At 50.7% G+C, this 50,014-nt stretch carries 47 protein-coding genes and 1 tRNA gene; 32 read left to right on the top strand and 16 right to left on the bottom strand.

Features of this window, described 5'->3' with window-relative positions; genetic code table 11:
* Nucleotides 1-86 precede the first annotated feature (86 nt).
* The 4 genes from mnmA to B3K89_RS11905 all read left to right on the top strand — a co-directional run bounded on the left by mnmA (nucleotide 87) and on the right by B3K89_RS11905 (nucleotide 3,865).
* Nucleotides 87-1,157, top strand: coding sequence for a tRNA 2-thiouridine(34) synthase MnmA (gene mnmA, locus B3K89_RS11890; RefSeq protein ID WP_298502522.1), 1,071 nt, complete (start codon nucleotides 87-89; stop codon nucleotides 1,155-1,157).
* A gap of 52 nt (nucleotides 1,158-1,209) precedes the next feature.
* Nucleotides 1,210-2,022 carry a glucosamine-6-phosphate deaminase gene (gene nagB / locus B3K89_RS11895; protein ID WP_293908715.1) on the top strand — a complete coding sequence of 271 codons (813 nt, stop codon included), beginning with the start codon at nucleotides 1,210-1,212 and terminating at the stop codon, nucleotides 2,020-2,022.
* 353 nt (nucleotides 2,023-2,375) lie between these two features.
* Nucleotides 2,376-2,669: a type II toxin-antitoxin system HigB family toxin gene (locus B3K89_RS11900; RefSeq protein WP_320349675.1), complete on the top strand. Its 294-nt coding sequence runs from the start codon at nucleotides 2,376-2,378 to the stop codon at nucleotides 2,667-2,669.
* Nucleotides 2,669-3,865, top strand: a complete 1,197-nt coding sequence (locus B3K89_RS11905) for an ImmA/IrrE family metallo-endopeptidase (protein ID WP_293908714.1) — start codon at nucleotides 2,669-2,671, stop codon at nucleotides 3,863-3,865. Before B3K89_RS11900 ends, B3K89_RS11905 begins: the two co-directional genes overlap by 1 nt.
* Here the strand turns inward: B3K89_RS11905 and B3K89_RS11910 are convergent.
* Both B3K89_RS11910 and B3K89_RS11915 read right to left on the bottom strand, forming a co-directional pair.
* Complete coding sequence (locus B3K89_RS11910) at nucleotides 3,854-4,663, bottom strand: glycerophosphodiester phosphodiesterase (RefSeq protein ID WP_293908713.1); 810 nt, start codon at nucleotides 4,661-4,663, stop codon at nucleotides 3,854-3,856. The genes B3K89_RS11905 and B3K89_RS11910 overlap by 12 nt on opposite strands.
* Nucleotides 4,656-5,399, bottom strand: a complete 744-nt coding sequence (locus B3K89_RS11915) for an RNA methyltransferase (protein ID WP_293908712.1) — start codon at nucleotides 5,397-5,399, stop codon at nucleotides 4,656-4,658. Before B3K89_RS11915 ends, B3K89_RS11910 begins: the two co-directional genes overlap by 8 nt.
* A 55-nt stretch (nucleotides 5,400-5,454) precedes the next feature.
* On the opposite strand from B3K89_RS11915, the gene B3K89_RS11920 reads away from it, so the two are divergent.
* Together B3K89_RS11920 and B3K89_RS11925 are read left to right on the top strand one after the other, a co-directional pair.
* Nucleotides 5,455-6,687: an AI-2E family transporter gene (locus tag B3K89_RS11920; protein ID WP_298503838.1), complete on the top strand. Its 1,233-nt coding sequence runs from the start codon at nucleotides 5,455-5,457 to the stop codon at nucleotides 6,685-6,687.
* A 98-nt stretch (nucleotides 6,688-6,785) separates the two neighbouring features.
* The gene (locus B3K89_RS11925) at nucleotides 6,786-7,568 is read left to right on the top strand and encodes a DNA repair protein (protein WP_345907444.1); all 783 of its coding nucleotides are present in this window, start codon (nucleotides 6,786-6,788) and stop codon (nucleotides 7,566-7,568) included.
* Here B3K89_RS11925 and B3K89_RS11930 read toward each other — a convergent pair.
* A complete protein-coding gene (locus tag B3K89_RS11930; protein ID WP_345907445.1) occupies nucleotides 7,558-8,463 on the bottom strand; it encodes a DMT family transporter in 906 nt (301 codons plus the stop codon). The two genes, B3K89_RS11925 and B3K89_RS11930, sit on opposite strands and share 11 nt — an antisense overlap.
* A 59-nt stretch (nucleotides 8,464-8,522) precedes the next feature.
* Between B3K89_RS11930 and cobT the strand changes: the two genes are divergently transcribed.
* The 10 genes from cobT to B3K89_RS11980 all read left to right on the top strand — a co-directional run bounded on the left by cobT (nucleotide 8,523) and on the right by B3K89_RS11980 (nucleotide 17,258).
* Entirely contained in the window at nucleotides 8,523-9,569 is a 1,047-nt protein-coding gene (gene cobT / locus B3K89_RS11935) for a nicotinate-nucleotide--dimethylbenzimidazole phosphoribosyltransferase (protein WP_345907446.1), read from the top strand.
* Nucleotides 9,566-10,366 carry a cobamide remodeling phosphodiesterase CbiR gene (gene cbiR, locus B3K89_RS11940; RefSeq protein WP_345907447.1) on the top strand — a complete coding sequence of 267 codons (801 nt, stop codon included), beginning with the start codon at nucleotides 9,566-9,568 and terminating at the stop codon, nucleotides 10,364-10,366. Before cobT ends, cbiR begins: the two co-directional genes overlap by 4 nt.
* Before the next feature lie 16 nt (nucleotides 10,367-10,382).
* Nucleotides 10,383-11,030, top strand: coding sequence for a bifunctional adenosylcobinamide kinase/adenosylcobinamide-phosphate guanylyltransferase (cobU, locus tag B3K89_RS11945; RefSeq protein WP_293908704.1), 648 nt, complete (start codon nucleotides 10,383-10,385; stop codon nucleotides 11,028-11,030).
* Nucleotides 11,027-11,773, top strand: a complete 747-nt coding sequence (gene cobS / locus B3K89_RS11950) for an adenosylcobinamide-GDP ribazoletransferase (protein WP_345907448.1) — start codon at nucleotides 11,027-11,029, stop codon at nucleotides 11,771-11,773. The genes cobU and cobS overlap by 4 nt, the downstream gene beginning before the upstream one ends.
* A gap of 48 nt (nucleotides 11,774-11,821) precedes the next feature.
* A complete protein-coding gene (thrH, locus tag B3K89_RS11955; RefSeq protein WP_345907449.1) occupies nucleotides 11,822-12,427 on the top strand; it encodes a bifunctional phosphoserine phosphatase/homoserine phosphotransferase ThrH in 606 nt (201 codons plus the stop codon).
* Nucleotides 12,424-12,645, top strand: coding sequence for a hypothetical protein (locus B3K89_RS11960; protein ID WP_345907450.1), 222 nt, complete (start codon nucleotides 12,424-12,426; stop codon nucleotides 12,643-12,645). The genes thrH and B3K89_RS11960 overlap by 4 nt, the downstream gene beginning before the upstream one ends.
* Nucleotides 12,620-13,504: an S-adenosyl-l-methionine hydroxide adenosyltransferase family protein gene (locus B3K89_RS11965; RefSeq protein WP_345907451.1), complete on the top strand. Its 885-nt coding sequence runs from the start codon at nucleotides 12,620-12,622 to the stop codon at nucleotides 13,502-13,504. The genes B3K89_RS11960 and B3K89_RS11965 overlap by 26 nt, the downstream gene beginning before the upstream one ends.
* A 34-nt stretch (nucleotides 13,505-13,538) precedes the next feature.
* Nucleotides 13,539-14,105, top strand: coding sequence for an ECF-type riboflavin transporter substrate-binding protein (locus B3K89_RS11970; RefSeq protein ID WP_320349945.1), 567 nt, complete (start codon nucleotides 13,539-13,541; stop codon nucleotides 14,103-14,105).
* A gap of 37 nt (nucleotides 14,106-14,142) precedes the next feature.
* Entirely contained in the window at nucleotides 14,143-16,776 is a 2,634-nt protein-coding gene (locus B3K89_RS11975; protein ID WP_345907452.1) for a DUF3744 domain-containing protein, read from the top strand.
* A gap of 122 nt (nucleotides 16,777-16,898) precedes the next feature.
* Complete coding sequence (locus B3K89_RS11980; RefSeq protein ID WP_293908698.1) at nucleotides 16,899-17,258, top strand: TraR/DksA family transcriptional regulator; 360 nt, start codon at nucleotides 16,899-16,901, stop codon at nucleotides 17,256-17,258.
* 79 nt (nucleotides 17,259-17,337) lie between these two features.
* Here B3K89_RS11980 and B3K89_RS11985 read toward each other — a convergent pair whose 3' ends face one another.
* Together B3K89_RS11985 and B3K89_RS11990 are read right to left on the bottom strand one after the other, a co-directional pair.
* Nucleotides 17,338-17,985, bottom strand: a complete 648-nt coding sequence (locus B3K89_RS11985; RefSeq protein ID WP_293908697.1) for an MBL fold metallo-hydrolase — start codon at nucleotides 17,983-17,985, stop codon at nucleotides 17,338-17,340.
* Nucleotides 17,986-17,988: 3 nt separating this feature from the next.
* Nucleotides 17,989-18,561, bottom strand: coding sequence for a DbpA RNA binding domain-containing protein (locus B3K89_RS11990; RefSeq protein ID WP_293908696.1), 573 nt, complete (start codon nucleotides 18,559-18,561; stop codon nucleotides 17,989-17,991).
* Nucleotides 18,562-18,979: 418 nt separating this feature from the next.
* Between B3K89_RS11990 and B3K89_RS11995 the strand changes: the two genes are divergently transcribed.
* Both B3K89_RS11995 and mltG read left to right on the top strand, forming a co-directional pair.
* Nucleotides 18,980-20,065, top strand: a complete 1,086-nt coding sequence (locus B3K89_RS11995; RefSeq protein WP_345907453.1) for a hypothetical protein — start codon at nucleotides 18,980-18,982, stop codon at nucleotides 20,063-20,065.
* On the top strand, nucleotides 20,058-21,422 hold the full coding sequence (gene mltG / locus B3K89_RS12000; protein ID WP_345907454.1) for an endolytic transglycosylase MltG: 1,365 nt from the start codon (nucleotides 20,058-20,060) through the stop codon (nucleotides 21,420-21,422). Before B3K89_RS11995 ends, mltG begins: the two co-directional genes overlap by 8 nt.
* On the opposite strand, the gene B3K89_RS12005 is transcribed toward mltG, so the two are convergent.
* The 3 genes from B3K89_RS12005 to B3K89_RS12015 form a co-directional block, all read right to left on the bottom strand.
* Nucleotides 21,406-22,065 carry an SdpI family protein gene (locus B3K89_RS12005; protein ID WP_345907455.1) on the bottom strand — a complete coding sequence of 220 codons (660 nt, stop codon included), beginning with the start codon at nucleotides 22,063-22,065 and terminating at the stop codon, nucleotides 21,406-21,408. The two genes, mltG and B3K89_RS12005, sit on opposite strands and share 17 nt — an antisense overlap.
* Complete coding sequence (locus B3K89_RS12010) at nucleotides 22,040-22,333, bottom strand: autorepressor SdpR family transcription factor (protein ID WP_293895809.1); 294 nt, start codon at nucleotides 22,331-22,333, stop codon at nucleotides 22,040-22,042. Before B3K89_RS12010 ends, B3K89_RS12005 begins: the two co-directional genes overlap by 26 nt.
* A gap of 228 nt (nucleotides 22,334-22,561) precedes the next feature.
* Nucleotides 22,562-22,646: transfer RNA gene (locus B3K89_RS12015), tRNA-Leu, on the bottom strand.
* Between the two features lie 163 nt (nucleotides 22,647-22,809).
* On the opposite strand from B3K89_RS12015, the gene B3K89_RS12020 reads away from it, so the two are divergent.
* Entirely contained in the window at nucleotides 22,810-24,807 is a 1,998-nt protein-coding gene (locus B3K89_RS12020; protein ID WP_293895806.1) for a patatin-like phospholipase family protein, read from the top strand.
* Nucleotides 24,808-24,815: 8 nt separating this feature from the next.
* On the opposite strand, the gene B3K89_RS12025 is transcribed toward B3K89_RS12020, so the two are convergent.
* Nucleotides 24,816-25,889, bottom strand: a complete 1,074-nt coding sequence (locus B3K89_RS12025) for a tetratricopeptide repeat protein (protein WP_345907456.1) — start codon at nucleotides 25,887-25,889, stop codon at nucleotides 24,816-24,818.
* An 85-nt stretch (nucleotides 25,890-25,974) separates the two neighbouring features.
* On the opposite strand from B3K89_RS12025, the gene B3K89_RS12030 reads away from it, so the two are divergent.
* From B3K89_RS12030 to B3K89_RS12040, 3 genes are read left to right on the top strand one after another with little or no spacing between them, the layout of a single operon-like run.
* Nucleotides 25,975-26,499, top strand: coding sequence for an epoxyqueuosine reductase QueH (locus tag B3K89_RS12030; RefSeq protein WP_293895800.1), 525 nt, complete (start codon nucleotides 25,975-25,977; stop codon nucleotides 26,497-26,499).
* Nucleotides 26,500-26,555: 56 nt separating this feature from the next.
* The gene (gene cls, locus B3K89_RS12035; protein WP_293895797.1) at nucleotides 26,556-28,091 is read left to right on the top strand and encodes a cardiolipin synthase; all 1,536 of its coding nucleotides are present in this window, start codon (nucleotides 26,556-26,558) and stop codon (nucleotides 28,089-28,091) included.
* 8 nt (nucleotides 28,092-28,099) lie between these two features.
* On the top strand, nucleotides 28,100-28,984 hold the full coding sequence (locus B3K89_RS12040) for a ribokinase (RefSeq protein ID WP_293895794.1): 885 nt from the start codon (nucleotides 28,100-28,102) through the stop codon (nucleotides 28,982-28,984).
* Between the two features lie 46 nt (nucleotides 28,985-29,030).
* Here B3K89_RS12040 and B3K89_RS12045 read toward each other — a convergent pair whose 3' ends face one another.
* Nucleotides 29,031-29,822 (bottom strand): AraC family transcriptional regulator, encoded by a 792-nt coding sequence (locus B3K89_RS12045; RefSeq protein WP_293895791.1) that lies wholly within the window; start codon nucleotides 29,820-29,822, stop codon nucleotides 29,031-29,033.
* Between the two features lie 87 nt (nucleotides 29,823-29,909).
* Between B3K89_RS12045 and xylB the strand changes: the two genes are divergently transcribed.
* Nucleotides 29,910-31,388 (top strand): xylulokinase, encoded by a 1,479-nt coding sequence (gene xylB, locus B3K89_RS12050; protein ID WP_293895788.1) that lies wholly within the window; start codon nucleotides 29,910-29,912, stop codon nucleotides 31,386-31,388.
* A gap of 9 nt (nucleotides 31,389-31,397) precedes the next feature.
* Nucleotides 31,398-32,726, top strand: a complete 1,329-nt coding sequence (gene xylA / locus B3K89_RS12055) for a xylose isomerase (protein ID WP_293895785.1) — start codon at nucleotides 31,398-31,400, stop codon at nucleotides 32,724-32,726.
* Here xylA and B3K89_RS12060 read toward each other — a convergent pair.
* Genes B3K89_RS12060 through B3K89_RS12070 form a run of 3 tightly spaced genes read right to left on the bottom strand, consistent with a single transcriptional unit; the run spans nucleotide 32,723 to nucleotide 35,515 of the window.
* Nucleotides 32,723-33,631, bottom strand: coding sequence for an AEC family transporter (locus tag B3K89_RS12060; protein WP_293895782.1), 909 nt, complete (start codon nucleotides 33,629-33,631; stop codon nucleotides 32,723-32,725). The genes xylA and B3K89_RS12060 overlap by 4 nt on opposite strands.
* A 49-nt stretch (nucleotides 33,632-33,680) precedes the next feature.
* Nucleotides 33,681-34,637: an aldo/keto reductase gene (locus B3K89_RS12065; protein ID WP_293895779.1), complete on the bottom strand. Its 957-nt coding sequence runs from the start codon at nucleotides 34,635-34,637 to the stop codon at nucleotides 33,681-33,683.
* Nucleotides 34,637-35,515 (bottom strand): VIT1/CCC1 transporter family protein, encoded by an 879-nt coding sequence (locus B3K89_RS12070; RefSeq protein ID WP_293895776.1) that lies wholly within the window; start codon nucleotides 35,513-35,515, stop codon nucleotides 34,637-34,639. The genes B3K89_RS12065 and B3K89_RS12070 overlap by 1 nt, the downstream gene beginning before the upstream one ends.
* Nucleotides 35,516-35,625: 110 nt before the next feature.
* Here B3K89_RS12070 and B3K89_RS12075 point away from each other — a divergent pair, with 110 nt between their 5' ends.
* The 5 genes from B3K89_RS12075 (at nucleotide 35,626) to B3K89_RS12095 (ending at nucleotide 42,242) form a co-directional block, all read left to right on the top strand.
* The gene (locus tag B3K89_RS12075; protein ID WP_293895773.1) at nucleotides 35,626-35,913 is read left to right on the top strand and encodes a Trp family transcriptional regulator; all 288 of its coding nucleotides are present in this window, start codon (nucleotides 35,626-35,628) and stop codon (nucleotides 35,911-35,913) included.
* 95 nt (nucleotides 35,914-36,008) lie between these two features.
* Nucleotides 36,009-37,382, top strand: a complete 1,374-nt coding sequence (locus tag B3K89_RS12080; protein WP_293895770.1) for an undecaprenyl-phosphate glucose phosphotransferase — start codon at nucleotides 36,009-36,011, stop codon at nucleotides 37,380-37,382.
* 13 nt (nucleotides 37,383-37,395) lie between these two features.
* Nucleotides 37,396-38,220 (top strand): DUF6675 family protein, encoded by an 825-nt coding sequence (locus B3K89_RS12085; RefSeq protein WP_293895767.1) that lies wholly within the window; start codon nucleotides 37,396-37,398, stop codon nucleotides 38,218-38,220.
* A gap of 16 nt (nucleotides 38,221-38,236) precedes the next feature.
* Nucleotides 38,237-40,240: a hypothetical protein gene (locus B3K89_RS12090; RefSeq protein ID WP_293911441.1), complete on the top strand. Its 2,004-nt coding sequence runs from the start codon at nucleotides 38,237-38,239 to the stop codon at nucleotides 40,238-40,240.
* A gap of 190 nt (nucleotides 40,241-40,430) precedes the next feature.
* On the top strand, nucleotides 40,431-42,242 hold the full coding sequence (locus B3K89_RS12095) for a hypothetical protein (RefSeq protein ID WP_345907457.1): 1,812 nt from the start codon (nucleotides 40,431-40,433) through the stop codon (nucleotides 42,240-42,242).
* Here B3K89_RS12095 and B3K89_RS12100 read toward each other — a convergent pair.
* Nucleotides 42,239-43,393, bottom strand: a complete 1,155-nt coding sequence (locus B3K89_RS12100; protein ID WP_293896135.1) for a UDP-N-acetylglucosamine--LPS N-acetylglucosamine transferase — start codon at nucleotides 43,391-43,393, stop codon at nucleotides 42,239-42,241. The genes B3K89_RS12095 and B3K89_RS12100 overlap by 4 nt on opposite strands.
* A gap of 24 nt (nucleotides 43,394-43,417) precedes the next feature.
* A complete protein-coding gene (locus B3K89_RS12105) occupies nucleotides 43,418-44,332 on the bottom strand; it encodes a UDP-N-acetylglucosamine--LPS N-acetylglucosamine transferase (RefSeq protein WP_293896132.1) in 915 nt (304 codons plus the stop codon).
* A gap of 313 nt (nucleotides 44,333-44,645) precedes the next feature.
* Between B3K89_RS12105 and B3K89_RS12110 the strand changes: the two genes are divergently transcribed.
* Nucleotides 44,646-45,848 (top strand): glycosyltransferase, encoded by a 1,203-nt coding sequence (locus tag B3K89_RS12110; RefSeq protein WP_293896129.1) that lies wholly within the window; start codon nucleotides 44,646-44,648, stop codon nucleotides 45,846-45,848.
* Here B3K89_RS12110 and B3K89_RS12115 read toward each other — a convergent pair.
* Nucleotides 45,756-48,197, bottom strand: a complete 2,442-nt coding sequence (locus B3K89_RS12115; RefSeq protein WP_345907458.1) for an efflux RND transporter permease subunit — start codon at nucleotides 48,195-48,197, stop codon at nucleotides 45,756-45,758. The two genes, B3K89_RS12110 and B3K89_RS12115, sit on opposite strands and share 93 nt — an antisense overlap.
* Before the next feature lie 188 nt (nucleotides 48,198-48,385).
* On the opposite strand from B3K89_RS12115, the gene B3K89_RS12120 reads away from it, so the two are divergent.
* Both B3K89_RS12120 and B3K89_RS12125 read left to right on the top strand, forming a co-directional pair.
* A complete protein-coding gene (locus B3K89_RS12120; protein WP_345907459.1) occupies nucleotides 48,386-49,462 on the top strand; it encodes a hypothetical protein in 1,077 nt (358 codons plus the stop codon).
* 362 nt (nucleotides 49,463-49,824) lie between these two features.
* A partial coding sequence (locus B3K89_RS12125) for a hypothetical protein (protein ID WP_293896120.1) occupies nucleotides 49,825-50,014 on the top strand: 190 nt, incomplete at its 3' end.

Here is a 50,014-nt window from a genome sequence, read left to right on the forward strand (position 1 = left end):
CGAGTCCCGTCACTCTCGCTTTCAGAAACCGCCTTGGATTCCAGGGCGGTTTTGTTATTATCTACAGGTAAAACTTTGGAGGAACGATGAAGATACTGGTAGGCATGAGCGGAGGGATTGACTCTTCAGTTGCAGCTTACTTATTGAAGCAGCAAGGGCACGAGGTTATGGGCGTTACGATGACCATTTGGAATAAACGCTCTCATTTGACTCGTCCCTTGAACTCCACCAGTTGTTTCGCCCCGGATAAGACCGAGGACATTCGGGCCATCAAGAGAATATGCGAGAAAATCGGAATCGAGCACCAGGTGCTTGAACTCAGCGACCTCTTTGAGGAAATAGTGCTGGCCAATTTCAAGGCGGAATACATGGACGGGAGGACTCCCAATCCCTGTGTCTGGTGCAATGCAAAGATCAAGTTTGGAGCCATGGTCGAGTATGCCATCCAAAGCGGTCTTGTCTTCGATAGGTTCGCAACCGGCCACTACGCCAGAATAGTTGAACAGGACGGCCGCTATGCAGTCGCAAAAGCTGTGGACCTGAAGAAGGACCAGTCCTACTTCCTCTATCGCCTCAACCAACAACAGCTTGCAAGAACCCTCTTCCCACTCGGTGGAATGACCAAGGAGGAAGTGCGGAAAATCGATGTTGCACAAGGATTTCACAAGGTGTACCAAGAGGAGAGCCAGGACTTCTACGATGGGGATTACACCGACTTGCTGGATATCACCGCCCGTCAGGGAAACATCGTCAATAGGAGAGGGGAAGTGCTCGGCCGGCATGAAGGCATCTGGCACTATACCATCGGCCAGCGCAAGGGTTTGGGAATAGCCGCTGAGAGACCTCTCTATGTACTGGAGCTGAGAGCCGATACCAACGAAGTGGTCGTCGGATTTGTAGAGGAAACCCTGCAGAGCACCGTTATCGCCGGCGATGTCGTCTGGTCGAAAGTCGCCGGGCTTGATGGCGAGGTGCCGGTTCAGGCAAAAATACGCTCTACAGGGTATGCCACCCAGGCCAAAGCCCGCCAGAATCCCGATGGGACCATCACGGCAATTTTCAGCGATGAAGTCAAAGCTGCCACAGTCGGCCAGTCGCTGGTGCTCTATGACGGTCCTGCAATTCTCTGTGGAGGCATCATCGAGCGAGCCTTCTGAGAGTTGCCCACCTTCTGGTTTCAGTTTATGATGAGGTGAAAAGGAGAGAACAATGCGAGTCATCATCCAAAACGATTATGAGAATCTGTCCCTTTGGGCTGCACGGTATATTGCCAATAGAATCAGGGCCTTTGAACCGAATGCAAATCGACCGTTTGTACTTGGACTTCCCACAGGATCGTCTCCGCTGGGAACCTATGCTGAGTTGATCAGGCTCAATAGGGAAGGATATGTCTCCTTTGCCAATGTTGTCACCTTCAACATGGATGAGTATGTCGGCCTTGAGCGCGACCACGAGCAGAGCTACTACACATTCATGTGGAAGAACTTTTTCAACCATATTGACATCAAGGCTGAGAATGTGCACATCCTTGATGGAACAGCCAAGGACCTGCAGGAGGAGTGCCGTTTGTATGAGGAGGCCATTGCCGCATTCGGGGGAATAGAGCTGTTTCTTGGCGGTATTGGCGCAGATGGTCACATTGCCTTCAATGAGCCCTTTTCCAGCCTTTCCAGCCGAACCCGCATCAAGAGCTTGACGTACGACACCAAGGTTATGAACAGCCGGTTCTTTGGGCACGACCTGAACAAGGTCCCTTCCCAGGCCTTGACCGTCGGAGTCAAGACGGTTACCGACAGCCGCGAAGTCATCATCCTGGTCAATGGTCACAACAAGGCCCGTGCCTTGCAGGCAACCATTGAAGGGGGAGTAAGCCAAAGCTGGACCTGCAGTGCCCTCCAACTCCATCCCAAGGCTGTCATCGTGTGCGATGAAGCGGCTTGCGGTGAACTGAAGGTGGACACCTACAAGTACTTCAAGGATATCGAGAGCGAGAACCTCTCGGTTGCAGCGATGCTCAAGTAAACAGGGAATCAGGTTCTTGGGGTTGGGAGTACTCTCTCCCAATTCCCTCTATCCAACGAAAATAGTGCAAGGATGAGACACCTTCCTTGCAGATTACTCCGCCCACTCTTATGGTGTTCTAAAACATCAAGGACGCGTGCATAGGCTTTGTCATTCTCTATGAAATCAGCGTGGAAGAAGTCTTCAGATACCTCAAACCAGAAGCGATCAGTCGTGTATGCATACATAGGTAACTTTTTGATACTGCTGAGGACAATTGTCAACGAATGACTGGAAGGTGGGAGACAATCGACAACCAAATATCCCAAAACGGGAAACTTTATATTGATTATTTTCAGAAAGGGATATACAGTATGCATGTGATATCAAGAAAGTGTTTGATTGAATTTGGATCTTGTCACCCAAATGTCAAAAGAGAACTGGCCACATGGTTTCACATGATGGAAAAGAAAGAATATCCAAGTCCCATCGCCATCAAAGAAGTATTTGGTTCAGCAGACATTATTCCTGGGGATAGAGTAGTATTCAACATCAAAGGCAATTCTTACAGGATTATAGCGAAAGTAAGATATTCTACACAAACCATGTTCATCAGATTCATCGGGACGCATGCAGAGTACAGTAATGTAAATGCGGAGACTATATAATGAAACCAAAACTGATAAAGAATGATCAAGATTATGAGATGGCGCTGAAGCATATAGAGTCTCTGATGGAAGAACCCGAATCGACAGCCGTCAATGAAGAGATTGAATTGTACACTTCGTTGGTCTGGCTATATGAAGAGAAGACCTTTCCCGTTGACCTCCCTGACCCGATTGATGCGATAGTGTTTGTGATGGATCAAAAAGGACTCACAAGAAAAGATCTCATCCCAATTCTTGGAAGTCAGGGCAAGGTATCAGAAATTTTGAACAGGAAACGGCCGCTCAGCCTCTCCATGATCAGAAAAGTTCATGAAGAACTGAAGATTCCCGCTGAAATCCTTCTTAAGGATACACAGCAAAACCAGGTTCCACAAAGACGGTTCGCGTATGAGGATTTTCCCGTGTCTGATATGTTCAAGCTTGGATATTTCCCAGACTACCAAATCATTTCCCAGGTCAAGGAATACTTCGAAGAAGCCATGTCCACTTTGTTCAGCCGGTTTGGCGGGAAAACTCCCCAGCCGCTGTATTGCAAACAATCGAAAGGAAACCCAAATCTTGATGTATTGCTGGCTTGGCAGGCCCATATATTGCAAAAGTACGGGGCTGATGAGGTTGATGACTTTTTTTTGGATGCTCTTGATGACTCTTTCTTCAATGAATTGCTCTCATTCAGCATGTATCCCAAAGGCCCGCTCTTGGTGAAAGACTATCTTTATACGTATGGAATACGTTTCGTGGTAGAACCCCATCTCCCGAAAACTTATGTAGATGGTGCAGCTTTTGCATCTCATGATGGAAAACCCTTGGTTGTTCTTTCTTTGCGGCATGATCGAGTAGACAACTTCTGGTTTACTCTCTTGCATGAGTTGGCTCATGTCGCAAAGCATCTCTATGGCGGAGTAGATGATAGAGCCTTTTTTGATGATACTTCTTCCAATCCTAAAGAGTGTGAATCCCTTCTGGAACAAGAAGCAAATGATTTCGCCATGGAGCATTTAATCCCAGCGACACGGGTGGATGTTCAAGCATTGGGTGATGCATCCGCTTGGTCACCCTCCAAAATATTGGCAACGGCAAAAGAGCTCAAACGTTCTCCTGCGATACTTGCCGGCCGCATACGATATGAAACCGGCAACTATGGCCTTTTCTCTGAGATGTTGGGGGCCAAAGAATTGAAATGCTTATTTACGTAATCCCAGCTCGTTGGCAACCTTGATTGCCAGCTGGGGTTTGTCGGTCATAATGGAGTCAACTCCAAGGTTGTACAGCCTATGCATCTCTGCTTCGTCATTGATGGTCCATACCTGGATTATTGCACCCCGTGCGTGCATCACCTCAACAAAGTCCCTGGTGATGACTTCGATACCCCATTGACGTACCGGTACCTGGAAGATCACCTTCGACCTTGCCGTCGTCCTTTTGGGCAGGAGATGCAATTTTTGCAGTGCAAGCAAGGGTAGCACTTCTGCTGTGGTGATGCTGGTCTGGATTCTCGGCTCCCGTTTCCTCAAGAGCTTGAGATTTGAGAGATGGAACGAGGCGGCAACCACGCGCCGGGTAGCATGTTCATCCTTGATCACCTGGATGAAGGCATCGACGATTGCCGGCCCTTTGCTCTTCAAGTCAACGTTGAAACACATGGCAGGGCAGCTTTTCAGAGCTTCCATGAGGGTGCATAGCTGCACGCCCTTGCCCCTGAACGGAAACGTTTTTCCACCATCGGAGGTGAAGGTGTAGCCGGCATCGAGGGCCTTCAGCTCCTGTAGCGTATGCTCCTCCACACGGCCGCTGCCGTTGGTGTTGCGTTCGAGGGTGGGATCGTGCCAGATCACCAGATGACCGTCCCTGCTCAAGTGGACATCGGTCTCGATTACATCGACACCCATCCTGCAGGCGCTCTCAAAGGCAGGCAGCGTGTTTTCGGGAAAGTGGGCGCTGTCGCCACGGTGGGCGACCACACGGGGCATGGGATCGAAGAAAGACTTAAACATCGTCTTCACTCTCCTTGAAAGCCTTGATGCGGGACATCTTCACGAAAATCTTTTCCATTTTTTGGATTTCGCTCTCGGTCAGACCGGCACGGACGAATACATCCCGCAAGAACCTGAAAGTCCATAGCTTTTCCTGGGCCAATTTGAAATAGCCTATACCATCAAGTGCTTCACAGGAGGCGAGGGCTGCCTTTTCACACCGATACTGGGTCACAGGATTTGCTTCCACCGGATACGTCTTGATGGTATCGAAGAGTGTGAAGGTGATAATCTGAACAGCTTGGGAGAGGTTGAGAGAGGGGAACTGGTCGCTGGTGGGTATGGTGACCACCAGCGAGCATTCGGCGACCTCGTCATCGGTCAAGCCGTCAGACTCCCGGCCAAAGACAATCGAAACCAAGCCTTCGCCTGTTTTCATCACCGTATCGGCCAATTGGGCGGGGCTCTGCGCACAGTCCTTGCGAAACTTTCCCCGTCTGCGGGTTGCGGCGACCGAGAGCACACTATCGGCAAGCGCCTGTTTGAGTGTAGGGAAGCGCTTTGCGTTGTCCCACACATCACTGGCGTGGAGGGCCAGCGTACGTACCCGGTTTTCGTCGTACTCCCGTTGCCCTACAAGGACGAGGCGGGTTATTCCCATGGTCTTCATTGCACGACAGGTGGAGCCGATATTTGCTCCATCCTGAGTGTCCACCAGCACAATTTGAATCCTTCCTAGATTGCTTTGTTGGTCCATGATTCCAGTAGTAACAGATATTGCAGGTTTTTCCAAGCTAGTCTATAGTTGTCCCATGACAGAAACTCCGTCCGGCATCAACAAATATTCACACATCTTTTTGGGGATAATTGCGGTATTGGCAATTCTTGCAGCATTGAAACTCTCCAAGGATGTTGCCATCCCGTTGGTGCTCTCCTTCTTTTGCTTCCTTTTGTTCAGCCCCCTTTTGCGTCGCCTCGATAAATTGCATATCCCCAAGTTTATTTCCATAACCTTTGTCATGGTACTCCTGCTCTTCATTTTTGTGTTGGCCGGCTGGTTTGTGATCATGACCGTGGACACCTTGGTTCGCCTTATTCCCTTCTACGCCGAGAAAGTGGTTTCGCTGGACAGGCTCATCTCCAGCCGGGTTTCAGAGTTCATAGACCTGCCTTTGGGGACCAGTTTTCTCTCCTTGCTGCCGGTTAACTGGTCCAGCCTGGCCATCAGCAGCCTGACATCCATATCGAATAAGTTCCTGGACATCACCAAGGTTGCAACGTTGGTATACATCTTCTTCCTGTTCTTGCTTTTGGAGCAGCAGAGCGTCATCCCCAAGTTGCTGGCGGCAGTACCGAAGAGCAAGGGAATGAAGATTGCGGTGATGTTTGAACGTATCACCCGCCAGATTTCCAAATATCTGCTTCTCAAAGCTGTCATCAGTACTTTCACCGGTCTGCTCTTCTTTCTGACAGCTGTCGTTACCGGCCTTGATCTGCCGATCCTCTGGGGTGTTCTTGCATTCATCTTCAATTTCATCCCTTCCATCGGATCGGTGATTGTCACCACCCTTACCATTCTCATGGCACTGGTTCAATTCGCACCCGATTGGACGAATGTCTTCTATGTCGGCATCTTGACGATCAGCACCCAGATGATTCTGGGCAACATCATCGATCCACGGCTTCAGGGGGGACAGCTCAACCTCTCTCCCTTCGTAATCTTGGTCTCCTTGTCTCTTTGGGGCTTCATCTGGGGCATACCCGGCATGTTCATCTCCGTACCCTTGACCAGTGTCCTGCAGATTCTCTGTGCCAATATCAAAAGCCTCAGGCCGGTTGCCATCCTCATCTCCAGCGGTAAGAGTTATCAGCGCGAAAGTGCGAAGCAGCGGGCGTTGGAACGGTATTTGCGCAAGCAGGAAAAGCTTAAGCGTGGAGAGCATCCGTCTGCCGCCCATATGGCGGAGGCAGAGGATCAAGAGGCGACCAATGTCTACCACAAAGGCGATTTTGTATTGCCCGAGAGTTTCGGCGACAAGAAATGAACGGCTTTCCTTCCCTGACAGAAACGGAGGCCGCTATATATCTTCGGCCATCTTTCACCCTAGAAGAGACATCCCTGAAGGAGTTCCGCTCCCTCATATTGCAATTCTATGAGCATCATGGCCGCCGGTTTGCCTGGCGGCAGACCAGCGACCCTTACCGGATATTGCTCTCCGAGGTGATGCTTCAACAAACCCAAACCACCCGCGTTCAGCCCAAATATGAACTATTTCTTTCTCTCTGGCCGACCTTTGCCGATTTGGCGGGCTGCTCGCTTGATGAACTGCTCTATCATTGGAAAGGGCTTGGGTATAATCGCAGGGCATTGAATCTGAGAAAGAGTGCAAAAATGACCGAAGCCTGGGGTTGGACCATACCCGACGACCCCGCCTTGATCGCATCACTGCCCGGGGTGGGAAAAGCCACCTCTGCCGCACTGCAGGCCTTCTGCTACCAAAGAAAGTCCATCTATTTGGAAACAAACATCCGCAGGGTTCTTCTCACCTGTTTTTTCCCTGATGATGAGGCTGTGAAGGACAGGCGGTTGGAATCGCTGCTCTCCTTGTTGGCCGAAGGCGTCACGGATATGAAGTGCTGGTACTATGCCCTGATGGACTACGGGGTTTTGCTCAAGCAGCTGCTTCCGAATGCGAACGTGCGCAGTGCACACTATGCAAGGCAGAGCCCCTTCGAGAATTCGAATCGTCAGATTCGCGGGCAGTTGATCCACCTGCTCTCCGATACCGGAGCAAAAGAGCGGGAGCAGATACAAGCTGTGCTCTCATCGTTTGAAGAGGAGCGGATCGACAATTGCCTCGAACAACTGCAAAACGAAGGATTCGTGCAGGAGAAAGACGGTGTATACCTGATTGCTAAGGATTAGCTTTCTTATCGGCAGCCAGGTTTCCCCCCATGCCCAGGAGCATCAACAGCGAGCCAAGCAGCAGAGGCAATGAGAAACTGTCAAAGAATATCGTATCGATGGCCAGACTCATGAGAATCTGGGCTGAAGAGAGCAGCAGCGCCGAGTAGACCGCAGGAATCTTGACGATGACATAGCTTGTGCTCACAACCACAAACACGGCGAGTGTCCCACCGGAGAAAACCAACAGGAAGGGAAGGCCGGGCGTGGCGGCAAGACCTGCAAGGGTCTGTTCGCCCTGCAAAAGGAAGTAGAAGACCAAGCCTGCCGCCAAACCCCCGATGAAATTCTGATGGCTTGCCCGAATTGGTCCCTTGTAGATGGCCAAGGTGCTGTTGAGCACCATCTGGGTCATGGTCAGAGATCCGGCAAGAATGCCAAGCAGGATTGAGAGTAGGGCGAAAGTCCCGTCGCCGCTGGTGGCCATTGCAAGGATTCCCGCCAGGCTGACCAACAGGCTGACAGCCTTGGTTTTATTCAAGGAGCGTTTCTGCATCCCCATCCAACCGGTGAGGTCGAAGACCAGCGAGCAGATGCTCTGCCCGAAAACCGTTGAGGCCATGGCAAGCGAAGCTCCGGCATTGATCACGGTATAGTAATTCAAATTCAGGATGGCCAAACCGAACAACCCGTTGAAATACAAATACCACGGAGCTTTCAATCCAGGCCCCCGTATTGCCGGTTTGCTTCTGCCGACCAAAAGGATGAGGGAGAGGATGGTCAATCCGATGGTATGGTTGACGATCAAGGAGACGCCCATCGTAGTCGCCTGTCCGTAGAGGGTGTTGGCAACCACCATGACCGAAATGACCATGCCGGTCAGGATATCCAAAAAGAGATAGAGTGCTGGATTCATGGCTGTATTGTATCGCGACACGCCTTGTCATGCCAGCACAACCTTCCTACAATGGGTGTATGTCAATACCAACCATCGACCGAAGTGCCCTCCCTCGCTTCCAGCAACTGTTGCTGAGCAAAGCGATGCCCCCCAACAGCCTGGGCAGGCTCAGCGAGCTCGCCTTGGACCTGGCCCTGATCCAACCCAGCCCGTTGGAGCACCTCCATCTTCTGATCTTTGCCGCCGATCATGGTATTGTCGAGGAGGGGGTGACTCACAGCCCTGTGGAAATAACCTACCAGCAGTGCTTGAATTTTGCTTCTGGTGGAGGCGCCTGTTCGCTCTTTGCATCCCAGGCTGATGCAGTGTTTTCAATCATTGATGTGGCTGTGAAGCACACCTTTCTTCCCTCCGATGGTGTGGTGGATGAGAAAGTAGCCTGGGGCAGTAGAAATTTCCTGACTGCTCCGGCGCTGGACAGGCAGTCCTGCCTCAAGGCGATGGACGCTGGAAAGCGAAACGTTGTGCACGCTCATACGAGAGGCTGTGACGTCATCGCCTTCGGTGAGATGGGAGTAGGAAACACCACCAGTGCGTCCAGCGTAGCTGCCGCCCTGACCGGCCTGCCTGTTGCCGCCCTTACCGGGAAGGGCTCCGGATTGAGCGATGCAGAGCTTGTGCACAAAATTTCCGTAATCGAGCAAGCCCTTGCATTGCATCCTGAGAGGGGACCAATGGATGTGTTGTGCAATCTTGGAGGGTATGAGATGGCCTCGATTCTTGGGGGCATGCTGCAAGCAGCCGAATTGGGGCTTCCCATCCTGTTGGATGGGTATATCGTAAGCTGTGCCGCCTTGCTGGCGGTACGGATTGAACCCGCATTGGTCGACTATTTGATTGCTTGCCACCGCTCAGCCATGCAGGGTCATCAGGCGGTGCTTGATGCCATAGGATGTAAAGCTCCTCTCTTGGACCTTTCGATGCAGTTGGGCGAAGGTACCGGGGCACTGGCCGCCTGGCCGCTGGTACGACTGGCAAGTCACTTGCTGTTTGAGATGACCAGCTTCGAGGAGGGGTGTGTAACAGACAGCACGGCGCTGTTGAAGCGATTGGGGGTGGTATGAAGCAGCCGCATCTTCGCATAGGAACCACCAGCTATATCCTTGCCGATGATATCCTGCCGAATGTCCGCTATCTTGCTCCGTTGGTCGATGATATCGAGTTGGTATTGTTTGAAAGCAAAGGAATGAGCAATCTGCCCTCCAAGCAAGTCATAGAAGAGTTGGCCGCCCTTGCCGGAGAACACAATCTCTCCTACACGGTGCATTTCCCCTTGGATATCCAACCCGGCAGTGCAGATCCCGTCCTGCGCGCTGGCTGCGTGTCTTCAATTCTTTCCATCATCGGGCTGACCCGCAGCCTCAACCCTTTCGGGTATGTACTCCACCTCACCCCGGAGCTGTATGGAAACGTACCATCCTTGGAAGTGGAGCGCTGGCACGACTGCTGTGCAGAAACCTTGCAATCGCTGCTCGAGCGAACCGACGTTTGTTCGGAAATGTTCTGCATTGAAACCCTCAGCTATCCTTTCTGTTATGTACAGGACCTGGTGGAACGGTTTGATCTGTCGGTCACTTTGGATATCGGGCATGTCTGGTTGATGGGTTACGATAGTAGCGAGGTGATGGATTCATTGTTGGACCGGACCCGCATCTGTCATCTGCATGGGGTGAAGGACGGAACCGACCATCTTGGTCTTGACCAAGGGGATGCCGGGAACATTGAGTACTTTCTCAAGCGACTGCGATTGCAGGGAGAGCAGGATGGGGTGGAGCGTGTTTTGACCTTGGAAGTTTTTTCTGAGGCGCAGTTTCATGCCTCCCTCTCCCTCTTGCAGGAAAGCCATGCTATGATGAACTGATATCGGGGAGGGCGACATGGCTACCATTGACCTGAAAAAGAACCAGATAAAAGGATATCCGCTGCACGCTGGAAAGGGAACTATTGTTTCAACGACCGGGAGCATGAAAATTCGCACCCGTATCAAGAGTCAGGTGAGCCTGATCATAGGCGGGGGAAGAAGCGGAAAGAGTTCCTACGCCCAGGACTATGCCCTGGGTATCTGTGAAGGGACTGGGTCGAGGGCCTATATCGCCACTGCACAGCCGATTGATGAGGAGATGAAGCAGAGAATCGCCGCCCATCAGAAAGACCGGGGCGACCGTTTCATCACCATAGAAGAACCGCTTGACTTGGCAAAGGCAATCAAGGAGCTTCCTCCTTCAGTGGAGGTGTGTGTGATCGACTGCCTGACGGTTTGGTTGGGAAACCTTCTGCACCACCATGGCATTCCGTCCAAGCGGTTTGAGCAGATGGATGCGTTGTATGAGGTGCTTCACCATCCCCCATGCGAGATTCTGCTTGTTACCAATGAGACAGGTTTGGGCCTGATTCCGGCCGATGCAGAGAGCAGGGCGTTTCGCGACCTTGCAGGTTGGATGAATCAGGATATTGCCGAGATAGCCCAGAATGTCATTCTGCTGGTGGCCGGCCTGCCTCTTGCGTTGAAGGGCGCCGTGCTGTGACTTCGCTCGGCTTGAGTCTTGCCATCAGGACCCTTACCCGGTTTCCCGTGCCGGGAAAAGGGGAGGATGCGCCTGAAAAGAGCTTGTTCTGGTTCCCCCTGGTAGGAGCTGTTCTTGGATTGTGCTCGTACGCTGTCGCCCTGCTGCCTTTCGAAGCCTCGGTTCGAGCCGCCTTGGTTCTTGCCCTCTCTGCCTATTTGACACGCGCCTTCCATCTCGACGGCCTTGCAGATTTCGCCGATGGCTTGGGCGGGGGATGGAATCGTGAACGGGCGCTTGAGATCATGCGTGACAGCCACAGCGGAGCCTTTGCGGTTGTCACACTCATCGTGGTCCTTCTTCTGCAATACTCCTGCCTTACCGTACTTGTGGATTCTCATCCCCCGGCTCTCATCCTTGCACCTGCCATCGGCAGGTTGATGCAGGTCCTGGCAGCCTCGGCTCTTCCTTATGCAAGAAGTGGGGAGGGCACGGCTTCCCAACTTGTGAGGAGGGCGAGCAAAAAGCATGGCATCCTCCCCTTTGCACAGGTGCTTGCTGCATGTACCCTTTGCTACTTCTCCTATGATGAAACGTTTGCCCTGAAGGCTTTCCTCGCTCTTGGTCTTGCTCTGCTTATGAACCTCACCGTCATGCGGGTTGCAAAAAAACGTCTGGGCGGGGCGACCGGCGATGTGCTTGGAGCGATCGAGGTGCTCTGTGAAAGTGCTGCCTTGCTTGCCTTCCTTCTCCCCCTTGCATGAAAACTGCGTGTCGGTAATACTACCTTACACAACATGAGAGGTAGGGTGATGGATATTGTTTGTCTTGATATGGAAGGGGTACTCGTACCTGAAATCTGGATCAATGTTGCTTTGCGCACCGGCATTGAGGAGCTGAAGATCACCACGCGTGAGGAACCTGATTACGACAAGCTCATGGCCAATCGTATCAGGATTCTGAAAGAGCACAACCTGCGGCTTTCCGACATCCAGGATGTCATTGGCGGGATGAGACCGCTTGAAGGCGCGTACGACTTTCTTCTATCGCTCAGGTCGATGACGCAGGTGGTCATTCTCAGTGATACCTTCACCGAGTTCGCCCAGCCACTGATGCGTCAGCTCGATTATCCGATGATTTGGTGCAACAGCCTCGAAGTTGATGAGAATGCTATGATCATCCGCCATCGGATGCGGCTGCACGACGGCAAACGCAAGGCCGTGCAGGCACTGAGGAGCCTCAACTACCGCACTTTTGCAGCAGGGGACTCTTACAACGATCTGAGCATGATCAGGGAAGCTGACGGGGGATGTTTATTCCGTGCTCCGCAGAACATCCTCACCGAGTGCCCGGACCTTCGCATTACCAATACCTACGACGAGTTCCTCGCTGAAATCAAAGGATTCCTGGGAACATGAAGACTGAGAAGCTGACGTCTACCATCCTCTTGCTCGTCCTCTCGATGCTTGTCGGCTTCAGTTTGCTGTGGATAGTCTACAAGCCTTCCTTCTTGGTGGCTGCCGTGCTAGGATTGGTGGTGGTCGGTATATCGGTAGTCCTTCTTGTCTATGCCGTGAAATTCGACCGCCAGATAAGGAGGCGGGAGAAGCATGATGAAAAGTCGACTCAGAAATGAGCTTATTGCAAGTCAGGCATGGAAAGAGAGACAAACGGTGGTTTTTCTCAGCGACTTCGGTACCAGTGACGGAGCGGTCTCAGCGATGCACGGGGTTGCCAACGGCGTCTCCAATCATTTGAGGCTGGATGACCTGACCCACGATATTCCCCAGTTCAACATTTGGGAGGCTTCCTACCGCCTGGCGCAGGCGCTGCCGTATTGGGCGCCTGGTACGGTGTTTGTTTGTGTTGTCGACCCCGGGGTGGGGTCGGACCGTAAAAGCATCGTCGCTCTTACCGAGAGCGGACACTTGGTGGTGACCCCTGACAACGGGACACTCTCCCATGTAGCCGATCGAATCGGGCTGCTCGAGGTGCGCTCGATCAATGTCGAGGAAAACCGCCTTGCCGGCAGCCAGCAGAGCTATACCTTCTTCGGGCGTGATGTCTACTCGTATACCGGTGCCCGCCTGGCTTCCGCCGTGGTTGAGTTTGAGCACATTGGACCGGTTTTGCCAAAAATCGTCAAGCTGAAGATTGAACGGGCGCGGCTTGAAGGTAAAACCCTGATAGGATCGATCGATATCCACGACAGCCGCTATGGATCGCTGTGGACAAATATCGGCAATGAATTCCTGGAGCAATTGGGCGTCGGTTGGGGGGACCAGCTGCAGGTCCTGATCACCAAGGATGGGCGAATCGTATATGGCTACCACCTTCCCTTGTGCAAGGCATTCACCGATGTGCAAAAAGGGGAGCCTCTGATTTACGTAAACAGCCTGCTCAAGCTCGCAGTTGCCGTGAATCAGGGAAGTTTTGCATCAACCTATCAAATAGGCACAGGTGAAGGCTGGAAAATTACGTTTTCGGTGGTATGATGACAAAAGCATTTGATACTCAGGAGGTTGGCATATGAATACATCAAAAGGTTTGCAGCCGGTTAAGGCGGTGGTTGTAATCGCCATCGGGGCTGCACTGTATGGAGTTGGTGGTCTGATCAGCATTCCGGTGTTTGCCAATACCACCATCAAGCCGGCGATGGCCATCTTGGCACTCTTTGCGGCAGTGTATGGACCGGTCATCGGATTTTTGGTCGGTTTTCTTGGTCATTTGCTCACCGACCTTTTTGCAGGTTGGGGTGTATGGCTTACCTGGGTACTCGGCAGCGGCATCGTCGGAGCGACCATCGGCCTGTTCGGGAGAATGACCGACCACACCATTGAAAAAGGGGAGTTGAAGAGATCGGCAATCGGTCTGTTCATCCTGCTCTCATTCTTGGGGAATTTCATCGGGTATATGATCAGCGCCATACTTGATTACTTCATCTTCACCGAACCCCTGGACAAGGTGATCACCCAGCAGTTGATCATCGCTTTCTCCAATACCATCGTCATCGCAATCCTTGGCACCCTGCTTCTCATGCTCGTTGTGAGACGGAATGTGAGCAAGATGAACCTACAGAAGGACAACGAGGCATAAAGGAGTACGGCAAGGCCTTGCGGCCTCGAGTGCATGCATGCAAGAAGATCTCATCACGTTCAATGACTTCAGTTTTACCTATCAGGCCCAGACGGAAGCCACGCTGAGGCATATCAATCTACGGATCGGCAAAGGGGAGAAAATCCTGATCGCCGGTCCGTCCGGCAGTGGAAAAAGTACGCTTGGTTACTGCATCAACGCCCTCATCCCCCACGCTTTCAACGGGACGATGGAGGGCAGCGCTTTTGTATGCGGTCTGGATGTCGAACAGGCCGACATCTATACGGTCAACCAGAAGGTCGGGACGGTGATGCAGGACACCGATGCCCAATTCGTCGCCCTCAGTGTAGCCGAAGATATCGCCTTTTCCTTGGAAAACCAGTGCATGAATCAGCAGGACATGCGAACTCTGGTAACAAACATGGCCCGTGTAGTCGACATGGAGGCTTTTCTCTCTCATAGTCCACAACATTTGTCCGGAGGCCAGAAGCAACGGGTCTCATTGGCGGGTGTGCTGGTTGACGATGTAGAGGTGCTGCTCTTCGATGAGCCGTTGGCCAATCTTGATCCGGAAACCGGCAGAACCGCCATAGCACTGATCGATGAACTGGCAAGAACGACTGATAAGACGATCATCATCATCGAGCATCGACTCGAGGATGTGCTCTCCTGTCCGGTTGACCGGATTCTGGTGATGCAGGACGGCGCCATTGTCTCTGATACCACGCCGAACGAACTGCTTGGCACCAGGCTGCTTCCTTCCTTGGGAATTCGCGACCCGCTCTATCTTGCCGCCTTGCGTCTGGCCGGCTGCGACCTCTCAGATCTTGGCGATCTCAGCAATCTTGATGCAATGCCGGTGGAGCGCTGCGCTGCACTTCTGAAGGCTTGGCATATGCGCTGCCGGGAGGAAGTCCAGCCGCCTGACCGGGTCGTTCAACTGCAGGTCAAGAATCTCAGCTACTCCTACGACGGCATCAAGCCCGCTTTGAAGGCTCTGCATGCAACCATATACCAAGGAGAGATGGTAAGCATACTGGGAAGCAACGGGGCTGGAAAATCTACTCTTGCACAGTTGTTGATGGGTGTATTGAAGCAGGACGGCGGGGATATTTTCTTTGAGGACCGCCTCATCAACGAATGTTCAGCCAGCCAGCGCTCCTCAATGATCGGGTTTGTCATGCAGAATCCCAACCATATGATCAGCTGCGACCTCGTCTACGATGAGGTTGCGTTTGCCCTGCGCCAGAAAGGGTATGCAGAAGAACAGATCAAGGACCGGGTGATGGATGTGCTTGGACTATGCGCCTTGCGGCCATACCATCATTGGCCGATCTCGGCTTTGAGTTATGGACAGAAGAAGCGGGTGACCATAGCATCCATTCTGGTCACCCAACCCAAGGTGCTCATTCTTGATGAACCCACCAGCGCACAGGATTATCAGCGCTATACCACCTTGATGGAGTTTCTCAGCCACCTCAACCGTACCATCGGCCTCACCATCTTGTTCATCACCCATGATATGCATCTGGCTTTGGAGTATACCCGGCGTTCATTGGTATTGCATGAGGGAGAGCTTCTCTGTGATAAGCCTACCAATGAGGTGTTCAGCGATGAAGCGGTGCTCAGGCAGGCCAATCTGAAGGTTACCAGTCTCTATACGCTTGCCAAACGGTGCGGCATCGACGATATACCATCGTTCATTGAAACGTTTGTACAGACCGAAGCCAAGGGACGCGGCTCTGCAGCGGATGTCTGCTCGATTCCCCGCAGGGAAGAGGAATGGCTCGAAACAGGCAAGAAAAGCAAGCCCAAGAAAAAAATCAAGAAAGGCGGGCGCAAGTTCGGCTTCACCCTCACCTATGAGGACACTGATTCGTTTTTGCATACCCTCAATGGTGTTGCCAAGCTGGGAGTATTCCTCTTGTGGATCATTTTCAGCCTTACCACCTTCGACCTGCGGTTCCTTGCATTCGGGACGGCCTGTTCATTCCTTTTGTTGATCGTTTCAAGAATCCCGCTTCGAAAATTCAAACCCTACTTCATAGGAATGGGTACGGTCATCGCATTGAATGCCCTGTTCATCTACCTTTTCTCTCCAGACCAAGGGACGCTGTACCTGGGAACCAGGACGATCATCATAGGCTCACCGGGTGCACGGTACGCATTGACTCTGGAGACGTTGTTCTACCTGGTGGTGGTTTGCCTCAAGTATTTCTCAATATTCCCTATGGCATTGTTGTTTGTCAGTATCACGAATCCATCGGAGTTTGCCTCTTCCCTCAACCGCCTGGGTGTGTCGTACAGGATCAGCTATGCAGTTGCTCTGGCCCTTCGGTACCTGCCGGAAGTCTCATCCAGTTATCTGAATATCCTTCGTGCGCAAATGGCTCGCGGGGTGGATGTTTCCAAGGATGTTTCCTTGGCGAAAAGAGTCTCCTCTGTGAGCCGGATTCTCGCCCCGTTGGTGCTTTCCAGCCTCGACCGGATCGAGGTGATAACCAATGCCATGATCCTCAGGGGATTCGGTCGGATGGAGAAGCGGACCTGGTATCTGAGCCAGAGCCTCAGAGCTCGTGATTACCTTGCCCTTGGGTTCGCTTTGGTTCTGGCTTCTGCAAGTCTTTGGGTACGGTTTGGAATGAAAGTCATGTTTTGGTATCCTTTCTAGTACAAAGGAGACTATTAATGCAAAAAGTGTGGTAGAGAGCTTGACAGATGGACAGGTTATACCCATCTTATATGGAATAAAAAATACAAGGGTCGCAGTTTGACTTTTGCAGGAGGCATATGATGTCCGACACGTTTGTACAAGAGATGGAAGAGCAGCTTATTGCCATGAGAAAGGAGTTGCTGGACAAGTTGACTGAAGATAACAGTGACTTTCGGGAGATGGTCAATGCCATGGGCATCAAGGACAGCATCGATGTAGCCGCGGATGATATTGCCTTTAAGAAAATGGAAGCGATCAACAAACATGAGGCCAACCGCCTGCGCTCGATTGAAAATGCCCTTGCCCGTATTCACAACGGCAAGTATGGCCATTGTTTGAAGTGTCTGAAAAAAATCCCTGAAGAGCGCCTGCGTGCAATTCCCTATGCAGTATTGTGCGTAGACTGCAAGAATGCCGAGGAAGTCCCGGGCAGACGCTGACATACGCGCTGACGAAAAAAAAAGAACAGAAGTGATTCCCGCTCCAAGGGGCTCTTCTGTTCTTTTTTGTTACTGGTAGCTAGAGATACGGATTGTGCTGTTCTCGTGCAATCGTGCTCGCAGGCCCATGTCCTGGAAGTATCTGAACTTCTTCGGGGAGGGTGAGCAGGCGTTTGCAGCTTTCTCTGATCAGTGGATACGAACCACCTTGAAGGTCGGTGCGGCCGATGCTTCCGGCAAACAGGGTATCGCCGGTGAACAAAAACTGACCCTCCTCATGATAAAAGCAGAGACCTCCGGGGGTATGCCCCGGAGTTGCCAATACGCTCAGGTGGCTGTCTTGCAGAAGCTGTCCATCATGCAAATAGGCGGTGGGTCGGGGAAGGTTGCCCAGTTGTGCTTCATACCTGTCCCAAAAGCTCTTGTCGAAACAGACCTGTTTGAGGTTGTTGTATCCTTGTGGACCCAAATAGGGCGAATCCTCTTCGCTGACCAATATTTCCAACTCGGGCCAGTGTTTTTTCAAACCTCCGAGCGCTGTAATATGATCCCAATGGGTATGGGTCAGAAGTATTGCAACCGGTGTGACATTACGCCTCTGGATGTGGCGGATGATGGTGTTCTCGTCATTGCCCGGATCAATGATCCAGGCGCTTGAGGTCTCCTCATCGCCCATGATGTAGCAGTTGGTCTGGTAAGGTCCCACCACAAGTCGTTCGACAAACATCCCTTACTCCTTGTTGGAATAGCTTACTGCTGCAGTTCTTCCCTTGATTTCCATCCCGTTGAGTTTGGCGATGGCCTTTTCACAATGCTCCTCACTCATGCTGATGAATGAGTACTTGTCATGGATGCGGATGCTGTAGATGTCATCACGGGTGATTTCAAGTTCGGTTTGCAGAAGCTGGCTCAGTTCTTTTGCATAGAGGCGCTTCATCTTGCCGATGTTCAGATACAGGGTGCGTGCGCCTTCGGGAAGGGCCTTCTCTTCCTTGGCTTTTTCTTGGATCTGGGGCTCCGCCTGCTCAGCTTTTCCAGCGGGTTTGCTCTCGCGCTTTGCCTTTGCCGGTCGCGTGGTGTCTCTGACATTCGACTTCTTGGGACTGTTTGCCTGCAGGATCTCCCGCAGGAGGTAGGCCATGAAATACCCGCGCAGAGTAAAAGGTACATTCTTCTTGATCAGCTTCTTCAGTTTTTCCAATTCATCGGGACTGGGGTCGGCTTTGACTTTTCCTGCCAATACTTGAATGGTGCCGGTCAGCAGGTCGTCTTCGTTCGGGGTGCTCTTGTTTACATTGTCCATGAGCAAATCTCCTTGATAGTGTTTTGCCTCGCTTTGGGTGCCAGCGGCGGGCTTTTTTGTTTCCTGGATATGCAGTTGGACCTCCGCTTCTTTCCGACCGGCCGCGGCAGGGAAGAGACAAGGAAGAGCGAACTGTCTCCTTCACCATCTGCAGAAACAGGCCGATGATGAAGGCAAGCGGATACCGCCAAGCGGTCACACTCAGGGGTAGGAAGGTGCATGCTGGCACATGCAAGGCCTTCCATCCAGCCCTGCCCTCGGGAGGAACAACTATGCATACGGTAAAGGTTCCCATCCCACGGGCAGTTTATAGTCAGGATACTCAACCTGTTCCAGCTTTGTCAAGGAATGCTGGATATGGGTTCTGCATCCTTTCTCTCTTTGCGTTGAAGGCCTTTGGTGTGGTACTATTCGGATTATGGGTAATTTGCAGGCCGATATCCAACAAAAGCAGAAGGAGATTGAACAACATCAGAGTGATGTGTTCTTCCTGTATGCAGATTTAGGAAGGAGTGTCGCACTTGTTCAACAGATTTCCCGTCTTCCGTATGCCGAAGCCGAGTATGAGACGTTTTGCACCCTGATGGATGCATATGAGAGTGCCAAGCACTCGTATGAACAGATTTCCGGATACATTGCACAGATTGAGGACCGCTCGAGGAAAATCAAGGAGATTGAAAAAGATATTCGTCTGTTGCGAAACCCCTTTACCCGGGTGTACTCCCAGCTTGGGGCCATAGCTTATGAAGCGTATGGTTCCCAAACGCTGGCGGAGCATGTGAGGCAGGCCTGTTTCCCATTGTTTGAGGAGCATGCCAAGCGGACGCGAAAACTGGAGAATCAAAAGCAGGCCCATAGTGGGTTGTTGGGCCGGAAAATCATCGTATTGCAGCTGGATTTTCAGCGTAAAATCCTTCCCGGTCTCTTGGCAAAGGCTGGAGCCCGCCTTGTGTCCATCGGCTGTGAAAAGGATCTTCCGCTTGCAGGCAGGCAGTCTTTGTTGGATGAGCTGAATAGTCTGAACGAGCGTCGGCAGGAACTGAGCCAGGAGCTCGAGCTGCACCAGAGTGCCATGGCAAAATTGCAGTCAGAGGAGGTTCAAAGCCCGAAAGCCCGCATGGAGGAACGGGCAAGTGCGATGAAGCAAGCTTGGAAAGCTGCTGAAAAGGCAGCATCGGCCTATGGAAAGGCTTTGTATGAAACACTGCCGGAGCAGGTGCATTCGGACCAGATCGGCCAAAAGGCGATTCATTTGATGGATCAAATTACCTTGCACCGCAAGCGGATCAAGAGTCTGCAACGGGAAATAAAGCAGCTGGAAAACCTGATCCAAGTGCAGGAGCTGGAAGCTCAAATCGAGCTGGAGAATCAGAGGATTGAGGTGCTCCGCTCACAAATCGATACCTGCAACCGGCAGATCAGCCAGATTGCAGCCTCCATCAATGAGAAGCAGAAACGAATCACCGTTCTGCTTCCTCCTTCCTCTGTGATCACCGATGGCTGAGAAACGCAAGGAGCCTAAGCAGTTGACCTTGGGTTTGGAAGAGCCCAAGGCCGGACCTCCCCAAAAGGCTACTACATCTTCCTGCAAAGTGGTGTTGAAGGACGATACCTCCAAAGCCCCTTCGATCCCTGTCAGGCGAAAGAAACCTTCGGTGACAACCCGCAGCATGACAGTGAAAATTCCTCAGCAGAACAAGTCGGAACAACCTGCTGCAAACCAACTGCCGAGGACGAAAGTAAGGACGGCTGAACAACCAAATCCGCACTTGGTGCAAACGCATGCGATAAAGGCGAAAAGTGCGCAGGTTGTACGACCGAAAGTGCAGCCACCTCCGATAGGAAAACGGAGAGGTTACCAAAAGTCAAAAGCTGCGATGCTCCTCGTCCCCCTGTTGGCTGCAAGCCTGCTATTCTGCATCGCAATGCTCTGGTGGGTGGCATCCAACCAGAAAAAGGCATATGAGCCTGTGATGAGTGCGTCGATCGAGGACAGGCCGGTTATCGCCTTGACCATTGAACGCGGCATGACCGCCCGCTCGGTGAGCTTGTTGCTTGAGCAGATGGGGGTGGTGAAGGATTCACAACTCCTGCTTTCCTACTTTGTGGAGAACAATCTGGCCACCGTTCTCAAGACCGGTTCTTATTTGATGCATGAAAACATGAGTTTTGAGGCAATCGGAACCATGCTCACAGCCGAGCCGGAAATGGTTCAGCTGACCATTGCACCTGCTTTCACCCTCAAGAGTATTGATGCCTATCTGGTCAACCGGCTTGGATTTGAACCAGGAGTGTTCTTGCAATCGGCCCATGACTTGGCAAAAGCCTATGGCCTTAGTTTCTCCGAGGGGTGGTTGCTCAGCGGCGTCTATTCGGTCAATATACAGCGTGCCGCCAATGATTTGGCCTTGAGCATGTATCAGGCAATGCTGGATGAAATTAAGAAACACCTGGGAACACCCTTGTTGGAACGCTACTCCATCGAGGAGTTGCTGATCATTGCTTCCATGATCCAAGCCGAAACCCAGGACGCTAGCCAGATGCAGGGAATTTCATCGGTAATCCATAATCGGTTGGAGAATAATGAACCGCTTGGAATCGATGCAACCACCCGCTATGAGCTGGATGATTGGGTCAATCCGATTCCCACCCATGCCCTGGATACGAAAACGCCATACAATACCCGACGCAAGGTCGGCTTGCCCCCGACGGGTATTTGCAGTCCCTCACCGGAGGCTGTGCATGCGGCCTTCAATCCAGCCGATACCCCGTACTTCTATTATTTGCACGATCGAGACAAGCAGATTCATTTTGCTCTTACCTACGATGAGCACAAACAAAACATCACATTGTATCGCTAGGCTGCTCTTTCCTGAATAGCAGGAACGAGTATACTGTCGGAGCTATTGCCAGGAGGGGTAGGCCGACAAAGAAGAGGGGGGCGGCATCAAGGTTGAGTAACAGGCCGATGATGAAGACAATGCTTGTCACTGTCCAGAGCCACCCCGCAAAACGATGGGTTTTTCTCCAGTTGGTCTGGCTTGCCAGTGTCCACGGAAGTTTGATGCCGATTGTGTAATTCTGTTTGCACTTCGGCAGGTAATTGCCGATGATCAGAAAAAGGATGGAAACACCCATGGGTACGACGCGTTCTACTTCAATGGGTTTTCCCATGGCAATCAAGAGGGTGAGGGGGGACAAAAAGAGATTCAGCGGGGCGATGAGCCAGCGAGATATGTGGTAGATTCGTTCCTTGGGATCTCGTTTGGGATCGGCTTTCAAGCCTATCTGCATCACAACATTGAGCAACGTGAGTAACAGAGGAAGGCCGAAAGCGGCAAAGGCCTTGGGTGCATAGTTGTCCGGCTCTCCTGCAGCATTGAAGTGAATCGCCACCTGGTCGGGCAAATCTGCATAGACCACGGCTGAGAATACAAGAGGCAGCAGGCAAACCAAAGTGGTTATGACGAACGTGCGGTCAAGAAGAGTGCGACTTTGTTTCATCGGTTCCTCCAGTAAACTGTGCACACCAGAGCATGATTTCCTCGAATACCGAGGCATTGAGTTCATAATAAATGAAATTCTTGAATTTGCTTTCTGTTATCAAGGAAGCTTTTTTCAACAACGATATATGGTAGGAAACAGTGGCGGCAGACAGGTTGGGAAAATTGCCAACAATTTCTCCTGCGCTGAGTCTGCCCTTTCTCAACAGCGAGAGCATCTCACGCCGCTGGGGGTCGGATATGGCTTTCATGGTTTCTGAGAACCCCATTATCACTCCTATTTCGAATAATTTCTAAATAGATGGTACGTATCACACGCGTGTTCGTCAAGAGGATGCGTTCAGGTGGTGGATAAACAATCAATTTTAAGGTGAAACAGTGGTTTTATAAGAGGCTCGATGCTGCGTTTTGAGATAAAAAAAGTACACTTATGGACAGTTGTCCACAGGTGTACATTGTTATTTCGTTCTATTATAAGAACTTAATGCCTAAAATTTTACCGGCGATCGGAATCGAACCGATACGGATTACTCATCCATCAGATTTTGAGTCTGACGTGTCTACCAATTTCACCACGCCGGCATCAGCGAGAACCATGCTACCAAATCCGTTTGGAAAAAGCAACACAGTTTACAAAAAATAGCGGCAGATTGTCTTTTCAATGTAATTGCTTTAGAGTAGAACGTACTCGGAGGGAATTGTGAAGAGTCCTAAAACATTCTTGGTCATGCTTCTCTTACTTTGTATGACCGTTTCCAATTTGACAGGCAAGGATGCAGATGACATCCTCAGTGCCGACCTTCCTATTGCCTATGGTGATGCACAATTCAGACAGCGTATACTTGAGCGAACCAAAGGGGAACGGTCTCCCGTAGGGTTGGTGCTCAGCGGCGGGTCCGCCCGTGCTTTCGCCCATATCGGAGTATTGAAATACCTTGAGGAGCAGGATATCGTCGTTGATTTCATTATCAGCAACTCGATGGGCAGCATCGTAGGCCTGATGTACGCGGCGGGTCTCTCCCCCGAGCAGATTCTCCAAAGCATCACCGGGGTTTCCATACAAAGTCTCTTCGATACAACCCTGCCTTTACAAGGCGGTTTTTTGGACTCTTCCCGCTTCCTGGCCAAGGTAGCCTCCATACTCGGACCCGACTTGCAGCTGGAGAATCTTCCCATTCCCATCATTGTGATTAATGAGGATTTGGTGACAAAACGCCAGATTCATATCAGCGAGGGCGATTACTACACGGTACTCAGGGGCAGCTATGCACTTCCTGTTTACTTCCCTCCGGTAGAGTATCGCGGGCACCTACTGCTTGACGGCGGTGTAACCAATATTGTTCCCGTCGACTTGGCATATGAATATTCCGATTCGGTTATCGTCTCTACAACCTTCTACGATGTGGATACCTTGAACCTCAAGAATCCGTTGACCGTGCTGAATGTTTCCCTGGACATTGGAAAACGAAGAAGGGGAGTGGAAGAGCTCAAGAGGTCCCTCGACAAAGTCATCTGGATTCGAAACGATGTCGAGGATGTCTCCTTCATGGAGTTTTCCAAGGCGGATTATCTTTCTCAAAAAGGGTATGAATCCGCAAAACTGCAGGCAGAAGGCCTTTCCGAAGTCTATAAGAGTGGAATCAGTGCAGAGCTGCTGGAGTTGAGGCTGCAGCTCCAGGAAAAATTACAGGCCAGCAAAGAACAGTATGACTTGTTCAGTCAGGTACCGGTGAATATTCCATCGCACCTGCTCGGCTTGGGCTTGGATAGTGATTTTTCCGACTTCGATACCTCTGCCCTCAAGGATGATATGACTCTTGGTCTGAAGTATATATGGAAGTCAGGGAACCTCTCCCTGTCTGCCAATGCCGGCTACGCCTTGAATTTCGTTACCAATGATCATTTTGGCGCAGTTCCTGTAGTGAGGACCCAAGTCGATTATCACTTGCTGAAGCATGTCAAGGCTACGGGGTATGCCTCCCTTCTGTTTGATGTTGCAAAAAAGGCTCCGATCCTCTCTTTTGGAGCGGTGCTTGAAGGCAGGCTCTTTACACTGCAGAACAAGCTGAGACTCGGCTTGATGCAGTCCTTCGAACAGATGAGCAATTACAAGAACAGCTCGTATACCGATTCCTGGAATGATACTTCGTATCTCTATACGGTTCGCTTGGAAGGCCTGTTGGCAGACCAGAAGAATCAAATCTGGAACTTCACTGACACGTCTCTTGCCTTTTCCTACCAGATTCTCGGTGATTACTCGGTCAATCGGTCGTTCCTCTCCGCCAGGGCTGAATCGGAACTTGTGCAAAGTCGATGGGACATGTTTGCTTCAGTAGAAAGCTACGCGCGTTTTGCCTTGGATGGCAACGGGGATGTCCCCTTCTTTACCAGCGACGGTTTCAGGACAACCAATACCCTGATCAAGGCACAAGGCCACAATTTGAGTCTCTCGGCCAATCCTGCCAATCATCTGGTTGGACTCAACTTTTCCTTGGGATATCGACCAACATCCTTCAGGCCGACCATGGCCGAGTTGTTCATATTCCAGGACTCCTCATTGGCGATCTATTCCGATTTGATTTGGTATCGGAACAGCTTTATGCCGGCTCTCTCATTGGGCTTGGAAATGCAGACCGACATATCCCTGCTCGGTATCCGCACCCTTCCTTTCACGGTGTATGGTGGTTGGGACCAGAGTGTGAATACCTTTGTTTGGGGATTCTACTTCAACGTAATCTTCTAGTTCTGGTCCTATTCGAGGTTGTGCTCCCTGATGTACTGCAAATCCGCTTCAGTCAAGTCTGTATTGGGCAGTCGTTCTTCTTCATCCTCTTGCTTTCGCTTTTTCTGCTTGAGCGGCTTGCTGGGACGGGCGGCAAACCCTTCCAAGATTTCTGAATCCTGAGCAGCGAAGGTCCCCTCAAGCGGCTTGGGCATCCTGCCTGAAGCCACATTCACGGGATCTGCATCGATTTCCTTGGCAGTCTTGAGCCTGGTTTCAGCTGCTTCGAGCTTGTCCAGCAGGTGCTGGATATGCTGTTGCTTCATGCCGGAGGTATTGGAGAAGCGAGCCTCGAGCGCTCGCCTAAGCATGTCGATTGCAGCCTGCACCTGTCCGTAGTGGATGAGTACCTGGGCATAGTGTACATACGGTTCGGGAAACCGGGGATTTTTCTGTATGAGATCGGAAAAGAGTTCGTCGGCCTGTTCCCAATTGCCTTGCAGGATGTACAGCCATCCACGATTGTCCCTGATGCCGGGGCTTGAGTTCTCCATCTCAGCTGATTCATCCAACAATGCTTTCGCCTTGGACAAATCTCCTTTTTCCAACGCGTAGGTGGTGTAGTTGATGAAAAGGTTCTTGTCACGGTACCCACTTTCATAGACCTGATCGACAGTCTGGATTGCTTTTTGCAAGTCTCCATCCATCCAGTAAGCCATGCTGAGCATAGTCTTGGCGATATTGTCCAAATTGGGGTCCTTGCCGGTTGACGACTGTAGATACTGTTCCAGTATTGCTTTTCCTTCTGTTGCATCACCTTTCTGGAGGAACATGCTTGCCGATGTGACGGCGAAGGATTTCTGGAGCCCAGCCTTGATGGCTTTTCGATAGAGAGGCCAGGCTTGGTCCCAGTCCTGTTGATTCTCACTGGTGATTTTCCGGTTGGCTTTCACATAATAAAAAACACTTCGTTTCAGATAGATGATTCCGAGAATATAGAGTGCAAGCAAGAGGATTTTGCTGTAGGTGGGAATGGAAAGTGTAAAAACAATGACTGTAACCAGCACAGACATCCAAAGTCCCCAATTGGTTTTTCGTTTCATGCGTATCGACCTCCCTTATACGTTTGTACTCTACAAGGATTGGACAGTGGTTGCAAGAGAGGTTTGTTTGCCGTATCGTATCGGTATGGAAGAGAGAGATATTCTGGTACACGCCTGTTGCGGTCCCTGCAGTACAGCCAGCATCGAGCGTTTGGTCGGCGAGGGTTGGAAGCCTGTGCTGTACTTCTCAAACAGCAATATTTTCCCCCAAGAGGAAGCGCAAAAGCGGTATGAGGCTCTCCTTGAGGTTGCCCAAGCGTACCAGCTTGAGGTGATTGCCGAGCACTATGACCATGAGAGCTGGCTTGCTTCCATCAAAGGGCATGAGGGCGAACGTGAAGGTGGTTTGCGCTGTGCGAAGTGCTTTGCCTACAACCTTGCCCAAGCTGCAAGCAAAGCCCGGCAGCTCGGATATTCCCATTTTACAACCACGTTGACGGTGAGTCGGTTCAAGAACAGCAGCCTGATTTTCTCAGTTGGAAAACAGTTTGAGGGGTTTGAATGCATCGATTTCAAGAAACAGGGCGGCTTTGACAAAAGTGTGAAGCTGACAAAGGAGCTGGGAATCTACCGACAACATTACTGCGGGTGTGAATTCAGCATGCGGTAATGTACTTTGCCTCTCCTCTGTTCTGATGATATACTCATCTGCCAAGGGGGATGAATATGTTGAGAAAGCTGCTTAAGTTTTTCACTGGCAGACTGTTCATCTCCTTTGTCCTGATTTCGCTGCAGATCTGGATTCTGGTCACTATTTTCTCATTCGCCCAAAACAGTACCCTCTGGATTCAATTTCTTTCAGCCTTATCAATTCTCATGACCTTGGTTGTGGTCACCCGCGACCTCAATCCCGCCTACAAGATTGGTTGGATGCTTATTTTCATGTCGATTCCTGTCTATGGCGGTCTGTTCTACCTGTTTTTTGGAAACAGGAAACTCAATGCCAGTCTTCGGGCAAGGTTGGAAAAGCTCAACATTTTCTACCAAAAAGGAGTAGAGGGTGGGGCCTACAGCGAGCTCTTGCCGATGAAAGCACTGTCCAGCTACTCTCCAACGCTGGCGCGGCAGGCGCAGTACATTGCAAACATCACCGGCTTTCCTGTCTGGGGCAATACCGAAGTAGAGTATTTCAGTTCAGGGGAGGCATGGGTGCTGGATGTCCTGTCTGAGATGAGAAAGGCAAAGTCTTTCATTTTCATGGAGTTTTTCATCATCAGCGAGGGGGAAGTCTGGGACTCTTTCCTCTCGGTCCTGCTTGAAAAGCAGAAGATGGGCGTAAGAGTCTGCCTGATGTACGACGATGTCGGTTCCATTTTCGACATACCCTCCCATTTCGACCGCCGGCTTCGGTCCCTTGGCCTGGAGGTGGTCGCTTTCAATCCGCTTCGAGCCCACCTGAACAGCAAGCTGAACAGCCGCGACCATCGCAAGGTCCTGGTGATCGACGGCAACATTGGGTACACGGGCGGCATGAACATCGCCGATGAGTATGCCAACCGAAAATTGAAATTCGGTCATTGGAAGGATACTGCAGTCAAGCTGCGAGGCGATGCCGTGTGGAGCCTTTCGCAGATGTTTCTTCAGCTTTGGGCCTTCTCGACCGGGGAATCCGAGGACTTTGCCAAGCATAGGCCCACCCTGGCCGCAAAAACCGATGGCTTTGTGCAGCCGTTTGCAGACAATCCACTGGACAACGAGAATGTGGCCGAGAATGCCTACATCCAGATCATCAACATGGCCAAGCGGTATGTGTGGATCACCACCCCCTATTTGGTGCTGGACAATGAGATGCTGACCGCCCTCAAGATTGCATCGCAAAGCGGGGTGGATGTGAGAATCATCACACCCCATATGCCGGACAAGTGGTATGTCTTTGCGGTGACCCGGGAGAATTATCGTCCGTTGCTTGAAGCCGGAGTGAAAATTTATGAGTATACGCCGGGCTTTTTTCATGCAAAAATGTTTGTCAGCGACGACAGGGTGGCCATCATCGGAACGATCAACATGGATTATCGGTCCTTTTATCTGCACTTTGAGAACGGGGTCGCCTTGTATGGTTCTTCGGTGATTCGCAAGGTGCATGAGGATATTGCGCACACTCTGGCGATCAGTGAACAGATATCGCTTGCGCATATGAAGAACCGGCCATGGCATGTACGGCTGGCTGGATTGATTCTCAAAATTGCTGCACCGTTGATGTAGGAGGAGTGATGAGGTTCTTAAATTACGGATCCGTGAACATCGATTTGATTTTTACCGTCGATCATATTGTCAAGGGAGGGGAGACACTGCAAAGCACCTCTCTTACGCGAAGTGCCGGAGGCAAGGGAGCCAATCAGAGTGCAGCCTTGGCCAAGGCAGGTGCAACGGTTTTCCATGCAGGAAAGGTTGGCCGGGATGGTGACTTCTTGTTGCAGCTGCTGACTTCCTATGGTGTCGATGTCTCTCACATCCGCACCTATGACGGAGCGACCGGACAAGCCCTGATACAGCTGGATGCAAACAAACAGAATGCAATCATTCTCTACAGCGGCGGCAATGGTGCCATCGCCACGGATGAAATCGACCAGACTCTGGAACATTTCGGGTTCGGCGATGTACTGGTGCTTCAGAATGAGATCGTCCATATCGATTACCTGATCAAAAATGCAAAGCGACGGGGAATGAAGGTCTGCATGAATGTGGCTCCCTTCGATCCTTCGGCCCTCTCCCTTCCGCTCGAGCTGATCGATATCCTTGTTGTCAATGAGATTGAGGGTGCTGGTCTTGCCGATATGCGACAAACGTCCGATTACAAAGCCATCCTGGAGAGGCTGGTGACTCGATACCCCGCTTCTGAAATCCTGCTCACCATCGGCAAGCAGGGGTGTTGGTATGCTTTCAAGGATTTGAGGGTTCATCACGACATCTATGATACCCCCGTTGTCGATACCACTGCCGCCGGTGATACCTTCATCGGATATTATCTGGCTTCGATCGCCCGGGGCTGCTCGATTCGCCAAGCATTGCAATATGCCAGCAAGGCGGCAGGCCTTGCCGTTTCCCGCCCGGGGGCCATGGCTTCGATACCCCTTGCCGAAGAGGTGTTTTCCTAAAACCAAGGAATTTGAAGGCATGATGGAGATGGTGCCTATGGCAGCTTCAGGTGCCCAACAGTTGCAGGTGGGTTTTCCTGTAGGCGGACGGACTGGTTCCGGTGGATTGCTTGAATCGCTTGGAGAAGTGGAACTCCGAACAGAATTGGAGCTTGTCTGCAATCTCTTTGACCGATAGGTTTGTACTGGTGAGCAAGGCTCTTGCTGCCTCAAGCTGCAGGTTGGAGTAGTATTGCATCGGGGTGGTGTTCATCCGTTTTTTGAAAAGGCGGACGAAGTAGGATCGGTCTAGCTGCACATGGTTCGCAATCATCTGCAGATCGACCTTGTCAAAGACATGGCGCTGCATATAACGGATTGCTTTCTCCAGGCGGATGTTCTCTCCCTTTACTTCCTCGACTCTTGTTCCGGCGGAGAGGTTGTACAAAAGTCCGAGCACCTGATGGCAGGCACTGATGCGAAGCTCCCTGGTCTGGCTCAAACCCTTGTCCCTCACTTCCTCGAAGAAGAAGCGCCAGTTTGTCCCCACTTTGATAGGGTTCATGGTCTCAAGGCGTCGGGCCAGCTCGAGCTCCTCGGGACAATACAGGAGCGTGGCGTAGTAGGTAAGGCTTTCCTCAATATTTGCTTCGATGCTGTGGATGGTTTCGCCGGTGGTGACGAACAGCGAACCAGGGGAGATTGCGTAGCGGTTGTGGGCATTGGAAAATGTTCCACTGCCGCTGACAAAGTAGTGCAGCTCGAATTGACCCTTCTCGTGGCTGTGCACCCGCTGGTGCCACAAGAGTTCCTGTTGTTCATGCATCTGAAAGACAAAAACTGCGTCCAATAGTTCCATAAGTCAATAATACATATGTTTTTCCAATCTTGTCTATGGTAATACTCTCTCTGGTGGAGGATGCTGTAGCAAAGGAGACAGGGTAATATGCAAGTTGTTGCAGGAATTGATACTGGAACCCAGAGTACCAAGGTGCTCTGTTATGACGTGGATACGAAGCGCGTTCTGCTGACCGTGAGCGCGTCTCACCAGATGTTCAGCTCGGATGACGGGACGCGTGAGCAAGAAGCCGTATGGTACCTGGATGCCATCAGGTCCTGTTTCGACCAAATCGATCCGGCCATCAAGAGAGCGATTGTCGGCATCGGTGTCTCTGCTCAGCAGCACGGCTTCGTTCCCGTAGGAAAAAACGGGGAAGTGCTTGCACCGGTCAAGCTCTGGTGCGACACCTCTACAAAGGCTCAGTGTGATGAACTGACAGAAAGGCTCGGGGGAGAGGACCGGGTATTCTCCCTGCTGGGGAACCAGATTCTTCCAGGTTACACGCTTTCCAAGATCTTGCATCTCAAGCAGCATCGCAAGGATGCATATGACAAGCTTGCACACATTCTGCTGCCCCATGACTATATCAACTACTATCTCACCGGCGAGTATACCTCTGAGGCCGGTGATGCTTCGGGTACCGCCTTCTTCGATGTCGAGCACAAGAGGTACAGCCGTGAGGTTCTAGAGGCTGTCGATGATTCACGTGATCTGTACAGCATGCTGCCTCCCTTGGTGGAAGCCGGCCAAAGCTGTGGCAGGGTGCAGCCTTCCACGGCCAAGGAACTGGGGATTCCGGTCGGTATTCCCGTCTCCTGCGGGGCAGGTGACAATATGGCAGGCGCCATCGGAACCGGATGCGTCGGCAAGGGTGATCTTACCATGAGCATGGGAACCAGCGGGACGCTGTTCGGGTACAGCGACAGCTGCATCACCGACCGAAAAGGCCGTCTGGCGGCTTTCTGCTCTTCCACCGGCGGGTACCTGCCGCTGTTGTGTACGATGAACTGCACCATTACAACCGAATCGGTTCGTTCGTTGTTCGGCTACGACGTCAAGCAGCTCGACCAACTGGCAGCACAGGCCCCGATCGGGTGTGAAGGGGTTACCATGTTGCCCTTCTTCAACGGTGAGCGCGTTCCCAACCTGCCCCATGGCAAGGGTGTGATAGCCGGTCTGGACATGAGCAACATGAAAGTGCAGAACATTGCCCGGTCAGCCCTGGAAAGTTCCATCTATGCAATGAAGGGTGGACTTGATGCTTTTGGCGAGCTTGGCTTTGTTCCACAGCGTATTATTCTGACCGGAGGTGGGGCAAAGAGTCCCATCTGGCGCCAAATCGCCTGTGATGTCATGCAGTTGCCGCTTGCTGTTCCCATGGTTTCAGAGAGTGCGGCTTTCGGTGCCGCCCTGCAGGCCCTGTGGACGGTGGAGGGATCGAGAATTGTGGATCTTGCCAAGGAGCATGTGCTCTTTGACGAGTCGAAGTCATGTACACCGGATAAGGGAGCGGGCGAACAGTATGAAGTTGCCTATACCCGCTATCAAGCGTATGTTGAGGCGATGACGCCTCTGTTTGCATAGGAGGATACAATGCAGTATTTTGTTGGAGAACAAGAGTATTTTAAAGGAATTGGCAAGATTCAGTTCGAGGGAAAGGGCAGCATGAACCCTTTGGCTTTTAAATATTACGACGCAAAGAAGGTGATCGCCGGCAAGACGATGGAAGAGCACCTGCGTTTTGCAACCGCCTATTGGCACAGCTTCTGCGCCGATGGCACCGACCCGTTCGGCAATGCCACCATCGATTTCCCCTTCCGCAAGGCTGACAAGTATGCGAATGCCATCGCCAAGGCTGATGCTGCATTCGAATTCTTCACCAAGCTGGGAACCCCGTTCTACTGCTTCCATGACATCGATGCATCCCCCGATCATGAAGTGGCGGCGGAGTATGAGAAGACCTACCAGAAAATTGCTGATGAGTTGCTCGCCCGCCAGAAGGCAAGCGGGGTCAAGCTGCTTTGGAATACGGCCAATGTGTTCTCACACCCCAACTATATGAATGGTGCGGCGACCAATCCTGATTTCAATGTAGTAGCGCGTGCTGCCGTACAGGTGAAGAACAGCCTTGATGTGAACGTCAAGCTCGGCGGGTCAAACTATGTGTTCTGGGGCGGTCGTGAGGGCTACATGAGCCTGCTCAACACCGATATGAAGCGCGAGCAGGAGCATCTTGCACGCTTCTTGTCCATGGCCAGGGACTATGGGCGCAGCATCGGATTCAAGGGAACCTTCCTCATCGAACCCAAGCCGATGGAACCGACCAAGCACCAGTATGACTACGATGCCGCCACAACCATCGGATTTTTGAAGAATTGGGGTCTGGAGAAGGATTTCAAGTGCAATATTGAAGCCAACCACGCAACACTGGCCGGTCATACGTTCAGTCATGATTTGCAGGTTTGCGCCGACAACGGCATGCTTGGCAGCGTCGATGCCAACCAAGGCGATTCAATCAACGGCTGGGATACCGATGAGTTCCCGACCAACGTGTACGAGACCACCCAGGCGATGCTGGTGATCTTGAGAAACGGCGGGCTTGGCAATGGCGGTTTGAACTTCGATGCGAAAAGAAGGCGCAATTCCACCGATCTTGAGGACTTGTTCATCGCCCATATCGGCGGTATGGACAGCTTCGCCCTTGGTCTTGAAGTAGCCCAGAAGATTCTAGAGGACGGCGTTCTCGACTCCTTCGTAAAGGAACGCTATAGCTCCTTCGATACGGGAGACGGCAAGAAGTTTGAGGAAGGCAAGCTCGGTTTGGCCGACCTGGCCAAACTCGGACACGCTGTCAAGATTGAGAAGAAGAGCGGAAAGCAGGAGTATCTGAACAACCTGCTGAACTCCTATCTTTTTGGTTAAGAGAGCAGCGGGGTTAGGACGACGTAACAAAGCGCGCTGGTCATAACCGAGAGTGAAGAGGTGAAGGAGGCAAGTTTTCCCTGGTCGGAAATCTTTTCGGTGAAAGCCACCGAGCTGGTCGAGATCGGGGAGAACACCGCCAGAGCCAAGGTGAAGCGGATGACCTGGCTGAACTGGGTGTGTTTGATGATGAAATATGCAAACACCGTTGCCAGGCCGTAACGGATGATGAGCAGCACGAATGATTTCTTGATCCAGCCTTTTTGGAACCGAATGTCCAGCATGAACCCGATCATCAACATGGCAATGATCGGGTTTGCTTTTCCGATGGTCTGCATCCAATCCTGGAAAAAGCGTGGAAGGGTGAGATTTGCAAAGGAGAGGCTGATCATGATCAGGTAGGTGATGAAAGGCGCCGAGGTGAACAGTTTCGTCAGCAAATCCTTGGTGTTTGGTTTTGTTCCTCCAGCCGTGGTGGAAGCCAACGAGTAGGTGAAGCCTGTGGTCATCAGGGCATTTCCCAAGTCAAATAGTGAGGCCGCCACCAGAGCCGGCGGGCCGTAGAGGGCTTGGACAAAAGGGAAGGAGAAGTTTCCTACGTTGTAGGTTGAGCCGCACAGCAGTGCATATCCTTTCAAGCCGTTTGACTCTTTTCTCATGCTGAGGTAGGAGAACACCATCAGCACTACATTTGCCAGGATCCCATAGAGGATGAGAACCAGCAGCGAATAGTCGAGTTTGAACGTGTTGAAGCTTGCCACGATCGCTGCCGGCAAGGTGATGTTCAAGGTGATTTTTGAGAGGGTTGCACCTTCTCTCTCACTGAAGAGCCCGATCCTCTTGAGTACGTTGGCAAGGGCGATCAGAAAAAGGAAAAGAGCAACCTGTAACAATGATTGCGCCATACGGTGCATCCTATCTTCTCTTCTGGGGAGAATACAAGTGGATTTTGGTTCAACTTTGCAGAAAGGCCAAGTCTTGGTCTGTCAGCGTAAGGTCGGCGCCTCCCAAGGTATCGGTGATTTGTTCAATCCTGCTGGATCCTGCAATGGCAATCGTCGGATTTCGCTGGCTGGTCAGATAGGCCATCGTAATGGCTGCAGGGCTTGCTTGGAGCTGCTCGCACAATGCTTGTACCTTGGGAGCCAGGGCGAGATTTTCCTTGGTGAGGAATCTGCGTTTTGCAGTCTCGCTGAGGGCAGCCTCCCTGCCTGAGAGCAGCTTTGAGAACAAGCCCTTTGCCTGGGGTGCAAAGCACATCACCGGCATCTGTTCCTTCTCATACCACAGCCGCTGTTCCTCGGTCATGCACACCAGGGTGTCGTCCCCCCAGCTTTCAGGGGTGCAGTGTGCCAGGCTCCATTGGATTTCACTGATTGTAAACGGTGTTTTGCCATGAGCTTTCGCCCAAACGTTGGCTGCTTCGATGCGTTCCGTCCTCCAGTTGGAGACACCCAGGTGCTTGACCAGCTTCTTGTCGATCAAGAGGGATCCAAGGTCTATGATTTCATCGCCGCCCATCGAGGGGTTGTCCCGGTGGAAGAACCAGATATCCAGGCAATCGGTTTTCAGTTGCTCCAAGCTTCGGCTGATGTCCAGCATCATGTCCTTCTCGTTGATTCGGCTGCGGTGCATGTCCTCCTTGTAGGGATGGCATCCCTTGGATGCTACTATGACTTGGCCGTGCAGGTTGTTTGTAAGAAGCCACTTGCCCAGCACCTGTTCGCTGGTCGATGGGCCTCCTGTCTTCTCCTGCCCGTAGATAAGGGCGGTGTCGAGCAGGTTGCCTCCCTTCTGATAGTAGATATCGAGTTGCTGCATTGCAGTCTGTTCGCTGATGGATGCTCCATAATGATCACAGCCAAGGGCTATCCGGGTAAGGCGCTTGCCGAAAAAGTCGAGGTATTTCATTAGATCTCAATTCCCAGGAATCGCTTGACCAGGATTCCGATCACAAACGATACGGCGGCAACACCAAGGCTGATGAGTGTCATTTCCAAAAAGCGTTTGCCGAAGGGGAGGTCCTTGGCAACCGAGGTATAGTAGGTGAACAGCATGATGATGATCACCACCACGACAAGCATGAGAACCAGGGCAAGGACATAGCTCTCCAAAAGCAGATAGGGAAGGACCATGAATGCAACGGTAAAGAGGTAGGCGATACCGGTGTACATGCTGCTCTTTGCAGCATTCTTGTCACCGCTGTTCTTTGCCGAGAGATACTCGCTCGAGGCCATGGACAGGGTTGCCGATATTCCGGTGATCAAACCGGAGAGGGCGATGAGGCTGGTGTTCTGCAAGGCAAAGGTTAGGCCTGCCAAGGTACCGGAGAGTTCGACGAGGGCGTCGCTGAGTCCGAGCACCATGGATCCGATATATTGGAGCCGCTCCTCGTCAAGCATGTCAAGCAGCTCTTGTTCGTGCCGGTCCTCATCCTCGGCGATCTGTTTTGCCTGTGGTACTTCAGCAATAAGGGCGGAGTAGCCTTTGCTGGCCTTGTCCTCTCCTCTTTCCATTTTTTTCAGGACGAAGGTATAGCCGAGCAGCATGGCGAGGATGCTGTAAAACCATGCCTTGATTTTGTTGGGTTTTACTTGTTTTCCCGTCATCTTCTCCCAGATTTTGGCATGCCTGAGTTCTTCTTCGCCGATTCGGCGCAAAATTTCGCTATTGTGCTCATCCTTCACACGTTTGGCGAGATTCTGATAGATGAGATGTTCGGTCAGCTCTCCCCGCTGGAGAGCGAGGAGGACCAACATGGTCTTCCGGCTCACTTGTTTTTGTTCCATTGCGCTTGCTCCCTCAGCCAAGTATATCCACCCTGTTTGGTTTTGGAAATAGCTTTGCTTGACCGCACCGGTTTCTCTCTGTAGTATTGACGGAGGGCTCAGGAGGAGACATGGATGCAAACTACGAGGATCTGATCAAGATTTTTGCTTCAACAACAGATGTGAATGACATGCAGAAGCTGCTGGAAGAGATGTTGACTCCCAATGAGCTCAAGGATCTGCGGCTCAGGTGGAATCTGATGAAGGATTTGTACAAGGGGCTGCCCCAGCGCGAAATTGCTGCCTCCTATGGCATATCCTTGTGCAAGATAACCCGGGGGTCGAAGATATTGAAACAAAAGGATTCGTATTGCAAAAAGTTGCTCAGCGACCGCTATGATGACCATCTTCACCTGTAAAGCGGGAACAAATTGGGAGTTCCGCATTCTCCTTGTATGTGCTACCATGAACAAAGTTATTTCCAATGTATGCGTGAAGAAGGTTCCCTATTGCTATGAAGAGTTCAAAACGTTTCTTGCTGGCTTTGAAATTGTTATGTGATACTCTGGCGATTCTGCTTTCTTGGCTGCTCGCCGGATATTTGAGATTCTATGTCATTCCCGGCGGTGTCCGTGCATCCTTTACGCTCTTCCTCCAAATTTCTGTTCTTGTGGTAGCTTACACCCTCTTTTTCATCAGCCGTAATGGTTTGTATGTTGAGGATTTGGAACATTCATGGCGTAAAGAGACGAACAAGCTGATTTTCAGTGCATTCGAAGGTTTTTTGCTGTTGGTGATTACCCTATACTTTGGGTTCTCAGCAAAAGTGAGCCGCTTGGCCATCGGACTGCATTTCATCCTCATCATCATATTCTTGGTGACCGAACGAACATTCATATCCGCGTATATCAAGAGTTGTTACCGAAAAGGCAAGTACAATCGGAAAATTCTTTTGGTCGGCTATGGGGATAATCTGCAAAAGTATGAACGTGCACTTCACAGTAAAAGCATTCTTGGCATCAATCTGGTAGGGCAGTACGATAGTCAGGGCAGGGGTATCGAAGCAGTGCGGCAGCTGCATGCGGATTCATTGCGTACTGTCGTGGAACAGACTCAGCCTGATCTGGTGGTAATTTCCTATCCAGGCAATGAATACGACCGTCAGCAGGCCATGGTCGCCCAAGGCCTTGATTTGCTTAATGAAAAGGTGGTCCTGCTTCCATCCCTGCCTGAGTCGTATATCGGTACACAGATTTCCGATTTCCGATGGATTCCGATGCTCACGCTCAATGCAGCTGATATCGGAGCTTTTCAGCGGATTGCCAAACGGTTGTTTGATATCGTGACTTGCAGTATCGGGGTCATCATCATCTCTCCCATTCTCTTGGTTCTGGCTGTTCTGGTAAAACTTTCTTCGCCCGGGCCTGTTATTTACAAGCAAAAGCGGGTGACGCGGGATGAGAAAATCTTTACGATGTACAAATTCAGGAGCATGCGAAACGATATTCCTGAGGGAACGGCGCATTGGACTGAGGAGAATGATCCAAGGGTTACGAAAATCGGGAGATTCTTGCGCAAGACCAGCTTGGATGAGCTTCCCCAGTTGTTCAATGTAATCGGTGGTTCCATGAGTTTGATCGGTCCGAGACCCGAGCGTCCTGAATTGGTGGAAAAATTCAATGCAGAGATTCCTGGATATCGGATGCGTCATCGGGTCAAGGCCGGTATTTCCGGTTGGGCCCAGGTCAATGGTTGGAGAGGCAATACGTCGTTGGAACGCCGCATTGAATTTGATCTTTTTTATATCCGTAACTGGAGTATGCTTTTCGATCTGAAGATTGTGCTGTATACATTCTTCAGAGGTTTTGTAAATGAAAATGCATATTAAACTGGAGTTGTTGATGAATAAACGGTTTTTTTTGATACTCCTGCTCTGCCTTCTTGGCATGGCGGGGCTTTTTGCTGCAGCTGACGAGGTGCGTAAGGCCCTTCCCAATCTGACCGAGGCCGAGTATCAGGCTCTCGAAGCTGGTGAGATGGTATACGGGCGTGCAATCGATGGGGGAAAGATAACCCAATATTTTGTTGAGGGATCGGAAGCTGGAAAACGTGCGGCTTTGGCCCAAGCACAGGAGAGTGGATTTTCCATCGGGGCGGTAAGTTATATTCCCTATCATGCGGCACTGAAAGCAAAACAGCCTCTGGAACGTCAGTTGGCGATTTTCAATGCTATTCGGGCCATCTCCACCCAGGAAGGTCTGACCTACATTTCCTGGCGTGCGGGAAACAAGGAAAAGGTGCTCATTGAAAAGTCTTCCTATATGGAGGACTCGAAGAATCTGAATAAGCTTCTCCCCGATCCTGTTGCCTCTGTGTTTCCCTACACTGCTGAAAGCTATGTGTATCAGCGGGACTCTTCCTTTGGTGGCAACAGGTACCTGCACACCTATACCAACACAGACAAAGAGATTTTTGTCGAAATCAGCAATATCAGCAACATGAAAGTGCTTGGCCTCTTCACGGCGGTCAAGTCGGGTCAACTGTCCATCGATATGGGGACCTACCAGTTGGAGGATGGCCTGTTGCTTGTAGCACTTACCAGTGTAAGGGACCGCAGTCCTGAGGTTTCTGTGCTTGGCCTTACGGTTGATTTGCCTTCTGCATTCAGACGCCGTATCGTTGCTCTTCAGAACTGGTTTATAGACCAGCTTGCCACCATACACTGAGAATTAGGACTATTTCATGAAACATACTCGTTCGTTGTTTGTCTTGTTGCTCTGCTTCCTTGTTCTTGCTCCCGTATCTGCGGCTGTTCATACCTCGGTTCCTGTTGATCACGAAGTATATCGTATTCTTGATGTAGCACGGATCAGGGGCTTGATCGACAACCAGATCGATGTCAAACCCTATAGTGCCAGCAGGATACTGCATTTGTTGGAAACAATTGCAAGCCAACCTGAAAAATTGAGCAAATCTGAATTGCTGCAAATTCAACAGTTGATTGCTTCCCTCAATGCTTCTTATGGATATGAACCTTCCAATCTTGAAAAGCTTTTATCGACAGGCTATTTGCGGTCGTATGACCGCGATAGAGGACTGGGAGCTTCGTTCGGCATAACCGTCGACTCGCAACAGACAGTGAGTCTCTCGAAGAAAGGGGAGTATGACAGCAGAAACTCAATTGTAGCATTCTTGAAGTCAGACATCGGTTCCCATGTTTCATTCAACATGGATTTTGGTTTGGTATTAGATAAGCTGAACAACAGCGTGTTTCTTCCCAGTGAATTCACCATTCCCGGCGAAGGCTTTTATATGCGACTCACTGAAGGTGGAAGCCCTCCTTCTTCCATACCCTTTGACAAGCTGAATACCAGCTTGGTTCTTACCCCCGAGCTGTCGGCATCGTTTTTCGATGGTGATGTCCTGCTTCGCTGGGGTACGATCAAGCGTGATTGGGGCCCTGGTTTGAACAACCTCATGCTCTCAGCGGATGCACGGAGTTTCGATGCAATCGATATCCAGCTGAATTTGACTTCCTGGTTCAGGTATTCGGTGATGAACGGTTCGCTGGGTAAATTTTCTTTGGACGATATTGATGGAGAACCGTTCTTATCCGACAGATATGGCGCCAAGGAAGACCGGTTGAACTATCGCTATAACAACAACTTCAGCGCCCACCGGGTGGAACTCGACATCGGCAGCGATTTGACTTTCGCCATTTATGAATCGACGGTGTGGCAGAAGCGCTTTGAATTGAGTTATCTCAATCCCTTCACCGTCTATATGTTCCAGCAGAACAGCCTCGGAGACATCGACGATGTATTCGCAGGACTCGACTTTTCGTATACCCTTCCTTCCAAGGCCCGCATCTATGGGGCGATGGCCATGAATGAGATGAATGTGGTAGGAAATCCCATCACCATGCTCAAGGCACCAAGGAATATGTTTGCCTTCCAAGCAGGGGTGGTGGTACCGCTTCCCATCGGCTCATTCTCCTCCCTCACACTCCAATGGACGTATATCGGACCCTTTGTGTATACGCACTATCCGATGAGGAAGTTGACGGGGACTTTGGATGCTTCCATTCCTACTGCTCCCATAACCATTACTACCGATACCGGCCGTACCGTGACCTATAACGGGACAGATACTATTACCCTTTTTGCTAAAGGGCCGGATGATGTACAGACGATAAACCTTGATACTGCAGAGTGGTTCAGTAACGGTACCTACACCCTGACCAAGGACGGCAGAACCATGATTGAGAAATCAACAGATGGTAAACGCTTCCTCATCTACGAAACCTATGCCGAAACCAACTATGTCAACAAAGGTGAGAACCTAGGCTATCCGCTTCAGCCCAACTCCCAGGAGTTCCTGCTGCAGCTGGACCTCGGGCTTCCCAAGGGTTGGACAACGCAACTGCAGGTCAAGTATCAGGCACGAAGCGGCCAATATGGATATGCACTCGACCAGTTCATGCTCTATACAATACATAAGCAATACCCTGAAAAGGATTTCTGGAATTATGTATTCAACCACACCTTGTCGGTTCTGTTCTCGGGAACCAAGAAGCTGGACGGTATGCCTATCTCATTGACGGCTTCCTACCGCTTTATCGCTGACTGGGTGCGACCTAAAGACGAAAGTACTGAGAGATTCGATGGTCTGACTACAGTCTTTGGATCTTGGCAGGATCCTTCCTTCAACCACATTGTACAGGTGGGAGTGAAGATTTTTTATTGATTTTGGGAGGGGCGGTACAAAAATTCTCCTTTTATTTGCTGAAAATTGTAACGTAGTGACCTGCTTCTTGGATTATGCTCTATATCACTATGGGAACGAAAAATGACAAAACTTATTCTTTTGTTGACATGGTTGATGAAAGTGATATATCGTGCCAAGTAATACTAGTATGTGCATGGAATGAGGATATATGGTAAATCTGAGGAAAAAGGTTGTTTTTTTCTTCCTTGTCTATCTGATATGCTTCGGGGGGATTCTTTCAGCTGCTGAGGCGCTGATTACAACCGATCAAGTAACCGGCTATGGAATTGCTGACTATGAATTCTCAGTCAAGGGAAAAACCACCAAATTTGCTCTTTACAATGCCATCGTCCCTCCAGATGGGGATGTTGTCTACCCCAGTAAGGAAGCATTCATCAGTGCCCTGGAGGCAAAGAAACAGACATTGGTCAACAAGCAATTGTTCTTGAATGTAGAGTATGAGTATGCCTTTGCCTCTTTTGTCAATGGAATTGCGTATTATACCGTAACCTATACGGTGGAAGACTCCAGTACCTTGATTGTGCTTCCCTACCCGAAATTCGACAACGATAAGACTGGATTCCTCTTTGGTCTGAAAGCCAAGGATACCAATTTGTTGGGTACCTTCGGCGAACTCAATGCAACAGTCTATACTTCTCAGAACGATGGGACATTGCAGAATTGGGACGACAGGGAAGACCACCTTGAGTTTGACATCTCCAAATTCACTCTTTTGGGAACATCCATCAGCCTGAATTTTGTCTATGAGCGGCGAAAAACAACCAAGCCGTTGGGTATCTATGACTTCGACCTCGATTGGACAGGCATCAAGTTCTTGGGTACTACCCTCAACCTGGAAACCGAGGGTAACTTCGACCCTTCGGTTTCTGCTCAAGTGTTTAATTATGACGTAAGCTGGACGGGTCTGAAAATCCTTGGAACAAATGTAAACCTTGCTACATGGGCGGACCTCAAGCCCATCACCGATTTTTCAGTTTTGGATCCCACCCTCTACGGATTTTCCTTCAGCTATGGTCCCTTCCGACAGAATGAAGGGAGGTATACCCTCAGCTCATTGGTGCAATGGGAAGAAAACATCACCAATTTCACCACCGAAACCACCCTTGCCCAACATGACCTGAAACTCTTCACCCGTCCGCTCTCCTTCAACATCAGGGTTGAGACGAACCAGAAAATGACTTCAGAAACGGTGGACAATGTACTGCTCAGTTCGACCCTTGGGACAAGCTTTCGCTTACCGCTGGGGCTTACATGGGGTACATCCTTTACAGCAGCAGTGAATTTTGTCCAGAACCAGAATATGAATCCACTGCAGCGCTACTACGAGTATGAGAACACCCTCGACAATGGCGGGCGCATCGACTACCTTTCCAGCCAGCACAAGTTCCGCAGGGGCTTGGTGTTCTCCTTCAAGCATGTATATCGTGACTATCCCCAGGTAGAGTATGATAGCGGGGACTACTGGTACATGGAAAGCAGTGCAACCTGGTTTCCGTTCATAGTCTGGCGGTTCAATCCCTCCATCCGATTGACCGGGTTCTATGCAGAGAATGTTATGTACAATTTTCTCCCTTCCGATGAGGACTTGAATGTTGCCGACTACTTCAGAGGATATCTCTCACGCTCAAGCAAAATTGCTGAAGTGAATAATAAACTTTCCTATGGCGGGGTAATGAATCTGAACATGACTGTAGACTTCATCGATTTCGGGTTTGCCAAATCGTATGCAAACCCCTTTCTCGATGTTGGCGTATTCAGCAATCCCTCCGAACCCAATGGGCGTACCGTCCTGGCGAGTGCCGGCATGGAAGGCTGGGGGGTCCTGAAAAGGTTCCCAAGCCATCCGATGCGTGTCGCCTTGGGGTTCAACCTCTTCGATGTCTACGATGCGCTGCAAGGGCGTATGGAGCCTATGGAAGTGGAGTGGGAGCTGTCTGTCAGCTTTGGGCTCTACTTCTAGGACTGGTTGCCTGCAATACCGAATTTCAGTTTCATGATCTCTGCAGCGTCAGCTATAATTTGTTTGGCAAAGGCATCACTGTCGAAAACCAAGGGAAGATCCTTGAAAGCCTGCTGCATCTTTTGTTGCTCAGACTGGTTCGAACTATAGGCTTGCAGGATGTCCACCTGCTTGGACACATCGTTTTCCACCCAGCCGACTTTTCGTCGTTCGAAGAAGATGGTGGTCGGCCATGCAGAGTACAGCAGGCTTGAAATGAGGAAAGGGCGTTGCAATGAAAGCGATTCCATCAGGGCATTGGCTCCCGCCTTTCCTGCTTGTACATCGCAAGCACAGATATAGTCCTGAATGTTTTTTACGAATCCTGGAGTGTACAGCGGAAAATCGGGATGTTTTTCCTTGAACAGCTTGTAATGCACTTTTGTGCTGCCACTCAGCTCCCCGACGGTTATCACCTGCCAGTCGAGATTGCGTTCTGCTACCTCTTCCAGGAAATCGGCAGTTCCGATGCCTTCGCCGCCAAGATTGAGAAGAACGGTAAAACAATCTTTCAGCCCCAGCTTGCGCCGCGCTTCTTGTTTGCTCAGCGGTTTTGACTGCATGAGTTCGGTTTTCAGGGGGAACGGACAGATTCGGATGGTATGCTCCGGTTGTCCGGCACGGATTGCAAGCTCCTTGCCGATCTCGGTACAGATATAGAGGCGGTCGAGATTCTTGTTGATACCGAGATTCGGAGTGAATACGACATCGGCTGCATATTCAAAAACCGGCACCTTCAATTCCAATACATCGACCAGCGGCTGGATCATTGACGCAGCAAGGAAGTGGGTAACAACAATCAAGTCGGGCTTGACTTGATCAAACCAGATTTTGAAATCCTTGATAGCATGCGAATGGGTGGTAACATAGCGCACCCGCTTGGCATTGGCCGCAGTATCGCTTTTGGCATTGACCTTTGCCTCCATTTTGGGAAAGTGCAGCTGAAGACGCCAGTTGTATTTGCTGATCCAATTGATCATCGGCGATCCGACCGTAGCAAATAAATTTTCTACGACGGTAGTATGCCCAAGTCTCTGCAGTGCATCAGAAAGCGCCCTTGCCGGTGTAATATGACCCTTCCCTGCATCTACATACAAAAGTGCTATATGCATACAGAAAGCATAGGAGGAAACCGGTCAATCTGCAAGTGATTTCACCTCATTGAGAAGGAGGTTGACGAACTGGTCGCTGTCAAACTGAAGTGGCAGTGCTTTCAGGTTGTACTCAATGCGTTGCTGCCTGGTTTTGTCTTCTGCAAAGGCTTTGAGTGTTATCATTTGTTGCTTTGGTTGTCGAATCACCCATCCCACCTGATACTCAAGGAAAAAGGTTTGTGTGTTGCGGGCGGCATGCAAAAGTTCATTGATCAAAAATGGTCGGCCCAACGAAAGGGATTCCATCAGGGCATTTGCTCCTGCCTTGCCGGCTTGGACGTCGCAGGCAAGCATGAAATGGCCGATATTGGAAACAAAACCGGGGGTATGCATGCTCATGCCGGGAAGTTGCTTGGCAAGCGCATGGAACCGCTGCTTGCTTGCTTCTGAGAGATTGCCGACCACCACAACCTGCCAGGCCAGTTTGTTTTTGATCAACTGTTTGACCAAGGCAGTCGATCCGATTCCCTCTCCTCCAAGATTCAGAAGAAGAGTGAAGCAATCCTCAAGGCCGAGGAGTTTTCTTGCTTCAGATTTTGAAAGTTTTTCCATCTGTTGGATGGATGGCTGTAGAGGAAAGGGTGAGAGCCGTACCTGCTCTTTTGTATACCCTTGGGAAAGCAGGTTTTTTACCCCCAGTTCTGTAGGGATGAATAAACAGTCGATTTTGCTGCAATAACCGGCCTTGGGATTGTTGAACACGTCGGCGGCATAGACAAAAATGGGAACCTTGAGGTTTGCCCGCTTGGCAATGGATGCAATGACCGAGCCTCCCAAAAAATTGGTACAGAGAATGAAGTCGGGCTTGGTATGCTCATACCAAGAGAGGAAATCGCGGTTGGTATGCAGCCTGACCGCCAAGGCCCTGAGGACGAAGGCGATAAAATGTGTATCCATAAAACGGTGGTACAAGCGTTCTATGCGGGGATGGTGAAGCATAAAGCGCCACTCGTGTTTGCAATACCACTGCCAAAATGGTGCTTTTAGTACACCAAACATATCAAGAAGACATGTTTGATAACCTGCTCGTTCCATCGCGTCGGTGAGGGCTTTTGCAGGGATGTAATGGCCTTTCCCAGCGTGTACATAGAGCATTGCACCTAACATGGGTGTATCATATCCAATAAGACGGGCAGCAACAAGTGCTGTTTATGCTTCTTGCATAGAGAATATCCTCGCGGTATAGTGCAACAACAAGGAGTGTTGCGCAGTGAAGATACTCATCACCACCGATTTCTACCTACCCGCGATTACGGGAGTGTCCACCGTAGTGGTGAATGAGATGGCCATGCTCCCTGTGCTGGGTCACGAGGTAAGGTTGCTGACCATCGGCGATAAGCGGTTCTCGTATTATCGCGACGGTGTATATCATATGAAAGCAAGCAGGATCAAGCTCTATGTTGATTCCTATATGACCTTTTCCTACAAAGACCGTTTGTTGCAGGATATTCTCGATTGGAAACCCGATCTCATCCACTCCAACAATGAGTTCTTCTCCATGGGGTATGCCAAGCGTCTCCAGGCTGCTCTGCACATACCTCTGTTGCATACTTGCCACACCGACTTTACCCGCTATGATGAGATGCAGAGAATCCGTCACACTTTATGGGATACGCTTATGGCTGCCATTGTCAAACGCAGAGTGAGTCGTTGTGACTTGCTCATCAGCCCATCCTTTGCCCATAAGGCGATGCTGGAGCGGTATAGGATTTCCAAACCAATCGAGGTATTGCCAAGCGGCATCGACCTCAAGAGGTTCGGAGTGCGTATTGCAAAAGAGCTGCGTAGCAAAATCAGAGGCGATTTCGGTTTCGGGCCTGAGCATGTTGTCCTGATTTCCGTATGTCGACTGGCTTCTGAAAAGCGGGTGAACCGCACCATCGATGCTTTTTTCCTCCTCTCCCTTCTTGAGGATTCTGCTCGCCTTCTGATCGTCGGCGGCGGCCCCAAACTTGAGAGTCTGAAACAGCAGGTAAAGGATTTTGGATTGGAGGACCGTGTGGTATTCACCGGCCCCGTCCCCTCAGAATCGATTCATCACTTCTACCAAGCCAGCGATGTGTTTGTCTCATCATCCATTCGGGAGTCACAGGGTTTGGGGTTTGTGGAGGCGATGGCCTCGGGCCTCCCTGTCATCCTCTGCGAGGATGGTTCGCTGGGGTTCTCAATTGAGGAGTCAGGGTGCGGGTTTCTCTATCACGATGAAAGAGGCTTCGTCACCATTCTCAGCTCCCTCATATCCAATCCTGCTGACATCAAGCACATGGGAGAGCGGGCAAGAACGGAAAGCGAGCGTTTCAACCTTGATCGCTGGGCTTCCTCACTGAGCTCGCTCTGCTGCCGTCTTCAGGCCGAATTTTCGCTGAAGGTTGGTGACCAGTCGAATCAGCGAGGGCATGATGAACAAAGTTGAGAGCATGCAATTCACCAGTGCCATGCTCATAAGGCTTCCGAAATAACGGACCGGGGTGTACGAGGCAAAGAGGAACATGATCATACCCCCGACGATGGAGATGGTGGTGAGAATAATTGGTCTGCCGGTTTCTCGAAGGGTTTCTGAAAGCAGCATTTCCACCGAACGGTTGTCAATCCCAAGTTTGTTCTTGTACCGGATGAGGAAGTGGATGGCGTCATCGATGCCTGCCCCGACTGCAATCGAGCCAAAGCTTACCGTGATCATATCGAAGGGTATTTGGAAGAAATACATGAAAATATAATTGGCCATGACACCGCTGACGATGGGGATGAGGGAATAGAAGGCCAAAGAGACTGATTTGAGAGCGATGAGTACAACCAGGAAGACCAGCAGCACGCTGGCATAGGTGCTCTTGGTCTGGTCGGAGAGCAGGGTCTCGGAGAAGTGCAGGCTTCTATGCGGCTCTCCACCGAGGGTAACCGTTGTTCCATCGGGCAACAGCGGCAGCAGCGAGATGACCGTATCCTCGATGCGTTTTGCACTGCCTATGGTTCCCAAGGCTTGTTCCTGTGCATCGTAATTCTGCAGGATGATGGTCAACTTGGTTCCCTCGGGATTCATGATGGCCCCCATGTCTTCCTGTCCCTGCCGGCTCATCAGGATTACCATGCGGCTGAGCAAATTCAGGAGGCCGTCAGATTCAGGAATACCCTCTTTCTGGCTGTAGACCGAGTTTGCGAAGGCGACGTAGGAAGCGAATGAGAGGATATGGCGGACATCGTCGCTTGATTGTAGGACTGCTTGCTCGAAGGCATACACATCCTGCAGATTCTCACTCTTGAGGAAAAATTGAGATTCCCCTTGGGGGGCCTCTACGGTGATCAGATAGGGTGTATCGCCTCCCATTTTCTGTGCAAAACGACGACTGGCCTGTCCCAGCGGATCTTTTTTCGGCAAGTAGGACATGTAGTTTGTATTTACCGGAATATGGTCACGAGTGACCATGTATCCGCCGATGACAAGGATGAACAACACAACAAAAAGCGGCCAGGCACGTTTCACCAATCGGTCGATTGAGACAACTGATTGTGCAAGATACCCTTTCTTATAGGTCTTCAGTTGCTCCTGCTTTGGAGGCACTACCAAGCTCAACAGAGCAGGAAGGTAGGTCGATGCAAGAACGGCGCAATAACCCACCCCGATTCCGACTGCGATGCCAAACTCCCTCAACGCCGGAGTTTTGGAAAAGAGCAGGCTCATAAACCCGATGACCGTGGTCATGCAGGCAAAGACGATGGTGCGAAGAATGTTTTGGGTGGACTGGATCGGGGTCATCCCTTTAGGATAGTCGGCATAATATTCACCTATCACATGAATGGCATAGGAGGAACCCAGATTGAGCACCATGCAGGGTGTGACGATGTTGACGATGGTAAGTGAATAGCCGAGCAGGCGCATCGTTCCAAAGGTCCAGATGATACCGATGACGGACATGGAGAAAGGCAGGAGCACGCTTCGTTTTGCTTTGAAGCTGAGATAGTAGATGGTCAGGATGGCTACGAAGCAGAGCGAGAGCAGAATGCTCAGGTCCCTTCCGAGGTAGTACATCAACCGATTGGTGAGAATCGCTGTGCCGTTGATGGAAACCTTGATGTCGGATTCCCTGAGTTCATCAAGGATGGTTGAGAGCTCATCCTCCATTTCGTGGGTCAGCGCAAAGGAGTCGAAACTGAACAACATGGCATCCATGTCTTCGCTTACCAGGTAGTTCTTTACCAATGGATCGTTCTCGATCCGTTGCTTGAGGAGCTCTGCCTGCTCTTCTGTCCACACGTGTTCAGGAGAATTCGATCCGAACGGGACGCTGACCAAGCGGCTGCCGCGTTTTTCGAAGGTCGCGAAATCGAGAACGGAAAAGCTTTGGCTGAGATACCCGGTATTGCTGAGTTTCTGCATGACGGTGGTGATTCGGTTGAGCGTATCCGCCTCAAATAGGGCAGGACTCTCAACCATCACCAGATACGATGTGCTGTAGGCAAGCGTATCTTCGTTCGACGGGGCTTGTACCTCCGTGCTTGCTACAAGCTGGGTGCCGAGGGCGGTAGTCTCAAGCACCATGGTTTCGGGTATGAGCTCTTCAACAATCGCAGAGCTTTGTTGAGGAGCGTACTCATCAGACCCTCCCCGGTAGGTCACACCTTTGCCTGTTTCATTCATCAGGGAGTTGTAATCTGCATCGAGGTGTAAAAATGAAGCGTGGTATAAAAAAAAGGCCGTAATCAGAAGAATCACAACCAAAGTCAATTTGCTGTGCTTTCCGACAAAGGCAAGTAAACTATGTTTCATGATACTCCCGAACAACGTACTAAGAAAAAGTATAGCATAGAGTCCTCATAATAAAAACATACCTGAATACCCAAATCAAAAGTGTATGGGCCAACAAGAAATACTGGACACAGATACTTCTCATACGTATACTATTTATGGTACTCATAGAAATATTCAATAGCTTAAAAAAAGGAATTACAAGCGTCATGCATCTATTCCATCGATTGTTCACCATGCTTGTATTGTTGAGTGCCTTTATCTGCACGGATCTTTTTGCAGTACACACCTATACATCAGAACCGGCTGCCGATTTCACCGCCACAGGACTGGTCAACAACAAGACTGGAGCCTTGGTAGGCACGCTCTTTCTCGATCCTTCACTCCCAGTCTCCAAGATTACCATCGCCCCGACCATGAGCTCTGCTTCCGTGCAGATGTACTACGTCAATCAGAACCAGTTGCACGTCAGCACTCTCTCGGGTTCTCTCTATGTTACTTATTTCAAAACCAATGGAACCCAGGTGGGAAGCAACCTGACCACCCAAAGTTCGCTTACCTTCAACTCCCTCGATGCTACCAGACCCGTCTCTTTTTATATCCTCGTAAACTCTTCCGAATACACAGCTTTTCTCAACACAGTGCGAAACATTTTTATAATCATACAATCGCCGAACAGATTTGTCAGCATGGGCTGTGCATCGGCATTCACCTTGCTCTCACCTTCCAACATGACTTATCCGGTACTTTCCAACCAAGGGGAGAGCACTCTCCCCACCCCCTTTGTAGGAGGAGGTCTCACGGGACCCGCGGGCGACCGGACGATCTTCATCGGGGAGCCTGGTGTAAGTTCAAACTTCTGGGTCAACTACAATATTGCAGACGAACCAGTGTACAACATCTCCTTTGCGAATAGTGATGTGTATATTCAGGATATCGGATATGCGACGCTTTCCCCCATACCTCTTACCAATCTTAATCTACAGGTGGAGAACTACCAGAACACCTACCTTGGGCAAAGCCGGGTGAACGTCCGCTTTTATCAGGATGGATACCCAACATTCCGCTTCCTTCACACAGCAAATCCTGCATGTCAATTGCCATACACTCTTTGGGTCAACCAAACCGAGGTCCCTTACAATATGCCCTTCAGCCCATGGCCGGCACCCATGGCCGCAATTAATGTTGCCCAGATTTCTCTGATGGTGAGGCAGCAAGATTTGGATGCTGCACTGGAAGGTGAATACACCACCACCATCACTGTGGAGGTCATCAGCGGCATCTAAATCAGGCTTGAAAGAACCCGAAACGTTTTCCTATATTGGATTAGTAAAAGCTTTTCTCGGCCATTTGGATACTGCGTATAGCCAGCCCTAAAAAAGAAGCTCCCTGAACAACACGACGAGCTCCAACAGAGTCATCTCTATAGGAAAAATGTTGGCTGTTTTTTAAGAAATAATGACTTCAAGCTGTTTATCTGTAATTCACTGAGCTAAATTCTAACGACAACCATATTTTCTCATAGAAACAGGTAGTAAATTTCTATAATCATAAAGAATTGCGGCCTGTCTCATAGTGCATTACATCCTGGAACAACCTCTAATGTACTTAGAGATTGAAAATAGAAGCACACGGAGTGTTTCAGGATATGTACATCATTTATTCCGGTCCGAACGACAAATACGAGTACCTGAGTATTGTGGTCGACCGGGAGAAAGACATATACAGCAACAGGAAGAGAGGGCTGTTCACCTTCGATCCGAACACCGGCACGTATGGGAAAGTTCCTGAGGACTTCATTGAGCCACGCGTTTGCGACAAAAGACGTATTGAAAGGG

The organism is Sphaerochaeta sp. UBA5849, assembly GCA_002432715.1.
Classification (GTDB): domain Bacteria; phylum Spirochaetota; class Spirochaetia; order Sphaerochaetales; family Sphaerochaetaceae; genus Sphaerochaeta.

Coding starts and splice junctions, on each gene's coding strand:
- mnmA (WP_298502522.1), top strand. CDS start 87: ATGAAGATACTGGTAGGCATGAGCGGAGGGATTGACTCTTCAGTTGCA.
- nagB (WP_293908715.1), top strand. CDS start 1,210: ATGCGAGTCATCATCCAAAACGATTATGAGAATCTGTCCCTTTGGGCT.
- B3K89_RS11900 (WP_320349675.1), top strand. CDS start 2,376: ATGCATGTGATATCAAGAAAGTGTTTGATTGAATTTGGATCTTGTCAC.
- B3K89_RS11905 (WP_293908714.1), top strand. CDS start 2,669: ATGAAACCAAAACTGATAAAGAATGATCAAGATTATGAGATGGCGCTG.
- B3K89_RS11910 (WP_293908713.1), bottom strand. CDS start 4,663: ATGTTTAAGTCTTTCTTCGATCCCATGCCCCGTGTGGTCGCCCACCGT.
- B3K89_RS11915 (WP_293908712.1), bottom strand. CDS start 5,399: ATGGACCAACAAAGCAATCTAGGAAGGATTCAAATTGTGCTGGTGGAC.
- B3K89_RS11920 (WP_298503838.1), top strand. CDS start 5,455: ATGACAGAAACTCCGTCCGGCATCAACAAATATTCACACATCTTTTTG.
- B3K89_RS11930 (WP_345907445.1), bottom strand. CDS start 8,463: ATGAATCCAGCACTCTATCTCTTTTTGGATATCCTGACCGGCATGGTC.
- cobT (WP_345907446.1), top strand. CDS start 8,523: ATGTCAATACCAACCATCGACCGAAGTGCCCTCCCTCGCTTCCAGCAA.
- cbiR (WP_345907447.1), top strand. CDS start 9,566: ATGAAGCAGCCGCATCTTCGCATAGGAACCACCAGCTATATCCTTGCC.
- cobU (WP_293908704.1), top strand. CDS start 10,383: ATGGCTACCATTGACCTGAAAAAGAACCAGATAAAAGGATATCCGCTG.
- thrH (WP_345907449.1), top strand. CDS start 11,822: ATGGATATTGTTTGTCTTGATATGGAAGGGGTACTCGTACCTGAAATC.
- B3K89_RS11960 (WP_345907450.1), top strand. CDS start 12,424: ATGAAGACTGAGAAGCTGACGTCTACCATCCTCTTGCTCGTCCTCTCG.
- B3K89_RS11965 (WP_345907451.1), top strand. CDS start 12,620: ATGATGAAAAGTCGACTCAGAAATGAGCTTATTGCAAGTCAGGCATGG.
- B3K89_RS11970 (WP_320349945.1), top strand. CDS start 13,539: ATGAATACATCAAAAGGTTTGCAGCCGGTTAAGGCGGTGGTTGTAATC.
- B3K89_RS11975 (WP_345907452.1), top strand. CDS start 14,143: ATGCAAGAAGATCTCATCACGTTCAATGACTTCAGTTTTACCTATCAG.
- B3K89_RS11980 (WP_293908698.1), top strand. CDS start 16,899: ATGTCCGACACGTTTGTACAAGAGATGGAAGAGCAGCTTATTGCCATG.
- B3K89_RS11985 (WP_293908697.1), bottom strand. CDS start 17,985: ATGTTTGTCGAACGACTTGTGGTGGGACCTTACCAGACCAACTGCTAC.
- B3K89_RS11990 (WP_293908696.1), bottom strand. CDS start 18,561: ATGGACAATGTAAACAAGAGCACCCCGAACGAAGACGACCTGCTGACC.
- B3K89_RS11995 (WP_345907453.1), top strand. CDS start 18,980: ATGGGTAATTTGCAGGCCGATATCCAACAAAAGCAGAAGGAGATTGAA.
- mltG (WP_345907454.1), top strand. CDS start 20,058: ATGGCTGAGAAACGCAAGGAGCCTAAGCAGTTGACCTTGGGTTTGGAA.
- B3K89_RS12005 (WP_345907455.1), bottom strand. CDS start 22,065: ATGAAACAAAGTCGCACTCTTCTTGACCGCACGTTCGTCATAACCACT.
- B3K89_RS12010 (WP_293895809.1), bottom strand. CDS start 22,333: ATGGGGTTCTCAGAAACCATGAAAGCCATATCCGACCCCCAGCGGCGT.
- B3K89_RS12020 (WP_293895806.1), top strand. CDS start 22,810: ATGACCGTTTCCAATTTGACAGGCAAGGATGCAGATGACATCCTCAGT.
- B3K89_RS12025 (WP_345907456.1), bottom strand. CDS start 25,889: ATGAAACGAAAAACCAATTGGGGACTTTGGATGTCTGTGCTGGTTACA.
- B3K89_RS12030 (WP_293895800.1), top strand. CDS start 25,975: ATGGAAGAGAGAGATATTCTGGTACACGCCTGTTGCGGTCCCTGCAGT.
- cls (WP_293895797.1), top strand. CDS start 26,556: ATGTTGAGAAAGCTGCTTAAGTTTTTCACTGGCAGACTGTTCATCTCC.
- B3K89_RS12040 (WP_293895794.1), top strand. CDS start 28,100: ATGAGGTTCTTAAATTACGGATCCGTGAACATCGATTTGATTTTTACC.
- B3K89_RS12045 (WP_293895791.1), bottom strand. CDS start 29,822: ATGGAACTATTGGACGCAGTTTTTGTCTTTCAGATGCATGAACAACAG.
- xylB (WP_293895788.1), top strand. CDS start 29,910: ATGCAAGTTGTTGCAGGAATTGATACTGGAACCCAGAGTACCAAGGTG.
- xylA (WP_293895785.1), top strand. CDS start 31,398: ATGCAGTATTTTGTTGGAGAACAAGAGTATTTTAAAGGAATTGGCAAG.
- B3K89_RS12060 (WP_293895782.1), bottom strand. CDS start 33,631: ATGGCGCAATCATTGTTACAGGTTGCTCTTTTCCTTTTTCTGATCGCC.
- B3K89_RS12065 (WP_293895779.1), bottom strand. CDS start 34,637: ATGAAATACCTCGACTTTTTCGGCAAGCGCCTTACCCGGATAGCCCTT.
- B3K89_RS12070 (WP_293895776.1), bottom strand. CDS start 35,515: ATGGAACAAAAACAAGTGAGCCGGAAGACCATGTTGGTCCTCCTCGCT.
- B3K89_RS12075 (WP_293895773.1), top strand. CDS start 35,626: ATGGATGCAAACTACGAGGATCTGATCAAGATTTTTGCTTCAACAACA.
- B3K89_RS12080 (WP_293895770.1), top strand. CDS start 36,009: ATGAAGAGTTCAAAACGTTTCTTGCTGGCTTTGAAATTGTTATGTGAT.
- B3K89_RS12085 (WP_293895767.1), top strand. CDS start 37,396: ATGAATAAACGGTTTTTTTTGATACTCCTGCTCTGCCTTCTTGGCATG.
- B3K89_RS12090 (WP_293911441.1), top strand. CDS start 38,237: ATGAAACATACTCGTTCGTTGTTTGTCTTGTTGCTCTGCTTCCTTGTT.
- B3K89_RS12095 (WP_345907457.1), top strand. CDS start 40,431: ATGGTAAATCTGAGGAAAAAGGTTGTTTTTTTCTTCCTTGTCTATCTG.
- B3K89_RS12100 (WP_293896135.1), bottom strand. CDS start 43,393: ATGCATATAGCACTTTTGTATGTAGATGCAGGGAAGGGTCATATTACA.
- B3K89_RS12105 (WP_293896132.1), bottom strand. CDS start 44,332: ATGGATACACATTTTATCGCCTTCGTCCTCAGGGCCTTGGCGGTCAGG.
- B3K89_RS12115 (WP_345907458.1), bottom strand. CDS start 48,197: ATGAAACATAGTTTACTTGCCTTTGTCGGAAAGCACAGCAAATTGACT.
- B3K89_RS12120 (WP_345907459.1), top strand. CDS start 48,386: ATGCATCTATTCCATCGATTGTTCACCATGCTTGTATTGTTGAGTGCC.